The organism is Paenibacillus sp. J2R1T-4 (assembly GCF_059692235.1).
In genome coordinates, this window is the sequence record NZ_JCAUBA010000002.1 from 230,686 (window position 1) to 288,356 (window position 57,671).

The 57,671-nt window shown below is 44.8% G+C and carries 52 protein-coding genes, 1 pseudogene, 1 riboswitch and 1 other annotated feature (2 of these 55 only partly in view); of the genes and pseudogenes, 44 read left to right on the plus strand and 9 right to left on the minus strand.

Annotated features, from left to right (window positions below; all coding sequences use genetic code 11):
* A protein-coding gene (locus AC58QD_RS04655) for a hypothetical protein (RefSeq protein WP_497330521.1) crosses the window boundary here: on the plus strand, nucleotides 1-71 show its final stretch. It extends 370 nt beyond the left edge of the window; only the last 71 of its 441 coding nucleotides appear in the window; the start codon falls outside the window, past its left edge; it ends in the stop codon at nucleotides 69-71.
* A 193-nt stretch (nucleotides 72-264) separates the two neighbouring features.
* On the opposite strand, the gene AC58QD_RS04660 is transcribed toward AC58QD_RS04655, so the two are convergent.
* The 3 genes from AC58QD_RS04660 to AC58QD_RS04670 form a co-directional block, all read right to left on the minus strand.
* Nucleotides 265-717: a putative iron-sulfur cluster-binding metallochaperone gene (locus AC58QD_RS04660; protein ID WP_497330523.1), complete on the minus strand. Its 453-nt coding sequence runs from the start codon at nucleotides 715-717 to the stop codon at nucleotides 265-267.
* Between the two features lie 103 nt (nucleotides 718-820).
* Nucleotides 821-2,023, minus strand: a complete 1,203-nt coding sequence (locus AC58QD_RS04665; protein WP_497330525.1) for an MFS transporter — start codon at nucleotides 2,021-2,023, stop codon at nucleotides 821-823.
* A gap of 24 nt (nucleotides 2,024-2,047) precedes the next feature.
* Nucleotides 2,048-2,629: a TetR/AcrR family transcriptional regulator gene (locus AC58QD_RS04670; RefSeq protein WP_497330527.1), complete on the minus strand. Its 582-nt coding sequence runs from the start codon at nucleotides 2,627-2,629 to the stop codon at nucleotides 2,048-2,050.
* 354 nt (nucleotides 2,630-2,983) lie between these two features.
* Between AC58QD_RS04670 and AC58QD_RS04675 the strand changes: the two genes are divergently transcribed.
* The 14 genes and pseudogenes from AC58QD_RS04675 to greA all read left to right on the plus strand — a co-directional run bounded on the left by AC58QD_RS04675 (nucleotide 2,984) and on the right by greA (nucleotide 17,040).
* Entirely contained in the window at nucleotides 2,984-3,280 is a 297-nt protein-coding gene (locus AC58QD_RS04675) for a hypothetical protein (protein WP_497330529.1), read from the plus strand.
* 78 nt (nucleotides 3,281-3,358) lie between these two features.
* On the plus strand, nucleotides 3,359-4,195 hold the full coding sequence (locus AC58QD_RS04680) for a helix-turn-helix domain-containing protein (protein ID WP_497330531.1): 837 nt from the start codon (nucleotides 3,359-3,361) through the stop codon (nucleotides 4,193-4,195).
* Nucleotides 4,196-4,288: 93 nt separating this feature from the next.
* Nucleotides 4,289-4,864, plus strand: coding sequence for a dihydrofolate reductase family protein (locus AC58QD_RS04685; protein ID WP_497330533.1), 576 nt, complete (start codon nucleotides 4,289-4,291; stop codon nucleotides 4,862-4,864).
* Nucleotides 4,865-5,262: 398 nt separating this feature from the next.
* Nucleotides 5,263-5,432 (plus strand): annotated as a pseudogene (locus AC58QD_RS04690) (DUF255 domain-containing protein); the annotation flags it as partial.
* Between the two features lie 110 nt (nucleotides 5,433-5,542).
* On the plus strand, nucleotides 5,543-7,486 hold the full coding sequence (locus AC58QD_RS04695) for an AAA family ATPase (protein WP_497330535.1): 1,944 nt from the start codon (nucleotides 5,543-5,545) through the stop codon (nucleotides 7,484-7,486).
* Between the two features lie 157 nt (nucleotides 7,487-7,643).
* Complete coding sequence (locus AC58QD_RS04700) at nucleotides 7,644-8,006, plus strand: hypothetical protein (RefSeq protein ID WP_497330537.1); 363 nt, start codon at nucleotides 7,644-7,646, stop codon at nucleotides 8,004-8,006.
* A gap of 211 nt (nucleotides 8,007-8,217) precedes the next feature.
* Nucleotides 8,218-8,466, plus strand: a complete 249-nt coding sequence (locus AC58QD_RS04705; protein WP_497330539.1) for a hypothetical protein — start codon at nucleotides 8,218-8,220, stop codon at nucleotides 8,464-8,466.
* 49 nt (nucleotides 8,467-8,515) lie between these two features.
* Nucleotides 8,516-8,701 (plus strand): YozD family protein, encoded by a 186-nt coding sequence (locus AC58QD_RS04710; protein ID WP_497330541.1) that lies wholly within the window; start codon nucleotides 8,516-8,518, stop codon nucleotides 8,699-8,701.
* A 31-nt stretch (nucleotides 8,702-8,732) separates the two neighbouring features.
* Nucleotides 8,733-10,169, plus strand: coding sequence for a recombinase family protein (locus AC58QD_RS04715; protein ID WP_497330543.1), 1,437 nt, complete (start codon nucleotides 8,733-8,735; stop codon nucleotides 10,167-10,169).
* A gap of 178 nt (nucleotides 10,170-10,347) precedes the next feature.
* Nucleotides 10,348-11,613, plus strand: coding sequence for a DUF6161 domain-containing protein (locus AC58QD_RS04720; RefSeq protein ID WP_497330545.1), 1,266 nt, complete (start codon nucleotides 10,348-10,350; stop codon nucleotides 11,611-11,613).
* 126 nt (nucleotides 11,614-11,739) lie between these two features.
* The gene (locus tag AC58QD_RS04725) at nucleotides 11,740-12,900 is read left to right on the plus strand and encodes a hypothetical protein (RefSeq protein WP_497330547.1); all 1,161 of its coding nucleotides are present in this window, start codon (nucleotides 11,740-11,742) and stop codon (nucleotides 12,898-12,900) included.
* A 121-nt stretch (nucleotides 12,901-13,021) separates the two neighbouring features.
* On the plus strand, nucleotides 13,022-15,106 hold the full coding sequence (locus tag AC58QD_RS04730) for a thioredoxin domain-containing protein (protein WP_497330549.1): 2,085 nt from the start codon (nucleotides 13,022-13,024) through the stop codon (nucleotides 15,104-15,106).
* Nucleotides 15,107-15,262: 156 nt separating this feature from the next.
* Entirely contained in the window at nucleotides 15,263-16,381 is a 1,119-nt protein-coding gene (locus AC58QD_RS04735) for an aminotransferase class V-fold PLP-dependent enzyme (protein WP_497330551.1), read from the plus strand.
* 179 nt (nucleotides 16,382-16,560) lie between these two features.
* Complete coding sequence (gene greA, locus AC58QD_RS04740; protein WP_497330553.1) at nucleotides 16,561-17,040, plus strand: transcription elongation factor GreA; 480 nt, start codon at nucleotides 16,561-16,563, stop codon at nucleotides 17,038-17,040.
* Between the two features lie 58 nt (nucleotides 17,041-17,098).
* On the opposite strand, the gene AC58QD_RS04745 is transcribed toward greA, so the two are convergent.
* The 3 genes from AC58QD_RS04745 to AC58QD_RS04755 all read right to left on the minus strand — a co-directional run bounded on the left by AC58QD_RS04745 (nucleotide 17,099) and on the right by AC58QD_RS04755 (nucleotide 19,896).
* On the minus strand, nucleotides 17,099-19,018 hold the full coding sequence (locus AC58QD_RS04745; RefSeq protein ID WP_497330555.1) for a glycosyl hydrolase family 18 protein: 1,920 nt from the start codon (nucleotides 19,016-19,018) through the stop codon (nucleotides 17,099-17,101).
* A 174-nt stretch (nucleotides 19,019-19,192) separates the two neighbouring features.
* Entirely contained in the window at nucleotides 19,193-19,471 is a 279-nt protein-coding gene (locus tag AC58QD_RS04750) for a DUF2653 family protein (protein ID WP_497330557.1), read from the minus strand.
* The gene (locus tag AC58QD_RS04755; protein WP_497330559.1) at nucleotides 19,468-19,896 is read right to left on the minus strand and encodes a hypothetical protein; all 429 of its coding nucleotides are present in this window, start codon (nucleotides 19,894-19,896) and stop codon (nucleotides 19,468-19,470) included. Before AC58QD_RS04755 ends, AC58QD_RS04750 begins: the two co-directional genes overlap by 4 nt.
* Nucleotides 19,897-20,037: 141 nt before the next feature.
* On the opposite strand from AC58QD_RS04755, the gene AC58QD_RS04760 reads away from it, so the two are divergent.
* The 8 genes from AC58QD_RS04760 (at nucleotide 20,038) to AC58QD_RS04795 (ending at nucleotide 30,099) form a co-directional block, all read left to right on the plus strand.
* The gene (locus tag AC58QD_RS04760) at nucleotides 20,038-20,568 is read left to right on the plus strand and encodes a DUF309 domain-containing protein (RefSeq protein WP_497330561.1); all 531 of its coding nucleotides are present in this window, start codon (nucleotides 20,038-20,040) and stop codon (nucleotides 20,566-20,568) included.
* 4 nt (nucleotides 20,569-20,572) lie between these two features.
* Nucleotides 20,573-21,325, plus strand: a complete 753-nt coding sequence (locus AC58QD_RS04765) for a response regulator transcription factor (protein ID WP_497330563.1) — start codon at nucleotides 20,573-20,575, stop codon at nucleotides 21,323-21,325.
* Nucleotides 21,297-22,784 (plus strand): sensor histidine kinase, encoded by a 1,488-nt coding sequence (locus AC58QD_RS04770; protein ID WP_497330565.1) that lies wholly within the window; start codon nucleotides 21,297-21,299, stop codon nucleotides 22,782-22,784. The genes AC58QD_RS04765 and AC58QD_RS04770 overlap by 29 nt, the downstream gene beginning before the upstream one ends.
* Before the next feature lie 183 nt (nucleotides 22,785-22,967).
* Complete coding sequence (locus tag AC58QD_RS04775; RefSeq protein WP_497330567.1) at nucleotides 22,968-23,594, plus strand: hypothetical protein; 627 nt, start codon at nucleotides 22,968-22,970, stop codon at nucleotides 23,592-23,594.
* Nucleotides 23,595-23,762: 168 nt separating this feature from the next.
* Nucleotides 23,763-25,559 (plus strand): efflux RND transporter periplasmic adaptor subunit, encoded by a 1,797-nt coding sequence (locus AC58QD_RS04780; protein ID WP_497330569.1) that lies wholly within the window; start codon nucleotides 23,763-23,765, stop codon nucleotides 25,557-25,559.
* Between the two features lie 21 nt (nucleotides 25,560-25,580).
* On the plus strand, nucleotides 25,581-26,303 hold the full coding sequence (locus AC58QD_RS04785; RefSeq protein WP_497330571.1) for an ABC transporter ATP-binding protein: 723 nt from the start codon (nucleotides 25,581-25,583) through the stop codon (nucleotides 26,301-26,303).
* Nucleotides 26,300-27,478 (plus strand): ABC transporter permease, encoded by a 1,179-nt coding sequence (locus AC58QD_RS04790; RefSeq protein WP_497330573.1) that lies wholly within the window; start codon nucleotides 26,300-26,302, stop codon nucleotides 27,476-27,478. Before AC58QD_RS04785 ends, AC58QD_RS04790 begins: the two co-directional genes overlap by 4 nt.
* A 38-nt stretch (nucleotides 27,479-27,516) precedes the next feature.
* Entirely contained in the window at nucleotides 27,517-30,099 is a 2,583-nt protein-coding gene (locus AC58QD_RS04795) for a hypothetical protein (RefSeq protein WP_497330575.1), read from the plus strand.
* 64 nt (nucleotides 30,100-30,163) lie between these two features.
* Here the strand turns inward: AC58QD_RS04795 and AC58QD_RS04800 are convergent, their stop codons facing one another.
* Together AC58QD_RS04800 and AC58QD_RS04805 are read right to left on the minus strand one after the other, a co-directional pair.
* Entirely contained in the window at nucleotides 30,164-30,733 is a 570-nt protein-coding gene (locus AC58QD_RS04800) for a beta-class carbonic anhydrase (protein WP_497330577.1), read from the minus strand.
* 16 nt (nucleotides 30,734-30,749) lie between these two features.
* On the minus strand, nucleotides 30,750-31,112 hold the full coding sequence (locus AC58QD_RS04805) for an iron-sulfur cluster biosynthesis family protein (protein WP_497330579.1): 363 nt from the start codon (nucleotides 31,110-31,112) through the stop codon (nucleotides 30,750-30,752).
* 130 nt (nucleotides 31,113-31,242) lie between these two features.
* Here AC58QD_RS04805 and AC58QD_RS04810 point away from each other — a divergent pair, with 130 nt between their 5' ends.
* From AC58QD_RS04810 to AC58QD_RS04875, 14 genes are all read left to right on the plus strand, one after another.
* A complete protein-coding gene (locus AC58QD_RS04810; protein ID WP_497330581.1) occupies nucleotides 31,243-32,760 on the plus strand; it encodes a carboxypeptidase M32 in 1,518 nt (505 codons plus the stop codon).
* A 30-nt stretch (nucleotides 32,761-32,790) separates the two neighbouring features.
* A complete protein-coding gene (locus AC58QD_RS04815) occupies nucleotides 32,791-33,756 on the plus strand; it encodes an aromatic acid exporter family protein (RefSeq protein WP_497330583.1) in 966 nt (321 codons plus the stop codon).
* Nucleotides 33,757-33,828: 72 nt separating this feature from the next.
* Nucleotides 33,829-34,395, plus strand: a complete 567-nt coding sequence (gene cotE / locus AC58QD_RS04820; RefSeq protein WP_497330585.1) for an outer spore coat protein CotE — start codon at nucleotides 33,829-33,831, stop codon at nucleotides 34,393-34,395.
* A 123-nt stretch (nucleotides 34,396-34,518) separates the two neighbouring features.
* Nucleotides 34,519-36,024: a putative amidoligase domain-containing protein gene (locus tag AC58QD_RS04825; RefSeq protein WP_497330587.1), complete on the plus strand. Its 1,506-nt coding sequence runs from the start codon at nucleotides 34,519-34,521 to the stop codon at nucleotides 36,022-36,024.
* Nucleotides 36,021-38,687, plus strand: coding sequence for a DNA mismatch repair protein MutS (gene mutS, locus AC58QD_RS04830; protein WP_497330589.1), 2,667 nt, complete (start codon nucleotides 36,021-36,023; stop codon nucleotides 38,685-38,687). The genes AC58QD_RS04825 and mutS overlap by 4 nt, the downstream gene beginning before the upstream one ends.
* Nucleotides 38,688-38,725: 38 nt before the next feature.
* The gene (locus AC58QD_RS04835) at nucleotides 38,726-40,234 is read left to right on the plus strand and encodes a S41 family peptidase (protein ID WP_497330591.1); all 1,509 of its coding nucleotides are present in this window, start codon (nucleotides 38,726-38,728) and stop codon (nucleotides 40,232-40,234) included.
* Nucleotides 40,234-42,183 carry a DNA mismatch repair endonuclease MutL gene (gene mutL, locus AC58QD_RS04840; protein ID WP_497330593.1) on the plus strand — a complete coding sequence of 650 codons (1,950 nt, stop codon included), beginning with the start codon at nucleotides 40,234-40,236 and terminating at the stop codon, nucleotides 42,181-42,183. The genes AC58QD_RS04835 and mutL overlap by 1 nt, the downstream gene beginning before the upstream one ends.
* Nucleotides 42,183-43,007 carry a class I SAM-dependent methyltransferase gene (locus AC58QD_RS04845; RefSeq protein WP_497330595.1) on the plus strand — a complete coding sequence of 275 codons (825 nt, stop codon included), beginning with the start codon at nucleotides 42,183-42,185 and terminating at the stop codon, nucleotides 43,005-43,007. The genes mutL and AC58QD_RS04845 overlap by 1 nt, the downstream gene beginning before the upstream one ends.
* A complete protein-coding gene (gene miaA / locus AC58QD_RS04850; RefSeq protein WP_497330597.1) occupies nucleotides 43,004-43,984 on the plus strand; it encodes a tRNA (adenosine(37)-N6)-dimethylallyltransferase MiaA in 981 nt (326 codons plus the stop codon). Before AC58QD_RS04845 ends, miaA begins: the two co-directional genes overlap by 4 nt.
* A gap of 56 nt (nucleotides 43,985-44,040) precedes the next feature.
* A complete protein-coding gene (gene hfq, locus AC58QD_RS04855) occupies nucleotides 44,041-44,277 on the plus strand; it encodes an RNA chaperone Hfq (RefSeq protein ID WP_497330599.1) in 237 nt (78 codons plus the stop codon).
* 141 nt (nucleotides 44,278-44,418) lie between these two features.
* A complete protein-coding gene (locus AC58QD_RS04860) occupies nucleotides 44,419-46,914 on the plus strand; it encodes a transglycosylase domain-containing protein (RefSeq protein ID WP_497330601.1) in 2,496 nt (831 codons plus the stop codon).
* Between the two features lie 52 nt (nucleotides 46,915-46,966).
* Nucleotides 46,967-47,704 (plus strand): peptidylprolyl isomerase, encoded by a 738-nt coding sequence (locus AC58QD_RS04865; protein WP_497330603.1) that lies wholly within the window; start codon nucleotides 46,967-46,969, stop codon nucleotides 47,702-47,704.
* A 26-nt stretch (nucleotides 47,705-47,730) separates the two neighbouring features.
* Complete coding sequence (locus AC58QD_RS04870; RefSeq protein WP_497330605.1) at nucleotides 47,731-48,270, plus strand: ribonuclease FAU-1 family protein; 540 nt, start codon at nucleotides 47,731-47,733, stop codon at nucleotides 48,268-48,270.
* Complete coding sequence (locus AC58QD_RS04875; RefSeq protein WP_497330607.1) at nucleotides 48,267-48,938, plus strand: YdcF family protein; 672 nt, start codon at nucleotides 48,267-48,269, stop codon at nucleotides 48,936-48,938. Before AC58QD_RS04870 ends, AC58QD_RS04875 begins: the two co-directional genes overlap by 4 nt.
* Before the next feature lie 2 nt (nucleotides 48,939-48,940).
* Here AC58QD_RS04875 and AC58QD_RS04880 read toward each other — a convergent pair whose 3' ends face one another.
* The gene (locus AC58QD_RS04880; protein WP_497330609.1) at nucleotides 48,941-49,723 is read right to left on the minus strand and encodes a GNAT family N-acetyltransferase; all 783 of its coding nucleotides are present in this window, start codon (nucleotides 49,721-49,723) and stop codon (nucleotides 48,941-48,943) included.
* 213 nt (nucleotides 49,724-49,936) lie between these two features.
* On the opposite strand from AC58QD_RS04880, the gene AC58QD_RS04885 reads away from it, so the two are divergent.
* The 7 genes from AC58QD_RS04885 to AC58QD_RS04915 all read left to right on the plus strand — a co-directional run.
* Entirely contained in the window at nucleotides 49,937-50,902 is a 966-nt protein-coding gene (locus AC58QD_RS04885; RefSeq protein ID WP_497330611.1) for an AAA family ATPase, read from the plus strand.
* A 130-nt stretch (nucleotides 50,903-51,032) separates the two neighbouring features.
* Nucleotides 51,033-51,698, plus strand: coding sequence for an HAD family hydrolase (locus AC58QD_RS04890; protein WP_497330613.1), 666 nt, complete (start codon nucleotides 51,033-51,035; stop codon nucleotides 51,696-51,698).
* A gap of 52 nt (nucleotides 51,699-51,750) precedes the next feature.
* Nucleotides 51,751-52,021 (plus strand) — a binding site (T-box leader).
* Nucleotides 52,022-52,169: 148 nt separating this feature from the next.
* On the plus strand, nucleotides 52,170-53,165 hold the full coding sequence (gene trpS, locus AC58QD_RS04895; protein WP_497330615.1) for a tryptophan--tRNA ligase: 996 nt from the start codon (nucleotides 52,170-52,172) through the stop codon (nucleotides 53,163-53,165).
* 114 nt (nucleotides 53,166-53,279) lie between these two features.
* Entirely contained in the window at nucleotides 53,280-54,098 is an 819-nt protein-coding gene (locus tag AC58QD_RS04900; protein WP_497330617.1) for an SPL family radical SAM protein, read from the plus strand.
* A 90-nt stretch (nucleotides 54,099-54,188) separates the two neighbouring features.
* Nucleotides 54,189-54,276: riboswitch (cyclic di-GMP riboswitch) on the plus strand.
* Nucleotides 54,277-54,372: 96 nt separating this feature from the next.
* Nucleotides 54,373-55,746, plus strand: coding sequence for a diguanylate cyclase domain-containing protein (locus AC58QD_RS04905; RefSeq protein ID WP_497330619.1), 1,374 nt, complete (start codon nucleotides 54,373-54,375; stop codon nucleotides 55,744-55,746).
* Between the two features lie 151 nt (nucleotides 55,747-55,897).
* Entirely contained in the window at nucleotides 55,898-57,220 is a 1,323-nt protein-coding gene (gene hflX / locus AC58QD_RS04910; RefSeq protein ID WP_497330621.1) for a GTPase HflX, read from the plus strand.
* Nucleotides 57,221-57,222: 2 nt separating this feature from the next.
* Nucleotides 57,223-57,671, plus strand: partial view of a methionine gamma-lyase family protein gene (locus AC58QD_RS04915; protein WP_497330623.1) — the 5' portion only. 802 nt of this gene lie beyond the right edge of the window; only the first 449 of its 1,251 coding nucleotides appear in the window; it begins with the start codon at nucleotides 57,223-57,225; the stop codon falls past the right edge of the window.

Sequence of the window (57,671 nt, forward strand, 5' to 3'; positions counted from 1 at the left end):
AGGAAGGGGATCTGATTCTAATCGAGGGTAGCCTGGAATGGGAACCGAATGAGGAAGAATCATCGGAGTAATTCATTATTAAAACTGAAAAATCCTGTATCCATCGAATCCCCCTTTCGGTTGTTGGAACAAAATTAATCAGGCATAACTACTAGTCAGTCAAATTCCTGTACTTGTTTATAAAAAGCCGCTTAATTGTGGCTTTTTATATTTTTACGAGAGGCTCTTTTCGTAAGAATTGTTGCTAATTGAGAAGACAAGAGATTAACTCTTGTCGAGACTCCGAATGAATGTAGTGACATTGCCCAAACAACAGGTTCCTTGTGGGTTATTAACCTCACACCCACAACGATTAGCTTGAACTTGTTCTCTTATATGGTCAATTGGATGTTGATTCTCCTGAACAGCTTGTATTAAGCGTTCTCTTGTCCATCCAAAGCAGTAGCAAACAGGTCCATCCAACGCACCGTCTTTTTGGAACACCGAGACTTTAAGCATATCTTTGCCAAATGTCTGCACACCGCTAAAATATACAACCTCGCATGACGAATTCGTGCAAAAAGCGTAAGTCAAGTCAGGCTGAATGGTTTCTAACGCTGTTGGTTGAAGTAATGCCTTGAGCGTAATCAATTGAATACTTTTGCACTTTTGATGACAAACAGGGCATTGAGTAGGTGTTGTTGGCTTTTCGGTGGATGTTTGACAACAGCTATCCATTTATTATCACTCCTTATGCAGTTTTGAATGTGCGAACAGGTGTAAAATTGGCTTTCTTACACGCATCCAACACCATTTTGTACCGCTGCGCGTGTTCTTCTTATTATTTTGCCAAGCTGCTAGCTGATTGTTTTTCTTTCCACATCATCGTAATGACAAGACCCATAAACATAATGACAGCGGCAAAGAGATACGGATAGTTGATGTTTACATCAAATAGTATACCGCCTAACGCGGGCCCGACGATATTGCCCAAGCTTGTATATGTTGAGTTCATTCCAGCGATAAATCCTTGTTCTTTTTCGGCCGTTTTTGATAAATAGGTCGTTAATGCTGGTCGCAGCAAGTCAAATGCGAGAAAGATGAAGCAAGTTACTAGTAAAATGGCTAAATAGCTGGAGATCATGGTGGATACTACCGCAAAAAATACGCCAGCAATTAAGCATATCTGGATGAGTTTCTTTTCACCAAGTGTATCTACCATTTTACCAAACATAAACACCTGAACTACAACCCCGAAGATTGCGCTTATTGTAATAATGGTTGCAATATCTTTTGGAGTGAAACCAAATTTATGATCTGAAAACAGACTAAATACTGTTTCATATGCTGATAAACCAAAGGCCAGCACAAACACAATAATAAAGGCAATAATGTATTGTGGATGAAGCGATCGTTTAAGATCAGTTACAAAGCTGGTACCTTTTTTGAGCTGAGTGATTTCCAAAAGCTCCTGTTTGGTTAGTGGCTCTTTTAAAATAAATAGGGATGAAATACATGTTATTAATGCGAAGCCAGCAGCAAAGTAGAATGGGGCACGCACACCCAGCTCAGCAATAAAACCTCCGATACCTGGGCCAATAATAAAACCGATACTAATAGCAGCAGAAATATAACCCATGGCTTTGGGCCTTTCCTCTACTGAGGTAATATCTGCAACAAAAGCAGTTACGCCTGGCATAATAAAAGCACCACTAATGCCACCTAGAATTCTAGATAAATAAAGAACGGATACGTGTGTGCCTAATCCAAAGATCACCTCTGATATACTGAAGAGGAATAAGCCGATTACGATCATTTTCTTTCTGCCAAAAGTGTCAATCCATCGTCCTGCAAGGGGAGACATGAGTAATTGTGCAAATGCAAAGGCCGCCATGAGATAACCCATCGTTTGGCCTGATAGATGCATAATATTCATAAAGGATGGCATAACAGGGACGATAAGTCCGACTCCTAGAAAAACAATGAATATATTACTTAGTAGAATGAGTAAGACTGTTTTTTGTTCTTTCAATAGTTTCTTCATGATGCAATACCTCTCTATATAAAATCATAGCTGTGAAATACCTCTCCAAAAAACAGTCCATGAGGCATTTAATTTATCATTTAAACGTTTTTCATTATTCCCATATGCAAGCTCTAACATGATTGAATCAACTACACCTAAGAAGGCAAGAGTAGGGATGAAGGCTTCATCTTCCATGATGGCTTTGGCATCGATCCAATCTTGAAATTTGCTTTCTATTACAGTTTGAATCTTTATTTCCGTATCGATTACTTCCTCATTAATCGCTGTTGCCAGATGGAGCGGTGGAAAAAAAGACATGCGCAGCCAAAATTTTAACTGCTCGCTCTGTTGAAACAAATCAATGACCAATTGCAGATATCCAAATAAATCCGCTTTGGGATTTTGGGTATCCACTTTACTCAAATATTTTAGCTTCGATGAGATTTCTGCCTCTTTGGCATCTTGTAAAACTTGTAGAAATAGATCATCTTTCCCTTTGAAATGAGCATAGAGAGACTGTTTTTTCATACCTACATTGTCGGCAATTTGAGAAAGAGATGCTCCCTCATACCCATGAATTGTGAAAAATTTTAAAGCGATGTCTTTAATTTCTTTACTTTTCAATAAAATCACCCCTATATTAACGAACGTTCGTCAGTTATTTTATCAAATTTAATTTTTTTATGCAATGTAAATTGCTTTCAGTGAGCAAGCTGCTCGCAACAATTTGGACTATCTGTAATGGGAAGTTAAGTAGCAGAATAAAAACCTAATTATCAAGCGCTAATGTTTATATAAGCCAGAAAACAAAAGCCGCTTCCATACAATCCACCCGAATTACTCGATCAGGATGTTCATTGTATGGAAGCGGCGTGTTCTTCACGACCTTTAAGTTGTTATGGTCAGATATATGGGAAGGCGGTTTTAGCTACCCATTAACCATTATAGAGCAACGTTCAGCTGCGGCAATTATCCGTTGTGCTGACTCATCGGATTGGACTCGCGATCGTAGTGCTTGGTTCTGTGCAATATTCCGTATTATATATGTTATTAATTCTGCTTCCTAATATTGTTATCGATCGGTTTGAGTTGACTCCGAGTCAGACCGGTTTAATGTTTCTTCCAATATCGATGTGCATTGTTATCGGAAGCTTGATCGGCGGACGTGTTCAAGAGCATATTGAAACGAAAAGGCTTCTTCTGGTAATGGGAATACTTCATATGCTGACCGTGTTTTTGATTGCAATTGCCGGGGCGATGTCGAAGTCCGACTGAATGGTCGGGCTTTTTGCGCTTTACTGATCGCCAAAGGGAACTTTAACATTGCTACTAATTCTTGTAAAATAAAGAATTATGACAACAATTAACTTTACCGTTATGCCGCCTCCCCACGCTTTAAGCCAGGATATCGAATGCCTGCGAATCGCGACACACACAGGAAATCAGCCACTCGAGGTTAAGGTGTGTCCGAGCGGTTACCCGGGCATCGTGTTTCAGCTTGCTGCTGATGGAACTGCCGCGATTGAAAGTATTGCAATCCGTTCTGCACAAACATCAAATATTCCTATTTTGTTTCTTCATGGACAAGGGTCTGAACCAAGCATCATGCGCTTTAGAGGCACACCATATACTACGATTCAGGTGGTATTTAAGCCCCACGCTCTGTATAGCGTGTTTGGTTGGGACGCGTCTGTTCTTAACCAAGGCCTAATGGTTTCTGATCAATTTGGCGCGGTGGAGCTGGAGCAACAACTCCTGTCTGTGAACTCGATTGAGGAATGGGTTTCTTTGATCAATTACTTCGTAATGGAGAAAATGAAACAGACAAATAAGCGGGACGAGCTCATTGAGTTGACGCTGGATTATATTCGTGATCATATCGCGAGTATCTCAGTGAAGGAGCTGTTAGCTGTTGTTCATCTTTCTGAGCGGCAATTCCAGAAGCGCTTCGCCCGTGTCGTTGGTATGCCGACAAACTTATTCATAAGGGTAAGACGCGTAAATGAAGCATTACGGATGATGCACTCAGGGCAGTACGAAAAATTGTCCGATGTCGCCTATGCGCTGAACTATTACGATCAGTCTCATTTTATACGCGATATGAAGTTGTTCTCTTGGGTAAGCCCGAAACATATAGCAATGAAGGTCAGTGAATTTCATAGTGACCTGGCCGGGTCTTCATATTTGTAGAAAAGGACGGTTTCGTCCAATTTTATGTCAACCATTTCGGGTAAGATCAGGTTATTCCACTAGGAAATAACACTTACCAAGGAGTGATTTGGCATGAGCAAAATTAAAATGTTGAACCGGATATCGATTGATGGTTACTTTGCTAGCCCGAATGAAGCAAATTTTGGTATGGATTGGTTTATCCATGACTCGGAGGTTGACAAGGCAGCGCATGTGATCGGCGGCAAAATGCACACGCTTATCCTGGGAGGCACGACTTATCGAGGTTTTGAACGTTACTGGGTGCCCATTCTGAATAATCCCAATGCGCCCAAGGAGATGAAGGCTATAGCGGAAGAGTTAACCGATATGACCAAGGTCGTGTTCTCAAGGAAATTGTATGCATCAGATTGGAGCAATACCATAATTTATAATGATAATTTGATAGAAGTCGTTCAACAATTAAAACAAGACAGCAGTTGTGATATTCTTCTGCTTGGTAGTGGCTCCATCGTACAGCAGCTTGCTGGAAAAGGTTTAATTGATGAGTATATCTTCATTGTCACTCCCGTTGTAGCAGGCGAAGGCAAGCCTTTATTTAAGGATGTCAAGCAGTTTGAGCTTACTCTGGTAGAGGCCATAACGTTCGACTCCGGAAACGTCGTGCTTCATTACGAGCTTACGAAGTAGGAATGTTTCGCGCCTTACCAACACAATTCCGTTCACTAGCATATTAATTTGGTATTTGGGTAGTGAAACAAACCAATGCGAGGGAGCGCATGGCTTGCCAAATCTAACCCACACTGAGTGCAACCCGGTAAGCATAACAGGTCAGGAATGGCGATTTGCCATTCCTGACCTTTTGGCATTTCCAAGGTTTAAGAAGTAAGCTTTTCCTTTGTGATCTAAAGACCCAGCTGCAAAGATTGATACAGCAGAAAATCCATTCATCAAGGCGTAAAGGAAGTCGACGATCTAAGGACGAACAATTTCTCAGGATTTCTACATGGGTTTTTGATTTTATTGAAGGGAATGCTAAGCTCAATTTATCGGCAAAAATATCCGAAAAAACAAGGAGGTGATGCCCCATGACAACGAACAATAAACCCAATAGATTAGCCAAGGAAAAGTCACCTTACTTGTTACAACATGCTTATAACCCAGTAGAATGGTTTCCTTGGTCAGAAAAAAAGCTTTTAACAAAGCTAAGCAGGAAAACAAACCTATCTTCTTATCTATCGGTTATAGCACTTGCCATTGATGGCATGTAATACTGGAATACTTTCACCAATATGAAGAAAATGGTATAATTATGGTGGAAAATGTCGGTTTCACTAAAACAATGTAATTAGTGGCGGGGGTATGGGTGTGAAGCTAAAAAAAGTGGTGATTAATAAGTATAAAAGCTTTTTACATGAACAAGAGGTTGATATTGACGAGGCAATTACCAGAGTTGTAGGTAAGAATGAATCAGGAAAGACATCACTTTTAGAGGCTCTTGCAAAATTTAATTATTTTGAAAATGTACCATCATTCAAGTTCGATGATTCATTTGATTTTCCAAAGAATGAATGGAAAATTTATCAAAAAAATGGATTGGAGGATATTGAGGTTGTAAAGTGTACATTTCAACTAGATGATGCAATATTAAAGGAAATAGAATCTGATATTGGTAAAGATGTTTTTACAAGTAAAGAATTTTCTTATAGTGTTAGATATAAAGGTACTAACAATTTTTATGGAGTACTTACAAATGAAAAAAAATACATAGCTTATTTACTAGGTAAATTCGAATTGGAAGAAGAAACTGTTACTTCATTAACAAAAGCCACAACAGTTAAGCAACTAATAGAACTTTGCAATAACATTGAAGGAACCGCTGAAATATTGGAACATTTACAACTGAAAATAGTGAGATTTGCTTTTGATTGGGATAATTTACTCAGTGGTTATGTTGCATTTAAATATCTAAAAAAACGAATGCCAAAATTCTGGTATTTTGATGAGTATTTTACCATACCTTCTCGTATCAGTATTAATAAAATGAAGAATGAAATCATAGATTCAGAATTTTCTCTTGAAGAGTTAAACACAGCTAAAGCACTTTTCGAATTAGCCAATATTAATCTAGAAGAGTTAAGTGATGCTGACAGTTTCGAATCTTTTATTTCTGAATTAGAAGCAACGTCAAATGCAATTACTGATGAGTTTCTAGAATATTGGACAACAAATAGTAACCTTGAAATTAAGTTTGAGATTGAACAATTAATTGAAAAGAATTCTAACAATAATACAATTATAAGAGAAGACAAACTTTTAAACATACGAATTCGGAATACAAAACACAGAGTATCTTTACCATTGAAAAATAGAAGTAAGGGTTTCATTTGGTTCTTTTCGTTTCTTGTTTGGTTCAGCAAAATCCAAAATAAGGGGTCTAATCAATATATTCTCTTACTAGATGAGCCAGGACTAAATCTTCATGCTTCAGCACAAAGAGACTTACTTAGGTTCATAGAAGAAAAGCTTGCTTCTGAATATCAAGTAATTTACACGACACATTCTCCGTTTATGATTGATTCAAGTAAGTTACATCAAGTTAGAACAGTTTTTGATTCAATGGATCCGAAAAAGGGAAGTTATATCTCAGATGCAATTGAGGAAAAGGACTCTGATACATTATTCCCACTGCAAGCAGCATTAGGTTATGATATTGCACAAAATTTATATGTTTCTAAAAACAATTTATTGGTTGAAGGGCCTGCAGACTTATTGTATTTTACAGTTATGACAGGGGTCCTTGAATCTGTTGGCCGAACGGGATTGAAGAATGATATAACTATTGTACCGGTTGGAGGTTTGGATAAAGTAGCTACATTTATATCTCTACTAAGGGGTAGTAAATTAAATGTCGTTTGCTTATTAGATACTTTCACCGACCAAAAAGGAAAGCAGAAGGTAGAAAGCTTGATCATGCATCAAATAATCAAAGAAAAAAATATAAGATTCTTCGATGAATTTTCCACTATACAAGGCAACTACTCTGATGTTGAGGATTTATTTGAAAAGGAAGAATACATTAATTGGTTTAACCTTGCTTTTACTGAGTATGAGGATTTACAACTTGTTCAGTTGGATTCTAAAATAAATCAGATTATTCCTCAGGTCAACAAAGCTATTGGTAAATCAAGATACAATCATTATCGTCCAGCTTATAAACTCACGCAGATGGGTTTAAGCGCAACAGATTTTTCTCCTGCTACATTAGATAGATTTGAGAATATGTTTAAAGAAGTAAATAAACTATTTTAACAAACTGAAACTTCTAGACGAAAAAATAAATTCATCGTCTAGTTTTATGCTTTTAAATATCAGAAAATTCTGACATTTTCCATTTACAGTTCATAGCATATTAGATTAATATTCATGTGTGGCTATTAAAAAGGGAAAATAACGGAGGTTTTTTAAAATGACTAAAAACACAAAAACCAATACTCAAACTTTGGAAGTTACGGAACCGAATGCAGCAGCAGTTACCGCTGTCACTAGGGAAAAGGTCGAAGAACAGACAAAAGTGGAAAAAGCAAATAAGCGCAAGAATGGTAAACAAGTTGATTGGTACGTTAAAGGTGAACTTAAACAAGCGTTTCCTTCCATTAAAGCGGCCGCTACCTTCTTTAAAGAAACGATGGAATTGAAGACGAAGCCTTTCACGCCCATCATGAAGTCGATTCGAGAGGACAAGGATTGGAATGATAATTCATTCAAATTTGCTGAGGTTAAAGAAACGTCTTCAACCGAGGAAAAAGTTGAGGAGAAACAAGGTGCTTAATTGTGTTTCAAGAAGGCTCGCTGATGCGGGTCTTATTTTTTTGTCTTTCTTCGGAATCTGGTTTACGTTTTGAAACGAACTATGTATAACCTAGGTGTAAGTTGACAACTGAATATCGAAAGTGATCGAGTCCGCGGCGAAGCTATGCCCATCGAGGTCTTGCGGACGGTCAGCGCTAATCAAAAAAACCAAAATTTGGAGGATGAAGAAGATGGCAAATGTAAAAGCGAATGAGCAAGTTGAACAATTATTTTTGTTCGATGATCAAGAAGTTAATCCCGAAACTTTGGTGGGTGAAGATGATGATTTATTTATGGAAGTTTGTGATTTGTTATCATCTGCCAACAATATGAAAACATTGAGAAAAATATTAAGCCAGATTATTAATACAAAGGCTAAAGAATGCAATGTGGAATATTCTTCAAAAGATGAGTCAACCAAACTAATAATTCTTATTTAGATTTCGAACAGGCAACGAAAATCAAAACTAAAACGGAGCGTGGATGAAAATGAATGAAAACCAACAGGAAGATGTTATTCGAACTAAGGACATTGAAGATTACTTTTTTACAAAACTTGTGGCTGCTGGATTGGTCCCTGATAGTAGCGATCTGGAAGTGATTTCCACCATTATTTTTGACTACTTTATTTATCTTGGTCTTATTGATGAGGAAGTGGAGGTAGTACTTACGTAAATCAAGGGATGAAACAGACGGTAAAGAGGATGTGCTTGCTGAGCATGAATCTTTACTTTTGGAATATGCAAAAAAGAATAATCTGAAATATAGGATATACAAGGAAATTGGAAGTTCTGAATACATAGATGCTCGACCAGAGATGATTCGATTATTAAAGGATGTTGAGCTTGATTTATACGATGCAGTACTTGTTGTTGACATTGATCAACTAGGTCGTGGAGATGATGAAGAAAGAGGTCGTATAAAGAGGGTTTTTCGTGAGTCCAATACAATGGTATTAACTCCAACGGGTAGGGTTTATGACTTTAATAATGATGATCAAGCGATAGTTACTGACATTGAGTTGGTCTTTGCTAACTATGAATATCGGATGATCAAGAAGAGGTCGATCCGAGGAAAGAAACAAGGATCTAAGGCGGGGAAATGGACAAACGGTACACCACCATTCCCATATTTCTATAACCGACTAACAAGAGAGCTTGATGTTGACCATGACAAAGAGAAAGTGTATCGGCTGATGATTAAATTGTTCTTAGACGACTTAAAACCATCTCATGAAATAGCCTGGGAACTAAACCGATTAGGTTTCAAGACGAACCGAGATGCTATGTGGAGTGAAAATGCTGTCTATCGTATCATTACAAGCGAAGTTCATTTAGGCAAGGTGGTTTTCGGCAAAACCTCGGGAAGCGGTCATAAGAACAAACGGAAATCTAAAGGTGTAACAGTCAAAGATAAAAATGATTGGATTGTTGCAGAAGGCTCGCACCGCCAATTAAAGACTGAGGAAGAACACCAACGAATTTTAGCATTGTTGGACATGCGGAGATTGAAGCCTATTGGAACACGTCAAAACATACAGGTTTTATCCAAACTCATATACTGCGGTAAGTGTAAAAAATGCATGTCCTTCATTGATAAACGAAACGGTAGAATTTACGTTAAACCCTGTTCAAAGGCGGATCACTTAGGACACCGTTGTAAGAATAGCGGAATGGATATTCAAATTTTATATGCTCAATTATTCTATGACCTTGAAGCTTATGAACAGCAGTTATTCTCAAATAACAGTGCAGATGATTCTAAGGATAGTTCAATTCTTCAAATGGCCCTTTCTAATAAACAGGCAGAATTGGCTAAAATTGAAGGTGGTATTGATCGTATTAAAGACTTATACATTGATGGGGACATTGATAAAACGGAAATGAAACAAAGAACTGATAAACTCGAAAAGGAAATTCAGGCCCGTAAAGAAGAAATCAGAAACCTCGAAAATTCGCTTGGGGTGATGGAAACGGATCGGACAGATAATGACCGTATAGTAGCAATCAAAAGGTTTAAGGAAGCTTGGAATGTGGAGGGTATTGATAAGGATGAGTTGAACAAATTAGCTAAAATGATTATAGATCGGATTGAAGTAATTCGTGATGGTGGTAACATTCAATTAAACATTCAGTTTCTTTAAAATAAGTGGTGGATCACTATATCCAGTATATTCTAATATAGAGTCAAATCCGAAAGCATCGGTCTAAACAGTCTTCGTGCGAAAGAATCGCCGGAGGCTGTTTTGTTGTTTGGTAATTTTTTAATTGTGTGGCAGGGATTTCCTGGTTGGCCGTCGAAAATTGTGAAAGCATGTCGGAATGGAATTACCAATACATTTTTCTGAGGTGAGTTATCTGGAAACAACTATTCAAATAGCTGAAGGTTTAGAGAATGCTTTTCAAGGGAGGAATATTAAGATTACTCTTCCAGATACAGGTAAAGAAATAGCTTTTAAAAAGCTTACTGATTTTATTGAATTTATTCAGAAAGAAGTTGAATTTTGGAGTGCGTTAGGTCAAAATCACGAAATATATAGAAACTATCATCAAATTAATAACTATTTGAACGAAGCACTAAACTATCAATTGAATAACGGGCCTCACGCCATTAATCTACTTACAAATGCCTTAAACATATTTCAACCAAATCAATGGCCTAACCTTCTTTCAATACTTCCTGAGTCAAAAAAAATAATAAACTTGAACAAGACTAATAGTCAATTTGCTCAAGCCTGGTTAGACAATCTTAGACACAAACAATTGATAGGGTATACAACTGATTATTTATCCGGAGTTGTAGATGTAGTAATTACGAAAAATGGTAAAGAAATATTGAAAAAGTCAACTGAAAGTGAAAGAGAAGCACTCTCTGAGATACGAGATTATTATATAGAAGATAGAAAAATACTAAAGGAAGAATATGAATATTCGAAGCATACGATTACTCAAAATTATGAAAAACTTCAAGAGGATATACAAATTTGGCGAGATAAGTTGGATGAATGGGAAGGTCAAACCGAAAGTAATGTAATGGAGTTTTTAAATAAAAGTGAAGCGGAATTTGAAAGGATTAAAGAGTTATATACTGAACAAATGATTTTAAAAGGGCCAGCCTTGCATTGGGAAGAAATAAAAAAAAGCTACAAAATTCAAGGAATAATTTGGGCATCAATAACAGCTTTATTTGTAATTGGTTTCATTATTTTTCTCACGATTTTACTTTATGAAGTTCCATCTTGGGTGGTGAATGCTGACGACAAAAATTCACTATTGAAGAATATAAAAGGAACAGTGCTATTCGCATTAATAATATCTACTATTGCTTACATCATCAGGATATTAGTTAAAATGACTCTAAGCTCATTCCATTTATCTATGGATGCAAAAGAACGGAAGCAATTAACGAACGTTTATTTATCATTACGAAATGAAAAAGCAATGGAAGATAGTGACAGGGGAATTGTATTACAGGCACTATTTAGTAGAGCAGATACTGGGTTATTAAAGGGTGACTCCGCTCCCACGATGCCAGACCCAATGACACTAATAAATTCAGCAAGTGGAAAGTCAGCAGGTATTAAGTAGTTATTACTTTGAATAACCTTTTTTCTACCCCATTAAATGCTCGGGTAAAAGAGAAAACAAACCCATTACACATACTGTGTTTAGCTAACGATTGGTTACTTACACTTACATGTCATTGGAGGTAATATGAAGATTAATGAAAGAGTTAAAAAAAGTAATCCTACACTATGGGAAAACTTCGAAAAGTGTACATCAGAATTTTCAGAAGTAGATGAAGAAGAAGATAGATATAAAGAATTATATTCAAGTAAAGTTAAAGCACTAGATGTAGAATACACAGAACCCTATATGATTTTTTTGGTGTTTGCTCAGCTGAAAAGTTTTACGTACCAATATCAACCAATGGAAAAGGTCTTATATGTAATACCTTTTATATACAAGGGACATTATTGTATCTTTTCAATGGAAAAGTTCGGGCTGAAATTTGCAATATCTACGAAAAACAAGGAGATAATACAACAGTTATTCAATAGGATAAATACTGCAATAAAAATAGCGAATAGATTACTGAGCCCTATAATTGAGGAAACCATTAACAAAGGAGATTTTACTCTAGAAAATAAGTCTGTTGTTCTAAGGAGACGGTATTTATATTTTCGCAACAATGTACAAAAGTGTTTGGAATTTGAGCATGAAAAGCCAGAACATGAGATCTCTGCATTAGTAGCTTTAATGAATAGTCAAACGGAAAAAGAATGGGAGGCTTTATTCAACATACAAGCGATGTTGGATTCCTATTTTAGTTTTCAGGAGCATATTCTTATTTTGTTATTACCATTTAGTCAATTTAATAAAGATGAGGATAACATAACTAAACTCATTGGAAGCGATTGGACTACAAAATTTAATCGAATATTTAAACCACAACAAAATTCAAATATAATGAAGTACTATGAAAATTTAAGGAAAATAAAGGAACTGCGTAATAAATATACCCATGGAGGATTTGAGAAAAAGAACGGTTCGTTATTTGTTCACGTACAGACTATTGGAGCTATCCCGGTAGAATTACCTCAAAGAGAACGTAATGAAAGTACATATTCAATGATACCCATTTACGATATTAATTTTACAGAAGTATGCAAAGTGTTCGATGAGTTTGATTTGTATTTAAATACTTCTGAATGGTCTAGGGCGAACCAAATTCTTGAAGCGGGTATAGATATTAGATATGATATGGAATTCATTGAACAATTAAATATCGCAACTCAATCTGATGAAAGTTTACATAGTTTTTTGGAAATGGAATCGGAAATGTATGCTCGTTATGCGAACATGGATTGGTAATACATAGAGATGCCTAACCCAAGGCATCTCTTTTTCCTATTATGTGTTTTTATCGTCCTCTGGGATATGCTAAACTTGAATCAACAACAAAAGAATCCAAATAAAAAGAAGGTGATGCCCCATGACAACGAACAATAAACCCAATAGACTAGCCAAGGAAAAGTCACCTTACTTGTTACAACATGCTTATAACCCAGTAGAATGGTTTCCTTGGTCAGAAAAAGCTTTTAACAAAGCTAAGCAGGAAAACAAGCCCATCTTCTTATCTATCGGTTATAGCACCTGCCATTGGTGTCACGTAATGGAACACGAATCATTCGAAGACGAGGAAGTAGCCGAGCTGCTTAATCGAGATTACATATCGATCAAGGTCGACCGCGAGGAACGGCCGGATGTGGACCACTTGTATATGCAAGTGTGTCAAGCGATGACCGGGCAGGGCGGGTGGCCGCTGACAGTTATTATGACGCCGGAGAAGAAGCCTTTCTTCGCTGGCACATATTTTCCGAAAAACCGCAAGCATGGTCGCTATGGGATGATGGACATCCTGCCGCAGATTGCCTCCAAATGGACAGAGGACAAGGGAAAGATCGAACAGATCGGCGAAGAGATGGCGGAGGAGACACGCAAGCGGATGGAGTCGAACATCCACGGGGATGCCACTGATGCGTTGTTGCATAATGCTTATGAACACTATGCCCAAACGTTCGATGAGACGTACGGCGGCTTTGGCGGTGCTCCGAAATTCCCTACTGCACATAACTTGTCGTTATTGCTCCGTTACTATAAGAAGACGGGCAATGAGACTGCGCTAGCGATGGTGGAGAAATCTCTGGATGCGATGTATCGAGGCGGTATGTATGATCATATTGGCTTCGGCTTCGCCCGATATTCTACCGATGAGCGATGGCTTGTCCCGCATTTCGAGAAGATGTTATACGACAATGCGCTTCTCACAATCGCTTACGCCGAGGCATACCAAGTTACTGGCAATGAGAAGTATGCGGATGTGATGCACCAGATTCTGACGTACATTCAGCGTGATATGACAGATCCAGAAGGCGGATTCTATTCTGCTGAGGATGCGGATTCCGAAGGCCATGAAGGAAAGTTCTATGTCTGGGATGAGAAGGAAGTGCTTGAGATCCTTGGTGAAGAGGATGGAGAATGGTTCTGCGACCTATATGATATTACTTCCCAAGGCAATTTCGAAGGCCGCAACATTCCGAATCTAATCGAGATGACTCCGGATCGCTTCGCCCGATTGAAGGGACTAAGCGAAGAGCTGCTTGTATCGAAACTGGAGGCTTGCAGACAAGCTTTGTTCGCTTATCGGGAACAGCGAATTCACCCGTACAAGGATGACAAGATTTTGACTTCTTGGAATGGTCTGATGATTGCCGCCTTCGCAAAGGCAGCGAAGGTGTCAGGGAGCAAAGAATATGTGGAGACAGCCCGCAAAGCGGTTACCTTTATTCTTGATAAGCTCCGCCGTCCTGAGGATGGACGCTTATTGGCACGATATCGGGATGGTGAGGCAGCCTATCTCGGTTACGTCGATGATTATGCTTTTCTCGTCTGGGGACTAATTGAGCTCTATGAAGTCACCTTCGACCCGGTACTTCTGGTTACAGCCAAGGAGCTTACGAATGACATGCTGAAGCTGTTCTGGGATGAGGAGAAGGGCGGATTGTTCTTCTACGGTTCAGACGGGGAGCAATTGCTGACTCGGATGAAAGAGATCTATGATGGAGCTCAGCCATCCGGGAACTCCATTGCTGCACTTAATCTACAGCGCCTAGCGAGATATACATATGATGCTAATCTGGCTCAGAAGGTCGAAGAGCAGCTACGTGCTTTCGCTGGATCCGTCACACGTTACCCTTCCGGTCACGCTATGTTCTTATCCGCAGTGGATTTCGCAACTGGAGCACCTGTGGAGATTGTCATTGCGGATGCAAAGGGTTCAGATAACAGTAATAGTAAAGCAATGCTAGAGCTTGTTCACAAGCGCTACTTGCCGAATGCCGTTATTATTCACGTTCCTGACGGACCAGATGGGGACGCGGTCAGAAAGCTTATCCCGATGGTACAGGACAAGCTGTCACTGGGTGGTCGTGCAACTGCTTACGTTTGTGAGAATTATGCCTGTCAAGCTCCCGTAGCTGATTTGGATGAGCTTGAAGAGCTTTTAGCGAGTGTGTAGAGAGAATCACCAGAATCAACAACGCAGAAACAAGGATTATTCTTCAATAGGTGATGATGTGACCAATTGAAAGATAGTCCTTTTTTGCCTGCTATGCAATAATTAGAAGTGTATATTTCTTGATTTGAAGCATCTCATTTAAGGGGGCCAACACCAGTGAATAGCTTTTATGATAGGTTAGGTGTCAAAACGGTCATTAACGCAGCAGACTCTTACACGATGATAGGAGGCTCCATCATGCCTCAAGAGGTCACTCAAGCGATGCTTGAAGCAAGCCGCCATTTCGTTTCCCTGGAAGAGCTTCATCTGGCTGTAGGCTCCAGAATTGCAGCACTGACTCGCAACGAGGCGGCGGTCGTAACAAGTGGAGCGGCTGCCGGATTAGCCGTGTCCGTAGCGGCGTGTATGACATTAAACGAACCATCTCGCGCAATTGACTTACCTCGAACGGAAGGACTGAAAAGGGAAGTGTTGATCTTTGGCAACCAGCGCAACGGCTTCCTGAAGGCAGTCGATCTGACTGGGGCGCAAATCATAGAATGGAATGAACAAGGGCCGGATGCTGCCCAGAAATTAGAAGAAGCGATACATGAACAGACAGCTTGTGTATTGTACTTTGACACTTCCAACTATACGATAAAGGATCTCTCCCTTGAACAAATCATTCAGATCTGCAAAGCTCAAGGAGTACCCATTATTGTGGATGCAGCCGCGCAATTGCCTCCAGTTGAGAATTTGTGGAGGTATACGGAGATGGGTGCCGAAATGGTTATTTTCTCCGGTGGCAAAACCTTACGCGGACCGCAAAGCTCAGGTTTTATTGTGGGGAAGCAGTCCTACATTGAGGCTTGCAGACTATTCGTCGGAGCCAGAGAATCAATAGGACGACCGATGAAGGTAGGAAAAGAGGAGCTGGCTGGATTACTTGCTGCCGTTGAACGTTACATAGGATTGGATCATGCTCTTGCCAAGGAAGCTCATGAGAGGTTAGCGCAGATCATATGTGATCATTTAGCCGACGCTGGTATTCCAGCTGCATTAACTTATCCTGGTCCGACTGGACAAGACTATTCGCTTGTAAAGGTCGATTGCAGCGGGTTGAGCCTTCGCTCAGATGAGATTGCTGAGAAGCTGCTGACTGAATCGCCAAGTATACTAATTGCTTCACCGCCAGGTCCTAATTCATTCATCATTAATCCATTACATATTCAAGAACAGGAAGCGGTTATCATTGTCGATCGATTAAAAACAATCATGCTTCAAAACGGAACATAGTCTGGCGTCTACCGTATCGGATTATCTTGCAGGCCACTAAAGAGCGCCTTGTGAGATAGTCCTTTTTTCTATGTTTGACTTCTTTTTTAATAAATTTTTCGCATGTTTACTGGATATAGTGTAGAATTGTACAGTGAATGTTAGAAGACCAACTATATGAACGATTAGGAGCTGTATGCATGACTAAGGACGAGATCATTATGACCCGTGAGGGCTTGGATAAGATAGTGGATGAATTAGAGGATCTTAAGACAGTCAAGCGTAAAGAGTTAGCCGCGCGTATCAAGCTTGCGATCAGTTACGGCGACCTTAAGGAGAATAGTGAGTATCATTCTGCTAAGAACGATCAGTCCTTCATGGAAACTAGAATCCTTACCTTGCAGAATATGATCAAACGAGCACGTGTGGTGGACGCAGATAGTTTGGATAGCTCAACTGTTAATGTTGGTTCCATTGTTATTCTGAATGACATTGAATTCGAAGAGAAGCTGGAGTATAAAATCGTCGGTCCGGCAGAAGCAGATGTAGCGGATAATAAGATCTCCTATGAGAGCCCGCTCGGAAACGCCCTGATGGGTCAAAAAGTAGGCAGCGTTATCACGGTACCGGCACCTGCAGGATTAATCAAATACGAGCTGCTTGAGATCAAAATCGGGTAGAGTAGCGTACAGAAAAAGGTTAGAAGCTGTCAGCTTCTAACCTTTTTCCTTGTGTGCGTTACTTATTTTGTAGCATCATATTCCATAGCTCCAAGCTCTCGTACCCCAACCTCCAAGCGGCAACGCCTGCAAGATCGTATTTCTTCGCGATATTAAGACGAGCTTTAACCGTGTCTTCACTTTCTAACCACAACACATATTGAAATCCATCTTCGTAATAGTCGATTCGGTATTGTTTGAACTGCTCATCCCAAGTAGAGGTAGCTTTTTTGCTAGCTATCAGGCCTGGGATATCCTTCATGAAGAGCGCACGGTTGCTGACCATAGCTCCATTCCCGTCAATCTTCCACTCCCGCACATAATAAGGAATACCAAGGATTAGCTTCTCACGAGGAATCCCATAGCTAAGGAATTCTTTGACGCCTTCTTCTGCCCACTGCAAGCCAGATACGGATCCTGCGGTTGGACTACCCGAGTAATGCTGATCGTAAGCCATCGTAATGACATAGTCGACAAGGCCGGCAAGCTTCTCATGATCGAAGGCAGATAGGTGATTCCATTTGATGCTTCCGCGAGGGAGGTCAATGGACAAGATCAATCCATTGCTGTGAGTTGCTTGAGAAAGCCGACTAATAAATGCAGTATAGGCAGCGCGGTCTTTCCCAGCCAAGTTCTCGAAATCCACATTAATGCCTTGCACACCTAACTGAAGACATCTGGCTATAAGCTTATTGATGAAATTTTGTTGGGCGGCAACATTTCCAAGAAAATTGGATGTGAGCGTGGAGTCGAATTGATTGGCCACCAATGGATGGACGGCATGACCGCGGCTTTTGAGCCAAGCCACGCTTTCGGCATTGGAAGTATCTTTCAAGTTCCCCTCGGCATCAGCGAGCTGAAACCAAGTAGGGGAGTCTACATCGAGACCAACTGTATTCTGTACCTGTTTCTTAATGGTATCAAAGGCCGAGGAGCCGTTCCAGCCCCAATACTGCAGCTTCTTGAAGTTGTTCCAGACCGTAGTGCCGTCGTACATCCGGACGGATGCGTTCGAATAATGAGTGGCATAGTAGAGCGCATGAGATAATTGCGTATGATCACTTACGAATGAATCCTTTTGATATACACGGTAGAAAGGGAAGTTATTCCATATTTCTTTTCCGTTCTGTTTGATGCGGATATTCGTATACCATTGGGCAAAATAAATCGCATCATCCATATTAGTGAATTCCGTAACGTAATTCTGATCCTGGTACACTTTGTACGAGCTGTAATTCGTGTAAACCACTTTCTTGTTGTCGATCCGCTCCACACGCGAGTTGGACCAATAAAAAGCTTGGATAATGGCATCTTCTAAGTAAGCAAATGTCCAGGATGGTTCAGTATAAGTACCTTGATATAACCTGTACTGCGCCTTTCCAGCTCTGCGTTGTTCTTTGTCTGCAGCAGGGATGTTATCCCAGACCCAGCGGTTAGTCGTCAAATCGATAACGTGAGTGTGCGTGTACCATCTCGACGCGTTAATAGCCTCTTGCAAAGTACTGAATTCCCAAGTGTCCAATGTGATCTCATCCTGCATGAGACGATATTTCGGGTAGTTGTTCCAGACCCAGCCGGTTCCTTGAAGGTCTCTGACGCTGGCATGATCCAACTTCTTGGCCTGGTTAATCGCTTCATTCAGAGTGAAGAAATTCCAATAAGGGGAAGTTTGATCGTATTGATAGACCCGATAGCGTGGAAAGTTGCTCCAGACCCACTGTCGAGTGCCTATTTCCTCAACATAACTATTGTGGAACCAGGATGCATACTGGGTCGCTTGCTGCAAACTAGCAAATTCCGTTAGTGCAACATCGTTCTGATAGACTCTATATTTAGTCGTCAAATCAGCCGCGTGTCCAGTACCAGGTGCGAACAGGGAAAGCAGTACTAATAGCCCAAGCGTTGCGGCAAGGGTTGCAGACAATATACTCTTCTTCATTGATCACTCCTCTTTCTTCTAGTTAGTCTCTTAGATTATAACGTATGAATGCTAGAATAGTTGCGTGGATATTTGTTACATATCGGAGAAAAAACTTGTGGCAGCATTAAAAAACCTCCCGGATTCAAATAATCCGAGAGGTCTTGTCCTAAATTTGACTATGATGCGTATGGATTAAGCTGTAATGTCAGCGTACATCTCATCTTCGATATCCAGTTGAATCTGGCTGCGAAATACGCGTTGATTGTATTGTTTCAGCACATATCGCTCGATCGCTTCCAACATATTGGCTTCGATCAGAATTTGACTTCGGCCTTCAGCTTGAACTTCTGCTGAGTATCCCAATTCTTCATCCCACATGAGTTCCACATGGACTTGGTTAGGGGATATTTGCTTGCGTTCCGAAATGTGCAAGCAGATTGCATTCACAATCTCCTGCTCTGTTAGTCTCATTCCTGGAACCTCTTCTTCTGTGCTTGGTTACGATCACGGAAGTACACATATATTTTGCGGATTACTACGAACAAGACGACGATGGCGAGCACGTTGACAAGCATTCCGAGTATATCACCCATGAAGCCTAAGCCTCCGAACATTCCGCCGAACAGCATTCCTGCTAATCCACCGATCATTAAGCCTTTCATTAATCCGCCACCGCTGAAAAATCCACGATTTGCTGTTGTAGCTGCCCCTGGTGTTGTTGTTGACTTCGCCGGATCAGTCTTTGTTACTCCACTGTCCTTAGACGGAGAAGTAGGTGAATAGGATTTGCTAGGGGCTTTGTAAGAACTGCCTCTTTTTGCTGCATCCGCATAGTTGGCTGAACTGAAGGAGACAACCACCAGACAAGCCATCAGAATCAGCATCATTCTTTTCATGTTTCTTTACCCTCCTGTGATAAATACATAGTTTTGTACCTATATGGTTCTACGAATATATTGAGCCAAGGTTTCATATTTTATAACATGGATTGTGATATAATAGAAAAATATTTTTGAATAGTCGTAAGAGGTGCTGTTGTGAACAATTATCCGCAAGCGTATATACAATATTTGGTTCATTTTCATGGGGATCGGGATTGGTTCGAATGTCATGAAATCCTTGAGGAATACTGGAAGTCGAATCCCGACGATACTAGAAATCGCACGTGGGTTGGATTGATCCAGATTGCGGTTGGTCTATACCATGAGCGCAGAGGAAACAAGATTGGCGCAGTCAAGATGTTGAACAGCGCCGTGCAGAATCTGCAAGCTGATGTCTTGTTGAGCTTAGGCCTGGATGCTGAGCTTACTTTGATGCGTGTACAGGAGCGTGCTGATCTAGTTCAACTAGCAGAGAATCCAGTATCTTTTCAGGATATTAATCTGCCTATTACAGATAAGCTGTTGCTGGATCGATGCCTGGAGCTGTGTAACGAGCTCGGCCTGACATGGGAAGCGACAAGCATGCTGGAGGATCGGATGCTTATTCATAAACATACCCTTCGGGATCGGTCCGAGGTCATTGCTGCCAGACAGGAGCAAGCTAGACTAAGACGAAAGGGGAGCTAAAGTCTTGACGGTTAAATCAACCGCTACTCAAATTGTTGTTGTAGATGATGAGCCCCATATTACGGAGGTGATTCGGCTCTACCTCGAGCACGCGAATTACGAGGCCGTGATTCTGCATAGCTGTGAGGATGCCCTCAATTATATGAAGCAACAGAATAACCATGATCTCGTTCTTCTTGATGTGATGCTTCCAGACGGATCTGGCTTCGAGCTGTGTAACCAGATCCGATCGTTGGAGGGGGCAGCAGGACTTGTACCGATCATATTCCTTACGGCAAAAGGCGAACCAATGGATAAGCTGAGAGCGTTCAATATGGGCGTGGACGATTATATTGTGAAGCCATTCGATCCAAACGAGCTTATTGCTCGTATCAAAGCGGTGCTTCGCAGGAGTAACGGCGCCGCCATGAAGACGAGTGACGAAGTACGCGAGCCGCAGCCGCAGAAACAAAAGGGACTTGAAATAGGTACCCTTTCCATTGATCTGCAGCGCTATAAAGTATCGGTTGACGGTCAGAGGATCGACTTGACTCCCAAGGAGATTGAGCTGCTTCATTTTCTCGCGACCAACCCTAATCGTGTCTATACTCGTGAAGATTTGTTAATGCATGTATGGAAATTTGATTTCAATGGCGGTACTCGTACGGTCGATGCTCATGTCAAAAATTTACGCAAGAAGTTAGGCATACATAGTGAATGGAGCATCGAGACGTTATGGGGGATCGGCTATGCGTTTGAGATTAAACCTGATGTTTAAACGTCTTGGTCGGAGTTTGTATCTTAAACTATTTTTGTCGTTTTTGGCAACATGTGTATTGTTCTTTGCGGCATTGGCCTTGTTCTGGAACTTTTATTTTTCCGATTTATTTTATAAAGAGAAGAAAGAGCTTCTGCTCGAAAGAGCTGGAGAGGTAGACAAGCTGCTCACTCCTGTTCAAGAAGGAGTTATGTCCGTTCGAGAAATGCGTCTCGGGCTAAGGATTCTGGGCAGAAGCTTCAATGGTCAAGTGTGGATCGTGGATCAAAAAGGAGTTATCCTCTATAGCTCCTTGGAGCGTGAGGGGACGCTGATTCCCAAAACGATGGACTCCATGTTTCTGGATGCCCTTCGCAGCAAATCGGGCTATTCTACAACCGTTCTTGCTCAAGGAGATCTGCAAACTGCCAAACATGTACTGACGTATTATTCCTCCATCACTTATAACAATAAACCGGCTGTTCTCTTCCTGCATACTCCTGCCGAGGACATCAGCGAAGCAGTTCAAGCGGTAAGGTGGAATATCATTGTGCCGTTAATGTTCTCCTTGCTTGCTGTTGGTATTATTCTTTTCTCCATATCCCGCCGTCTCGCAGGGCCGCTGCAGCAAATGAATTCAAGCGCACTAGCCATGGCCGATGGAGATTTCAGCAGACGGGTGCCTATCATATCCAATGATGAGATCGGTCAATTGGCCAGCAGTTTCAATTTCATGGTGGATCAGTTGGAACAGTGGGAGGATTCCCGCAAAGATTTTCTGGCCAATGTGTCTCATGAGCTTCGATCGCCGCTAACTACACTACGAGGCTTCATAGTAGCTATGAATGACGGGGTTATTCCGGAAGAGAAACATCCCCACTATTTAAAAATATGCGATTATGAAGTCCAACGACTTCAACGATTGGTTAGTGATTTGCTTGATCTTGCCCGCATTCAGAACGGAACGGATGTCTTCGATCCGGTGCGTCTAGATGTGACACATAAGACCGGCGAAGTACTGGATTGGCTGCTCCCATCCTTTCAAAGCAAGCAATTGCAAGTTCATATTCACTTTCCTCATCCGGATAACCCGCCGATCTATTGTATGCTGGATCCGGATCGTTTCGCTCAGATCATTCAGAACCTGCTCTATAACGCAATTCAGTTCACACCGAATCATGGGACTATTGAAGTAAAGCTGGAAGCTGAAGATGAGTTTTGTTGCTTGATCATCAAGGATAATGGAATCGGAATGACGGAAGACGAGATGCAGCGCATCTGGGATCGCTTCTTCAAAGCCGATCGCTCCAGGGGGGAGCGTACGACAGGAACAGGTCTTGGTCTGACTATCGTGAAACATTTGGTGATCGGTATGAAAGGACAGATTGATGTATCGAGCCGTGTAGGTGAAGGGACAGAATTTCATCTGAAGTTTCCTATCCTTATAGAAGAACCCATAATGGAGAAACAAACTAGCTGATACTAGCTGCTGAATAAGCGCTGGTATCAGTTTTTTTATGTTTCACACTTAATTTACAAATCGCACACTCTTCTATCAAGTTTATGGCCTATTCTGGTTCCGTAGGCTGATAGAAGACAGGAATTGCATGATGAAAGGAAAGGCCAATCGACGAATGGACGGGATGATTGGGGGAGAGGTTCGGTGAGGAGAAGAACACTCTTATTATTAAGCAGTGCGGTTTGGTTCTGTTTGCTAACAGGATGTGCAAGCGGCGGGATGTCTTTTGCCCAAGGGCACGAAAAGGATAATGTCAGCCAGATTGTAAAAGAGCAGGATGCTGCACACGAGAATACCGATGAATTCCTCCAGAGTCAACCAGAGAGACAGTTGTTTATCGTTTTCTTTGCTCTTTTACAGATGGACAAGAGACCGGATCTCGTCATTAAGGACAATCAGGCTGAAACGTTATTGCCAGTAGTGAAAGAGGCGATGTCATCAGGTGAATTGTCTCAAGCCATGCGAAAAGTTCTTGAAAGTACGTTGAATGTTGAGCAACAAATTTTCTTTGAAGAGATCCAGACTCAGATGAGGAATAGGGCATTGAACCGCAAGCCCGGACCGCCCCCTGGTTCAACCATGACGGAAGAGGATCGGAAAGTCCTGATGGAGGATCTTAAGCAGCGGAGACTTACCGAATCCCATTCAGATGATCCGAAGGATTCTAGCTTCGATCCTACCCCTCCACCTGAACTTCCAATGGATAAGAATGTGGAACAGCAGCTTGTTGAATTGTTGGAGAGCAAGAAATGGAATGCGCTTACGAAGTAAATTGCTTCACAAATTTAAGCTTAGGCTTCGCAAATTTAAGCTTATGCTTACGATGTTAATTTTCTTCGAAAATTTAAGCTTATGCTTACGATGTAAATTTTCTTCGAAAATTATTAGATTATGCTTACGAAGTAAATTTGCTTCGCAAATTTTTAAGGAGGTCATAACATGCGTTGGTTGCGCAAAAAATCAGTTATTTGGAGTTTCGTAGTCATAGCAGTATGTGGAGGGACGACTTATTATTACATGCAGCAAGGCGGAAAGAGCAGTGCTGAAGAAGCGACCGAAGTGGTCGTCGAAGCGAAGAAATCCGATATCCGTTTCTCGGTATCCGGCACCTCCCAACTAGAAGCCAAAGATTCGCAAATTATTACATCTCCTGCAGATGGAACCATTAAGACCATGAATCTGACACGGAACCAGGAAGTGAAGGCAGGAGACCTCTTGTTCGAGGTAAGCAGTCCTACGCTTGAGAATAATCTTCAAAAGGCGCAAGCGACATATGCCTCCTTGCAAAAAGATTTAGTGGATATCAACACACAAGTGGCGGCATTAACAACTCTAGCTCCAATAAATGGGAAGTTTACCTTGGCTGATAAATTAGATGTTGGATCAACGGTAACAAAAAATTCTTTGATCGGGACGATCTCGGATAACTCCACATTGCTAGTAAGCATCCCATTTTCATTAGAAGATGCAGTGCAATTCAAGCCAGGAATGGATGTTGATCTTGCGATCGATGGATTCATGCTGTCCAAATCCGGTCAAATCATATCAATCGGAAAAGATCCTCGTGGTGACGGCAAGGGTGGCAAAATGATTGATATAGAGATCTCCATCACGAACGATGCAACAATGGAAGCGGGATTGAAGACCAAAGCGAGCGTTATACTAAATGGTCGGGAGGTCATTTCCAAAGAATCCGGTACATTACGATATAGCAAAATCGTATCGATTCAAGCCAATGTTCCTGGAACGATCAACACTTTAAATTATAAGACGGGAGCCTATTTGTACGCAGGGGACATTATTTCCAAAATTACGAATGAAACATTAAAGGATGATATCACTAATAAACAGTCCGCCATTGATTTGCAAAAAATTACATTGGATGACTTTGCGGAAAAAGTGAAAGCACTGAAGGTTACTGCTCCATTCACAGGTGCATTCTCAACGGATTTCGTTAACAAAAGAGTCAATATTCTTACAACCTATACACCTGGTGCAAAGATTCAAGCCAATGTTCAACTTGGAGCTGTAGCCAGCTTGAATACGATGCAGCTGCCGATTCAAGTGGATGAGCTAGATCTGCCCAATATAAGAGCAGGGATGAAAGCAGAGATAAAAGCGGACTCCATCCAAAACCGAATCTTCGAAGGGGAAGTAAGTCAAGTTTCTACTGTGGGAACAACAACAAACGGGGTAACGTTCTATGATGTCGTACTAACGGTGAAGAATGCCAGCCTGTTGAAATATGGAATGACAGCTACGGCTGAAATCTTGATTCAGGATAAGAAAGGGATTATAACACTTCCTAATGAAGCTTTACAGCAAGCGCAAGGCAGACGTTTCGTTACATTAAAGAAGGCGGATGGAAGCATAGAGGAACGGCATGAGATCAAGATCGGTATTCGTAGCAAGACAGAAGTAGAGATAACCGAAGGTCTCAAGGAAGGTGATAAGGTCGTCATTCCTCTGCCTAAAAAGGCAGCGAATATGAGTCAAGCTGATATCGATGCACTGAGACAGCAGTTCCAGCAAGGAGGGGCAAATGGCGCCGTACCAGGCGGAATCAGTCCGGAGCAGATGGAACAGCTTCAGCAGCTTCGCCAACAATTCGGCAATGGCGGTGGAGGCGGAGGCAATGCAGGAGGCAATGCAGGTCGAAATGCAGGCGGTGGAGGCAATGCAGGCGGTGGCGCGAACGCAGGCGGAGGCAATGCAGGTGGAGCAGCGAACCGGTAATGGCGGGAAGGAGGGGCAGCTATGGATATGATACACATTCACAACATTACTAAAGTTTACCGTCGCGGTGATCAGGAGCTGCATGTGCTCAGAGAACTATCTTTGTCTGTGCAGAAAGGCGATTTTGTTGCCATTATTGGACCGAGCGGATCAGGCAAATCGACATTGATGAATATGATCGGGCTTTTGGATGCCCCTACCTCGGGCACCTACTCCTTGGACGGTGTAGCAACCGAGAAAATGTCTGATAATCAGCTTGCGCAGCTTAGAAATCAGAAGATCGGCTTCATCTTCCAACAATTCAATCTGCTGCCAAGGTTAAATGCAATTGAGAACGTAGAGCTTCCCATGATCTATGCGGGTGTGACTAAGAAAGAACGGCGAGAAAGAGCGCATAAGATGCTTGAGATGCTCGGTATGGCTGAGCGAGGACATCATAAGCCTAGCGAGCTGTCCGGTGGACAACAGCAGCGCGTGGCTATAGCGAGGGCGTTAGCCATATCGCCCTCGCTAATTCTGGCCGATGAACCAACGGGTGCTTTGGACTCCAAGACGGGTGAAGAAGTGCTCGAGCTGGTGATGAAGCTGAATGAAGAAGGAAATACGATCGTTCTTATTACGCATGACCCGCATATAGCCAGTTACGCCAAACGTGTAGTGGCACTCCGTGATGGAATGATCGTCAGCGATCACAGGAATAACACGTTCACTGTTAAGACTTTGCAGGAGGCGATGCATTCATGAGGCTGGGAGAACTAATTGCAATGGCAATGCGGACGGTATTAGCTAACCCGCTTCGCACCATTCTTACGATGCTCGGAGTCATAATCGGTGTAGCTTCGGTAGTTACCTTGGTTGCGATCGGAAGAGGGACGTCCGCAGAGATTGAAAAGCAATACGAGAATCTGGGTACGAATATGCTTGTCGTGAATGTGATGGGTAACGGTCGAGCTACACAGTTGGATTACAATGAATTGATGAAGTTCGAAGGATTCCCCGAATTCGAGACCATTGCTCCCACGATTACAAAAGCAGGATCGAATGTGAAATACGACCGTACCCAAGAGAAGTATACCGTTATTGGTACGAACGATCGATTCCCGGCAATCAATAAAGCCCAAGTGGACCTAGGCAGATTCGTCTCGGAAGCGGATCTGGATTTGAGGGCGAACGTGGCTGTACTGGGGAGTGAAGTGTCGAAGAAATTTTTCGGATACTTAAGTCCAATAGGGGAGCAAATCAATATTGACGGTGTAGTGTTCACAATTGTAGGACGTATGAAGGAAAAAGGACAGAACATTAACGGCAATTCGATTGACAGCATGATTATGGTTCCGCTCGAAAGCGCGAGAAGGCAATTCAAATTGGGGAATATCCGGACCACCTATATTGAAGCGCCGACCAAAGAGGACATCTATAAAGCGCAAGATACAATGAAGCAATACTTAACCTACAAATTCAAAAGCGATACCGGGTTTCAGCTGGTGAACCAGGACGAGCTCTTGAATGCGAAGACAGCGACCACCAATACACTCACGAAGCAGCTAGTCAGTGTAGCCTGTATATCCCTGCTCGTGGGAGGCATTGGGATTATGAACATCATGCTCGTGACTGTCAGTGAGAGAACGAGAGAGATCGGGATTCGCAAATCCATCGGGGCAAAGAGACGAAACATATTATTCCAGTTTCTAGTGGAAGCTGCTGTCATCAGCGGCATGGGAGGATTGTTCGGATTACTGCTCGGGATCGGATTGTCGATTGCTTGGCCTGCCTTCAATCCGGACCAGCCTACTCAGATTTCTGCCGATATTAGTATCTACGCATTCCTTTTCTCAGCACTTGTGGGTATTATATTCGGACTTTATCCTGCCAACAAAGCGTCCAAGCTCCGTCCGATTGATGCATTAAGATTCGATTAATTAGTTAATTACATTAAGTAATTTGTGGAGGTAGGAACATGTATAAACTCAAGCGCCATGGCCATCGCAGCTATTCTTACTTGCTCCTTTTTATTCTTTTTAGTCTGGTGATAGCTCCCTTATGGTCCACTCCAGCTCAAGCAGGTAAAGAAGGGGTGTATCTCAGTAATAATGTATATTTTACGCTAAGTGATGTACTATTGTCGTCCGGATCGGATTCTCAGAACTTAAGATTCGCTCTGAATCTCGTCAATGACAGCGATAATGCTGTAGATTACAATGCTTTTGGTGCCAGAGTAACCGATTCATCCGGGAGCAGCTACTCCGTTCAATTAAGCGAAAAAACTTCAGCACGAGTACAGCCGCATAAGGCGCAAGCATTCAAGTATTCCAGTGCGATCACATCGGGACTGAACGTTAGCGACTTACGAGTGGTTCTGTTCGCTTGGGATTCAAGTGAGGCCGATTACATGCGTGACTTGGGATCCTTGTCTGTGGGGGAGGCAGCATCTGACCAGACGACGAGCAAACAGTCCTTGATCTTGAATATTGGTGAAGTGGATGCCACTTTGCCAGTCGATGCAGTAGTGTCAATTGAACCTGTCTCTAGCACGAAGGTTGTCAAGGATGGCGTCTGGACGATGTATGTGAACCTGCGTATAGAGAATTTGGGATCATCCGGGTTCAAGCTTCCTGCAGGAATTACATTTCAATTGGTCGATGCCAGAGGGCTTTCCTTCACGGCAACGGCTGCAGCAGGCAATGACATTTTACTGCCTAAGCAAGCTAGTAAGCTGACTCTGCAAGCCAATGTCGGAGGATCATTTACAGACGATCAGTTCTCTGTTCAATTCTTGAGTAAGACCCAGACTGCGACGACGCTGCTCGGCTCGCTTGCCATTCTGAATTCGGACTCGTTCCAAGTCGGACAAGTGCATGATTTGCCATCACTTTATCCAAATGGCGTAACCATCTCCCTTGATCACGCAAGCTTCAAATCTCTTGCCGATGGGGTCACGGTAGATGCCACAGTAGATTTAATCAATAACGGGAAGTCCATCATTACGTTACCTGCGATATCGGCTGCCTATCAGGGGAATACAAGCGGTCTATCCGTAGCCTCTTCTGAGGCCGTATCCCAATCGTACTTATCGCCTAAGGAATCGATCACACAAACATTCCGGGCCACGTTGCCAATCGGTGCGGATATGAAAGACACAAGTCTCATCCTGTTCGAGAAGAAGAGCGGAACTCCGGCTGTCTTGCTGCCTATAATAAGCTTCAGTATGGCAGGATCAGACCCTTCAGGTTCCGGGGTTATAACTCCAACCAATGGAACAACGGTGAACACATCTGCAGGCGCCCTAGCCATTGAATGGAAGCAAACCCAACGGCTAACGTTGGAGAGTGATGATGTATTGTTAAGTGAGTTTACAGTTCGAAATGTTACAGGCAGTATCGTTACGTTACCACCTTTATATGGTGGGTTCTCTATCGGGGACTTCGAAGTCACGGGCAAGGCGGTCCGACTGCAGTCTTCTGCATATATTAACCCTAACGATACGACCACTGTTTATTTATACAGTAAAATTCCTTATACACTCGATGCCTCCAAAGGAACCATATTTATTGGGGAAGGGACGACGCAAAGCTCCGGCGGCGGCGGTTCGGGAGCAGCCTCAGGAGCGGGAACTAATGCAAATGCTCCAGCAACGGTTACTCCTACACAAGAATGGTTGAGAGCTTCTTTCACCATTCAAGATGATGGGATTGCGACCATAGGTAAGGCTTCTGAATGGACAATCTCCGATCAAGGACGCGGTTCCGTTGCGTCGGTGATCGACTCGCAAGTGTTCACAATCGCAAGCACCAACCAGAAGATGCTGGCGGTTCGTCTGATCCAGACTGGTAAAGAGAAACGCATTGGTAATATCGTACCTTATTCCGGTTATTTCGTCGGCCCAGACGGGTCGATCTGGAATGCAAAGGTGACGGAGGAGTCTGGACGCTTCTGTAACGGCTGTGTGGCTTTGACCACACTATGGGTGCCTTTGCCAGAGGTTGTATCTTCTTCCTTAACCGAGTACGATCTGGTGTTCGGTCAGAAGCTCGACGAGACTGCACTTACCAGTGTGCATCGTTTCAGTATGACCAATCTGGGATCGCAGCTCCCGATCCCAGTCGCCAAAGCTGTAACGGCGAGCGATACAGTACTTGTAACCAGCATCTCGAATGCGGCTAATAATCTCGGAACATTCGATTTATACCCTTACAGCGTAACGTTCAATAATTTCTCTGCTTATCGGTTAATAAGTTCTTCGAACCGATATGAAGTGAACTTCACATTTTCCAGTGGAAAACTATATCCCGTAGCAGGGGGGAATAAGAATCGTTCTCTTGTAATCGAAATCAGAGATTCCAACGATGTTCTAATGAAGTCCTGGGAGTATCCGCTTGAGGGCGCAGGTGCTTTGGCGAATGGAGCAATCAAACTGACGGCAGATGTTGCGAATAGTCCGGATATTACCCCAACGTACGCCCCGCGTGCCTATGTATATGAGAAATTTGAGGGCGGACTTCGTTTGCTCGGCTCCAATACAGTGGATACTCCTCAGCAATAACGTTACAGCTTATACAAAAGAACCTGGCGCACTTCAGCCAGGTTCTTTTCATATCTATATAGCTCTATTTCAAATAATAATAACCATCAACAAGTAAATCCAATTTACCGGTATCAGGATCAATCAACATTCCGTGTACAGGGATATGCTTCGGAAGCAAGGGGTGATTGCGAATAATTTCTACACTGTTCTCTACGCTTTGCTTAACATCGTCGAAGCCGGTCAGCCAGCGGGATAAGTTGATACCAGAATGCTTGAGGGTCGAAATGATATCTTCTCCTATCCCTTGGTTCCGTGCTTTATCAATAATTTTTTCTGAATCAAGACCTGTCATCCCGCACTCATAATGTCCGACAACTAGCACTTCATCCGCATTCAGCTCATAAATTGCAACAATGATGCTCCGCATAATATTACCGAAAGGCTGGGTTACAATCGCACCTGCGTTCTTGATCAGCTTGACGTCTCCATTGTGGATGTTCATCGCCTTGGGAAGCAGTTCAACCAATCGGGTATCCATACAGGTCAGAATAACCATTTTTTTATCGGGGAAGCGTGTCGTTCTGAATACTTCATACTCCTTGTTATCCACGAAATTCTGATTATATTCCATGATCTCTTTAACGTTTCTCATACACATTTCCTCCCGTTTATTGGCTTACTTGCTGTCCAACGTGTCGCTTATCGATTAAACGCATCCCATTATTATAAATTTGTTGCCTACTCTTGAGTGTGAAGGCTCTCCTCGAGGAATTATAATCTATGGTCATCTCATTTTCTTCGAAAAAGACAGCCTGTCGGGTCTCATATAATACCGATATAGGCGAGGCTTCTGTCTCAGAATCATTCGATTCTGGGCGTTCCACAATCCATAATTGCGGAACCCCGCTCACCGCACAGCCGCAACCTTCAGAGTCATAGACCAGCTTGATTCGATAAGGGGCAGCAGATGCCTCCGTACCGAGAGCGGCATGAATTTGTGTAACGGCTTCAGATGTAAAAGTAATGTGCATCTTCACTGATTCCTCCTTGGATTCCGTATAACAAATTATTTTACCATAAAAATAGCATAAAGTTGATTCTTATGACCAGAAAAAGTAAGATCAATGGTAAGCAGATTCAATTTGATTGGAGGGACTGAACTTGGGACAATCGTTTGAAGACACGTTGACACAATTCCGCGCTCATGTGAAGAAGATGAATAGCTACGGTGAAGCACTCAATGTGATGTATTGGGATTTGCGGACCGGTGCTCCGCGTAAAGGGATGGAAGCTAGATCAGAGGTCATTGGAGAGCTCTCCGCAGATCTGTTCAAGATGTCCGTATCGGATCAGATGGGCGGTTATTTGGATGTGCTGTTGGAGCCTAACACATTCGAACAATTGGATGCGATTAATCGTAAGATCGTAACGGAATGCAAGAAGGAATATGACCGGAGCAAACAGATCCCCCCAGAGAAATACCAAGCATACGTGGTGCTCACCTCGCAAGCCGAATCCATCTGGGAAGAGGTGAAGCCAAAATCTGATTTTGCAACCTTCAGTCCATACTTAGAAAAAATTGTAGCCATTAACCGAGAGTTTATTGATTTATGGGGGTATACTGGTCACCCATACAATACATTGCTCGATATGTACGAACCCGGTATGACGGTGGATAAACTGGATCAGTTGTTCGGCGAGCTTAGAACCAAGCTGGTACCGCTCGTGTCGGCGATCCAACAATCACCCAACAAGCCGCATCGCTCGTTCTTACAGCAACAATTCAGTATCCAGCTGCAAAAGGAATTCAGTCTATTCACATTGAAGCAGATGGGGTATGACTTTGAGGCGGGTCGACTTGACGAGAGCGCCCATCCGTTCGCCACGGGGCTGAATCCGGGGGATGTCCGGATTACGACGCGGTACTTGCAGAATGATGTTACAAGTGCATTATTCGGTACGATTCATGAAGGTGGTCACGCTCTGTATGAGCAGAATATATCTCCAGATCTGATCGGCACCCCGCTATGTACCGGTACATCGATGGGCATTCACGAATCCCAATCGAGATTCTGGGAGAACATGATCGGCCGCAGTCTTCCATTCTGGAAACAATATTATCCGAAGCTTCAAGAGTACTATCCTGAGCATTTCAGTAAGGTGCCGGTTGAGCTATTTTATCGGGGAATAAATGATGTGAAGCCTTCCTTAATTCGGATCGAAGCAGATGAGTTAACATATAATCTACATATTATGATTCGATATGAGCTGGAGAAAGAGCTGTTCAGCGGTACGATCCAAGTTCACGAATTGCCTGCCGCATGGAATGCCAAATACAAACAATATTTGGGAATCGAGCCGACCAATGATGGAGAAGGTGTCCTGCAGGATGTGCATTGGTCAGGCGGAGCATTCGGATACTTCCCTTCCTATGCCTTGGGCAATATGTATGCGGCACAGATGCGTCACACCCTGCTTGAGCAAATGCCGGATTTCGAACAGAAGATTGAGCGCGGAGACTTGCTTCCGATTAAGGATTGGCTGACAGAGCGTGTGTATAAACATGGAAAGCTGCTTACTCCTACAGAGATCATTGTTCAGGTTACGGGTGAAGAGTTGAATCCAACTTACCTGATTCAATATTTCGAAGGCAAGTACAAGGATATTTATAAGCTGTAACCGCATTACGGTTATGAAAGAGGCGTTACAATGGGCATTCGAGTGATCAAGACAGCCGTAGCAGTCGTTACGGCTGTTTATTTAGCCATGCTGATGTCCTTGCAATTCCCGATGTCAGCAGGTCTATTGGCCATCCTGGGTGTAGAGTCCACGATCCGCAAGGGTGTTGTTGCATCGCTTGAACGATTCGGTGCATCTATATTGGGACTCGTGTTAGCCGCTGTAATGATGAAGCTGTTCGGGTTTCATTATTGGGTAATCGCAATCTATATTCTACTGATTATCCCCGTATTGAACCGCGCCAAATTACATAATGGGTTGGCAACTTGTTCTGTAACGGTCTTCCATGTATTCTCGCTTGGCTATACGAATATGGATGTATTAATTAACGAGCTGCTTCTGTTGATTATAGGACTTGGCACAGCGACAATCATAAATGCGGTCTATATGCCGAATGCGGAACGTTCGCTGCGGCAGAAAAGAACGGCCACCGATTCTCTATTCTCCATCATATTTAGTAAGATCGCTATGCATCTGAAAGATCATGGTTATATATGGGACGGCAGCGAGCTGCTAGAAGCTAGAGCGGTTATTGATGAGGGAGTTGAGCTCGCTAGAAGAGCACAGGAGAATCGCCTGCTTGTTCATGAGGACTTATACTGGACCGCTTATTTTCAAATGCGGGAGCAGCAGCTGGATATTATGGAGCAGATGCTGGGAATGGTGGCGCAAGTATATGAGACACTGCCTACAGGAAAAATAACGGCAGAGCTGTTTGAAGTGTTGAGCGGGGACGTAATGGGAGAATCGTATAAAGGAAATGCTGAGAAGCTGCTGCTTAAGCTGGAGCTCAAGTACAAGAGCATGCCGCTGCCTGTTACCAGGTCGGAGTTTGAAGTGCGGTCTGCCTTATTTCAATTATGCCAATTGCTCCATCAATACTTGAATATAGCGAAGAAAGAAAAGAAACATCGTGGATTTGCCTCAAGTCTTTGAAAAAATGTTGTCACTCTAGACGAATGTCCTGCATACACTTTATTGAATGATTGTATGGAGGAGGTTTAGAGGATGTCGACTACAAGTACAAATACGCGTTGTAGGGAAATTCGCGTTAAAGCGGTTTGCGGTAAAGGTCGTAAGTTTTCGCAGGTCACTCATACGATAACACCGCCACATACACCTACTAGTATTCTTGGCGCTTGGGTGATCAACCATGAATACGAAGCGGTGAAGTCTAGTGACGGCGTCGAGGTAGTGGGTACTTACGATATTAACATCTGGTATTCTTACGACAAAAACAGAAAGACAGACGTTGCCAAGGAAACCATTTCGTTTGTTGAAGCAGTCCCGCTCTCGTATCTGGATTCCAAGCATAGGGCTTCTACGGTAGAGGTATCTGCGGTCGCAACGCAGGATCCTAACTGTGTAGAAGCCAATGTGTCTTCGAGCGGCGGAGGCGTTGTAATTCGCGTAGAGCGCGAATTCAAGGTCGAGATGGTAGCAGAAACAACGGTGTGTGTTGTTGTTTGTGAGAACGGCTGCGATGATTTCTCGGAGAAATCGACTGATTTCAGCGGTGACGATGGCGATTTCGAAGATCTCGATCCTGATCTGTTAGATGATGAACTTGATTAAGGTTTAGTTCATTATATGACGGATTTATGGTTTCGGCAGGGGGCGATAGCCCTCTTTTTTGTTTCGAAATAGGCGTTTGCTGCGGGTGCACGAGCCTGTTTTTTGGGAAAGGAGCGGATAGTGGTGCATACATATTTGTTGTATTCAGAGGAGTCGAAGCCGTATAAGCTGCTTAAACGATTAAACATCCCTCACGGACTTACAATTCCTGGCGGACATACAGACAAAAGCGGTGCGTTAATCATGTGGGGAAGTGATTGTTCAACGATACTCGGCCAGGCCGAGTTTGTCCTCAATCGCCAGTCAATGGCGAGAGGCTGCACGAACAGGGACAAAATGGCAGAGCAGCTGAATATGCATGGGATGACTACGGCATACACTCCTTTCGCGGCAGCCAAGGATAAAGGGTATTCCTTCCATTACAGGGTACCCGTGTTTCATTTGGAGGCGCTGACCCTATTCAGCGGAAAGTCCAATGCTGTTATCCAGTCCCCTAATCGCAAGCTTAAATTAGCAAGAGTCATACCCGTTTATGAGGAAAAAGGACTGGAATCACTTACTAAACGGGAGGCAGCCGCTGTTCTTCAAGCAGTGAAGACGGTATATGCATTAGGGTTGGATTTCGGCGTGGTGGACCTTGCATATTCTGCAGCGGGCGAAGCAGATGTTGTGGCAGTGAACCCCTGTCCGGAGCTCGATGAACGATTAGCTGACTTGTTCGCTCAAGCGATTGAGCGATTCGATCAAGGATGGCGACAGGAGAAGGTACGGAAGGTCCCTGCTGTGCTTGGTGCGGATCCTGAGTTTCTGTTGGCCGATGAACAAGGTCGCATCGTGCATGCCTCCCGATATTTGCCCAAGTACGGAACGGCAGGCAGCGATGTGCTTACGATCCGCGGAGTGCAGAGATTTCCTCTGGCTGAGCTCCGACCTGAGCCTGCTTCGGAGCCTCGGCAATTGATTCGGAATATTCGCAGAGCCATGCTCTACGCAGCTGATCGAATCAAAGACCATCGACTAATCTGGGTTGCCGGAGCAATGCCGGCGAACGGCTTTGCGTTAGGCGGTCACTTACATATGAGCCGAATCTGGCTGAACAGTCAGCTGCTGCGTGCGCTGGACAATTATGTCGCGCTCCCGCTTGTGTTAGCGGAAGAGGCGAGATCGACACGTCGTCGACCTCGTTATGGATTCCTTGGTGATTTTCGCCGTCAGAAGCATGGAGGATTCGAATACAGAACATTGCCAAGCTGGTTAGTATCCCCGAAGATAACGAAGGGGGTAGTTGCATTAACTGCCTTAATCGCAGCGAACTATAGTCAGCTGATTCAGAGACCCTTGGCCCGGTTAGAAGTGCAGAGAATGTATTATGAGGGACGCAAGGAAGAGCTCCTACCTGTTGCACAATCGTTGTGGGTGGAGCTGGAACGATTACCCGATTATGCCTCACTTGCCAATTATCTGGATCCCTTTAAACAGACGATTCTAACCATGCAGTGTTGGGATGAACGAAAAGATTTCCGTCCGGCATGGAAAATACCACCCTTCCTCGAGCAAGTCCATAACCCTGCAATTCATGCTATAATAGGAACCGAAGAAACGAACCTTGCGGGTGGAGGAGAACGATGACGAAGTATACGCCGATGATGGAACAATATTTGTCTGTAAAGGCGCAAGCGAAGGACGCATTCTTGTTCTTTCGGCTAGGAGACTTTTACGAGTTGTTTTTTGAGGATGCCATTAAGGCGGCTCAGGAGCTGGAGATCACATTAACCGGCCGTGGGGGCGGACAGGAAGAGCGCATTCCGATGTGCGGAGTCCCCTATCACGCTGCCGAGAATTACATAGCGAGATTGGTTGAAAAAGGGTATAAGGTTGCGATTTGTGAGCAGGTGGAGGACCCGGCGACCGCCAAGGGGGTTGTCCGTAGAGAAATCGTTAAGATAGTAACACCCGGAACGGTAATGGACGGCAAAGCATTAGGGGAATCCAGGAACAATTTCATTGTCAGCGTATCGGAAGCCGATCAGACCTTCGGTCTGGTTGCCTGCGACTTGACGACTGGCGAATTGTTCGTAACTTCTGTCGAAGATTCGATGGAGGGCTTGATTGATGAATTAAATGTATACTCCCCGTCTGAGCTTATCGGCAGAAGTGATGTGCTCGCGCGAATGAAGGAACATGCAATGGCACAAATGGCACAGCCTTCTGCCAAGCTTCTGACTGTATGGGAGAGCGGTAATGATGAGTTGATACAGGAGCACTTTCCGAGTGAGCAATTGAGTGCGCTGAATGCTGCTTCACTGGACGCGATTAAGCTTCTGATGGGGTACTTAAGTGAGACACAGAAACGTGCTTTATCTCATATCACGGCTATACAGGCTTATGAACATCGCCAATATATGACTTTGGACCCGTTCAGCCGCCGGAATCTGGAGCTGGTCGAGACCGTCCGGGAGCGGACTAAGAAAGGCTCTTTATTGTGGCTGTTGGACCGCACAGTCACGTCCATGGGCGGTCGACTGCTTCGACGTTGGGTGGACAAGCCATTGATGAACAGAGTGAAGATTGAAGAGCGCCTGGAAGCCGTCGATTGCCTCTACAATCAATTGATCGTTCGGGAAGAATTGAGACAGCAATTGAAGGACGTATATGATCTACAGAGGCTTGTTGGCCGAATTGCGTACGGGAATGCTAACGCTCGTGATATGCTGGCCTTGCGCTTGTCCTTAGAGCAGGTGCCGTTCATTAAGTTGAGCTGCGTGAATTCAGGTTCCACCACCTTGCGCAGCCTGGGGGAAGCTTTGGATGAATGTGCTGATATCCGAGATCGGATTACTCAAGCTATTGTCGAAGAACCGCCGGTTTCTACACGCGAAGGCGGCCTTATTCGTGAAGGGTATCACAGTTATCTCGATCAGTTGAAGGAAGCAAGCTCGAATGGGAAGCAATGGTTGGCAGAGCTGGAGAAGCGCGAGCGTGAGCTGACAGGTGTGAAGTCGCTCAAGATCGGCTTCAATAAAGTGTTCGGTTATTACATAGAGGTGTCTCGCAGCAATATTAACCATTTGCCGGAGAACCGATATGAACGCAAGCAGACGCTTGCCAATGCTGAACGCTATGTTACTCCGGAGCTTAAGGAGAAGGAAACGCTTATTCTGGAAGCCGAAGAGAAGATGATCGGACTCGAAGCGGAGCTGTTCCTGGAGCTGCGTCTGGAGGTGGCGACGCAATTGAAGCGCCTGCAGGCGCTCGCTGAGGCGATTGCCACGGTAGACGCCCTGCAGTCGATGGCGGCTGTGAGCGCGGCCTACCGATATACGAGACCGGAGTTGGTCGATCACGGGGCATTGGTGGTTGAGGATGGCCGACATCCAGTCGTGGAAGCGATATTGAAGAACAGCCAATTCATGGCGAACGATACGCGGATGTCGGAACAGGACGGGCATGTGCTGCTCATCACCGGTCCTAATATGGCCGGAAAGAGCACTTACATGCGCCAAGTGGCGACGATCTGCATCATGGCGCAGATCGGCTGTTTCGTGCCTGCCGCTTCGGCGCGCATCCCGCTTACGGACCGCATCTTCACACGCATCGGCGCAGCGGATGATCTGGTCGGCGGTCAGAGCACGTTCATGGTGGAGATGATGGACATTCAGTCGATGACGGCTAAGGCCACATCGCGCAGTCTGGTCATCATCGATGAGCTCGGGCGAGGCACGTCGACCGGAGAAGGGATGGCGATCGCACAGGCCGTCATCGAGTACTTGCATGATCGAGTCGGCTGCCGGACGCTTGTCTCGACGCATTTCCACGAGCTCGCGCATCTGGAAGACACCCTCGCGAGCTTGCGCAATTATTGCATGGCCGTGAAGGAGAGCGGCCAGCAGGTGACGTTCCTGCGCAAGCTGATCCGCGGAGCGGCCAGCACGAGCTACGGCATATACTGCGCCCGCATTGCCGGGCTGCCAGACCCGATCATCGAGCGGGCTTACAGCCTGCTCGGCGATTTTGAAGCGCGGGCCGCTCTGCGGCTGGCCCGCGACGAAGCTGCCGCCGCAGAGGCCCCTCCCGTGGAGGGAGGAGCCTCTGCGGTGCAGCAGCTCAGCTTGTTCGGCGGTGAAACACCGCCGGACAAGCTTGCGCCTGCGGCGGCGGCCGCCAAGGCGAAGCCGCCGCGAGCGGACGCGGCCGCTGAGAAGCTGCTGGAGCAGCTGCGGGCGGCCGACCTGATCAACATGACGCCTATGCAGGCGATGAATTTTCTATTCGACTTGAAGCGTCAAGTCTAGTTTAATTTTATCTTATGCAGTATAAGGAGAGTGCAAACATGCTTAAAGGGCCAAGCAAATCGGCTCGTATCGGGATATATGCAGCTTTGCTCGGGGTGCTGATAAGCGGTATTACCGCTTCCGTTAGCGCTCCAATTACTGCGTATGCTGCGGAAGCGGAGAGTAGGCAGGATGCGCTTAACCGGCTCGGCGAAGTATATGGTGCCCTGCAAAATCACCATGTGAGCGCAGTAACGGATGAGCAGCTGACAGATGCGGCCATTCAAGGCATGATTGCTTCGCTTAACGATCCTTATACGGTTTATTTTACGAAGGCACAATGGGAGCAATATCAGAATGAGCTTGGGATGCGATATGTCGGTATTGGCACCCGACTCTCACAAGATGCCAAAGGCACCCTGATCGTTGAGGTGTTCCAAGGGAGTCCCGCCTTTGAAGCAGGTCTTTTAGCGGGTGATTACATAGTAGAAGTTAACGGCGAGAGCACGGAGACCAAGCTGCTTGACCAGGTTGCAGATGCAGTCAGGGGACTTGAGAACACAGAGGTAAGCTTAACCGTAAAGCGCATCGATAACAGCCTGCTGACCATAAAAGTGAATCGTAGAGCAGTAACGGTCCCTTCGGTTATTAGCCGGGTGCTGAGTGATCGGACCGGATATATTCAAGTGACAGGGTTCACAGACTTGACCGACGAAGATTTCGCAGCCCAGCTCCAACAATTGAAGAAGCAGGATATCGCTCGCCTACTCGTGGACTTACGCAATAATCCAGGCGGCGTACTGGAATCTGCACAGCATATGGCGGAGCAATTCATCCCCCAAGGGACATTGATCCATACTAAGGATCGGAATGGCAAAGATAATCCTGTACTTTTGACGAATGGCCAGTCTGTTAACGTCCCGGTAGTTGTACTCGTGAATGAAGGCAGCGCTAGTGCTTCAGAGGTATTTGCGGGTGCCGTACAGGATTACGGAAAAGCGGCAATCGTCGGTTCTCTGACTTATGGGAAGGGAAGCGTGCAAAGTATATTCAGGCTTTCCTCCGGTGCTGCTGTGAAAGTAACCATCGAACAATATTTCACTCCGCTAGGTAAACCAGTCAACAAAGTAGGAATTACCCCGGATGTATCAGTCGAGGGAAATATCCCGCAATTCATTAGCGCGCTTAGAGCTGCAGGAAGTCCGACGATTAATGTCACCTTGGATAAGAACAGTACTTTGATTAATGGGTTGTCTCTTGCAGAAAAAGGTTCTTTTTTCACGGAATCGGGTGTTCATTATGCGCCTGCCAGACTTCTTGCTTCCCTTGTTGGCGGACAAGTAACTTGGAATGAGCAAGCACAGGCAGTTGTGATTAGCTCCTCAAGCTCTGCGGGTGCAGCCTCCAAGCAGGAAGTTGCTTACAAGGCTAACAATGGATTTGTGAATCGGGATGGTGTGGGATACCTGGACGTAGATTTATTCCGCAAACAATTTCCCGAGCTTCATTACGAAATAGTCGACACTCAAGTTGTTCTAAAGGTGGAGACCGGAAAGGAGAATCGCTGATGGGAATAATACATGTGCTTGATGATCATGTTGCTAATCAGATTGCAGCGGGTGAAGTCATAGAGCGTCCAGCATCGGTCGTCAAAGAATTGGTCGAGAATGCTATAGATGCAGGAAGCAGCCGGATTGATGTGACGATCGAAGAGGGCGGATTGAATCTGATTCAGGTTCTGGATAACGGGTCCGGGATGGAGCCTGTTGATTGCGAGCTGGCCTTCAGTCGGCATGCAACGAGCAAGATTGCTGGCGGAAAGGACTTGTTCCAGATTCGAACCTTAGGGTTCCGTGGAGAAGCCCTTCCGAGTATCGCGGCTGTTGCTAAGGTGTCTTGCACTACTTCAAGCGATACTACCGGCCTTGGACGCAAGCTCACCATCGAAGGTGGAGCTGTTAAAGCTTTTGAAGAGACGGCATCGGCAAAAGGTACTTTGTTCTCTGTTAAAGAGCTGTTCTATAACACACCAGCTCGGTTGAAATATATGAAAACCATTCAAACCGAGCTTGGTCATATTTCTGACTACATGTATCGGCTTGCTATGGCGCATCCTAACATCGCTTTCAGCTTGCGCCATAATGGGAATGAGCTGCTTCGCACGTTGGGGAATGGCGATCGTCTTCAGGTTATTGCCGCCGTTTACGGCACCTCTACTGCAAAAGTCATGCTTCCTGTATCGGGCGACCATCCAGACTATGGCTTACAAGGCTTCGTGTCTAAGCCCGAGCTCACGCGCGCTAACCGCCAAGCGATCAGCTTGTTCCTGAATGGACGGTTTATTCGCAATTATGCGCTCTCGCATGCGATTATGAACGCTTACCACACATTTCTGCCTATTAATCGTTACCCGATAGCAGTGCTCAGCATCAGCATGGATCCTGCGTTAGTGGATGTGAACGTTCACCCATCCAAGCTGGAGGTTCGCTTCAGTAAGGAAGGGGAGCTGATGCAATTCGTTGAAGCTTGTGTGCGGGAGACGTTAGAGCGCCAAGTATTAATCCCTCAAGGTGGAAAGCCTAATTCAGGCATCCACAGTCCGATCAAGGAGCAAGTAGTTCAAGAGACGTTGGAGCTTTATCGCGCGACAGCAGCAGCAGCTCCAGATACGGAATCTAGTGAGCAGCATGTGTCTCCAAGCGCTTACGTCAACAATTCTAGACCTGTCTCAACTGGGCCAAGTCCAGAACTGAGAGCTTATCAAGCTCCGTCACCATCAGGTTCAACTTATGCGACCCCGTCTCGTACAGCTCCACCCTCAACTTCGCAGAATGAATGGTCGTCCAAGCCTAGAACACAGAGCGCACTCACTAGTGAGCAGCTGGCTAGCTTGATGCCTGAGCCTGCAAGTGATAGCATTCCAGCGCTGCCTGCGTTTCCGAAGCTTGAACCGATTGGGCAAATGCACGGAACTTACATTGTAGCTCAGAACGAGCGGGGATTGTTTCTTGTAGACCAGCATGCTGCGCATGAACGTATTCATTATGAGTATTACTATGAGAAATTCGGACAACCTGCTAAGGCAAGCCAAGAGCTGCTGCTTCCCATCACGCTCGAATATACATCCGCTGAAGCAGAAGTAATTACATCCAAACTTCCTTTATTCGAGCAAGTAGGTGTTTACTTGGAGCCTTTTGGGGGTAATTCCTTCTTAGTTCGCTCCCTACCGCATTGGTTTCCAGAGGGTGAAGAGAAGTCGCTGATTGATGAGATGGCGGAGTGGGTGCTGGCGGATAAGAAATCGGTAAATTTGTCCAAACTAAGAGAGAAGGCAGCCATTCTATGTTCCTGCAAAGCGTCGATTAAGGCGAATCAAAACTTGTCGATTCTGGAAATAGAAGCCTTGCTTGATCGGCTCTCGGGTTGCCGCAATCCATATACATGCCCTCATGGACGTCCGATTGTGGTTAGCTTTTCTACATATGAGCTAGAAAAAATGTTTAAGCGGGTGATGTAGTGGTCGTAACCACCTCCCATACTCCTTCTTCAGAATCGATTGCTGCATCGAAGCGAATTGCCGCCGAGATGGGCTGTCGCTGGGTACCTAGAGGAGGCAAATCGATCCGTAAGCTGGCGCAAGCTTATGGATCTTCTCACATTATGCTGCAAGCCGATGATCAGCTAAAGCTGTATATGGACGTCAAGACCGACAAAGATTCCAGCCTAACTCTTTCTGACACCGACAATACGGAACCATCACCGATGTTCTTTCACCCGAGCTTATCCTTCGTTCGGGTAAAGCGGCTGTTGAGAGGCGAGGGAGATGCATTAATAGAATGTTCAGGTGTAGAGCCAGGCGATTCCGTACTGGACTGTACGGCTGGACTTGCTTCCGATTCTATAGTATTCTCTTATGCAGTTGGACCAACCGGACATGTGACTGCGATTGAGAGTGAACCTGCGCTGCATATGTTAATCCGGGAAGGTCTTGCGCGCTATGAAACACATCTTGCTCCCTTCAACGAGGCCATGCGCCGAATTCAAGTCGTGCTTGGCTCACACGTACATCTATTGGAGCAAATGCCGGACCGCAGCGTTGATATCGTCTACTTCGATCCAATGTTCCGCAGTCCGATAGATGATTCAAGCGCCATTCAGCCGCTTCGCCGGTTAGCCAATCACAGTCCGTTGTCCAAAGCTGTAATTGAACAGGCTGCGCGCGTTGCACGCAAACGGGTCGTCCTGAAGGAGCATCGTGACGACGGTGAATTCGAACGTCTCGGATTTGAACGAATGATTAGATCAGGAACCAAAATCGCATATGGAGTGATACAACTTTGATTGACCATGTAACAGTTGCAGGTAAGCCTAAGCTGCTAGTCCTGATTGGCCCAACTGCAGTAGGCAAGACACGTCTTAGCCTGGAGATCGCTCAGAGATTCAATTGCGAGATCATTTCCGGAGACTCCATGCAGGTGTATCGAAGAATGGATATTGGAACGGCAAAAGCTTCCTTGGCCGAGAGACAGATCGTGCCGCACCACATGATTGATATCCATGAGCCGCAATATCCTTTCTCCGTAGCAGAGTTTCAGGAGAGGGCCCGATCCTTGATAAAGGACATCCATGAACGCGGGAGACTCCCTTTTATAGTCGGCGGGACAGGTTTGTATGTTGAATCGGTGTGCAATGATTTCCAGTTCAGTGAATCCGGATCTGACGATGCCTACCGGGAACGGCTGCGCTTGTTTGCTGCCGAGCATGGGGATGCTGCTCTTCATGACCAGTTGATGGAAGTAGACCCGCAATCCGCAGAACGAATACATCCCAACGATCAGCGTAGAATTATCCGTGCGTTGGAGGTTGTTCATCTTACTGGTATAACGGTATCCGAGCAGCTGGCTGCCCAGTCCGGACAGTCCCCCTATGACGTATGTATGATTGGGTTAACCATGGATCGCTCCAAGCTGTACAAAAGGATTGAGCTTCGTATTGATGAGATGGTAGAAGCTGGGTTGTTGGAAGAGGTCCGGCAATTACTTCTCGAAGGCTGCGAACGAAGCCAAGTATCGATGCACGGATTGGGGTACAGGGAGCTGATAAGCTACTTGGATGGGGAATATTCTCTTGATGAAGCTATCCACCTGTTAAAGCGCAATACTCGAAGATTTGCTAAGAGACAGCTGTCCTGGTTCCGCAGAATGAAAGGCATTCACTGGATAGATGTTACAGAGCAATCAAATTTCTCCGAGCATTTGCAAAAAATTAGTGATATAATAACAGGAAAGTTTAATCCACGTAGAGAATATAATTCGTAAGCGGCGCTAACCTTGCGGGAGCGATCTAATATTCAGACCAATTAGGGGGATCCATTATGAACAAGTCGATTAACATTCAGGACACATTCTTGAATCAACTGCGCAAAGAAAGCATCGCTGTAACCGTCTATTTGACCAATGGGTTCCAAATTCGCGGATATATCAAGGCATTCGATAATTTCACGATTATTATTGATAGCGAAGGCCGGCAACAGATGGTATATAAGCATGCGATCTCCACATTCACTCCTCAGCGTCCCGTTTCACTAATGCAGCAAGAAGCTGCTGAATAGTGGGACTTGCCTTTCGCTGACCCGGACGTTATGAAACTTTTCGAATGTATGATACGTTAATAACGTAGTGTGGAAAGCAACCCGATCTTATGGGTTGTTTTTTACTTCTATGGATTTAAGCGAGAAAGGAAGTCGATCAGGATGACAGAAAAGAAAAATTCCAATCGATCAGCTAGCAAAACAAGCAAGAAGAAAAGGAAGAGCTACAAGAAACCCATTCTGATTTGGGTGTTGGTTATTACTGTACTTGGCATTGTCTGTGCACTAGTAAGTTATATGATTATTTTGCTAAGCGGGGAAAAGCATTATCAGATGAATAAAGACAAGATGGAGATGGCGGAAGCAGCGGTCTTCTATGATGTGAATCAGAAGGAAGTAACGACAATGGCTCGCGAGAATCGGGAGCTGGTTACTTTGGCCGAGATGCCGGATAAGCTGCCAAAAGCTTTCGTTGCGACCGAGGATAAACGTTTCTCTGAACATTCGGGGATCGATTTCTTCTCTATTGGACGCGCGATTGTGAAGGACGTGATCCATCGAAGCGCCGTTGAAGGCGGGAGTACGATTACGCAGCAGCTTGCCAAGAACATGTTCTTGAACGCAGACAAGACGATTTTCCGTAAAGCAACCGAAGCCTCCATTGCAATCGCCTTGGAGAATCATAAGACAAAAGACGAAATTCTCGAGATGTATCTGAATCGAATTTACTTCGGCAAATCCGCTTGGGGCGTGAAAGCCGCGGCTAAGAAATATTTCGGGAAGTCCGATTTGAAGCAGCTCGCATTATGGGAAATGGCAACCTTAGCAGCCATACCAAAGGCGCCTAGTAATTACAACCCGCTCGATAATCCTGAGAAATCCAAGGAGCGCCGGGCAGTCGTGCTAATGCTAATGCAAGAGCAAGGATATATTACCGAGCAAGAGAAGGCAGAGGCTGCCGCAAAGGATTATGTAGCTCCTCCGGTAGCTGACAAGATGGACTATGTTACGTACCTCGATTACGCTGTCAGTGAAGCAGTATCGAAGTCAGGATTGACAGAGGATGAGCTGCTTCGCGGCGGTTATCGAATCTACACTACGCTGGAGCCCACTGCTCAGAAGGCCGCTGAGACAGCTTTCAGCAATCCTGATTTCTTCCAAAAGGATGGACCTGAGCAGATCATGCAGGCCGGCATGACGATATTGAATAACAAAGACGGCGGCGTTGTGGCCATGGTTGGCGGTCGCGACTACAAAACGAAGACATGGAACAGAGCGGTTAAGCCCCGCCAGCCTGGCTCCTCCTTCAAGCCTATTATCGAGTACGCGCCAGCACTGGAGTTGAAAGGCTATAATCCCTACACCATGCTTAAGGACGAGAAGGTATCGTACGGGAGTTACAGTCCTAACAACTATGATAATATTTACCTTGGCAACATTAGTATGATGAAAGCAATCGAGAAATCCGCTAATGCGCCGGCTGTCGCGCTTTTGAACGAAATCGGTGTGAGAAAAGCGATGACATTTGCCGAGAAATTCGGGATCACCTTCGATAAAAAAGACGAGAATCTGGCTATCGCCTTAGGTGGTATGACAGTGGGGACATCTCCGTTGCAATTGGCTTCCGCCTATACGACTTTTGCCAACAACGGACAGTTGAATCCGACCTATTCGATTGTCAAAATACTGGATAAAGACGGCAAAGAAAAGTATAAGTACAAGCCGGATAAACCTAAGCAGGTCATGAGCGCGAAGAATGCTTATTACATGACATTGATGCTGAAGAATGCTGTTGATGTTGGTACGGGTACCAATGCCAGGATGAATCGTCCTGTCGCAGGCAAGACTGGTTCGACACAGCTCGATCTCGAGGGTCTGAAGCAGTATTATCGTGATGTATGGTTCGCCGGCTACACGCCCGAGTGGACTGCAGCTATATGGATGGGGTTCGATACAACGGATTCCAAGCATTTCGTTAATGGAGGCAGCGGTCGACCTGCTGCTCTGTTCAAGGAAATCATGACCAAGGCTTTGGCTGGCAAGCCAGTAGGACAGTTCCAGAAGCCAAGCGGTGTGCCAGATCTGAATGAAGCGCCTCCTGGAGTAACCGATCTGACAGCAAGCTACGACCCGAATAAGAAATCCGTAAAGCTGAATTGGACAGCGCCTAAAGGCGAGAAGCTCACGTATAGTGTCTTCCGCAAAGCCGCCAAGGATACAGAGTATGGAGAAGCTTTCCCATCGGCAACGACAGAGTTTAATGATATGACAGTTAAACAAGGGGAGACTTATCAGTATTACGTTGTAGCGGTTAGCTCAGAGAATAATCAGGAGAGTTCTAACTCTAACGTAGTTACCGTGTTGACAGAAGGGGCTACAGCTAGCCCGAGTCCTAGCGCAACGCCTAGTCCGAGTCCTGGAGGCTCCGGCTCACCAGGTCCCTCGACAAGCCCTAAGCCGACGACAAGCCCAAGCGGTAGTCCGGGGTCCAGTCCGACTCCAACACCAAGTAAAACGCCTGGTGCAAGCCCTAGTCCGAGTCCAACCTCAAGCCCGAGTCCGAATCCGAATTCGAATCCGACTGCGAGCCCAAGCCCTAGTCCGAGCGCATCACCTCAGACAGGGAGTTTACCAAACAATAATGCGCCAAGATCCTAAATTCAGGGTCCGGTTACGAACAATATCCAATAAGAAAGTTTAGGTGACAGGAATGAACAGAAAGGTTAAGAAATTAAGCTCAGTATTGGCGATCACAGCGTTATGCGCAGTCATAGCGGCATGCGGTAACAAGCCGGATAAAGATGCAACATCGGGAGGAGGGACGCCTACGGCGTCTCCTTCTGCCACAACATCAGTGAAACCGTCAACAACCCCTTCAGCATCTCCTGGAGCAAATGCCGGAACATCTAATAAGAAGTCTTGGACTTCTGCTCCGGCCATGACAATCGATGCGAAGAAAACATACGAGGCGACCTTCGATACGAATAAAGGGTCGTTCAAAGTAGCGCTATTCGCGGATTCCGCTCCTAAGACGGTTAATAATTTCGTGTTCTTAGCCAAGGAAAGCTATTATAACAATGTTGTGTTTCATCGGATCATGAAAACCTTCATGATTCAAACAGGCGATCCAACCGGAACAGGCGGCGGTGGACCCGGATACACCATTCCGGACGAGCTGAAGAGCCCTCATAAATACGAATTGGGCACTGTGGCTATGGCCAAAACGACCCAACCGAATTCTGGAGGCAGTCAATTCTTTATTTGTGTAACCAATGAATGCGGTGGTTTAAATTCATCTCCTAATTACACTATTTTCGGTAAAGTGTCGGAGGGATTGGAGAATGTGCAGAAGATCGCCTCAACACCTGTAAAAGCAAGTGCAACTGGAGAAGCAAGTGTTCCGACTGAGGAAGTGAAGATCAAGAGTATTACGATAAGCGAAAAATAAAATGTTGCTATAGAGGAGGCTTGTTCGTGATTCGTAAATATGCGGACCGCGCCAATTGGGGAAGAATATTGGAGAGACAATTCAATGTATTTTCCAAGAATTCTATCGCTTTCAGCGGGCATATGACGCTATTCGAGATGATAAGGGTGAGAGAGCCATTAATCGTGAACTACCCTTCGGGTCCATTATGTATAGTGAATAATGGGTACAAGTGGATTCAGCATTTTCCGGATCATGCAGGATACATTCTGACTTCTGTGTATGATTCCGAGGACCGGATTGTCCAGTGGTACATCGACATATGTAAAGCTCATGGAGTAACAGAAGCCGGAGTGCCCTGGTACGATGACCTTTATCTGGATATCGTCAAGCTGCCGACAGGAGATTTATTCTTGCTAGACCAAGAAGAACTGGAAGAGGCGTTGCAGCAAGGGATCGTGAGGAAGGAAGATTACGATTTTGCATGGACAACGGCGCGATTGGTCATGGATGAGTGCAAAAGCGGCTCGTTCGATCTGACTCTGATCGCTGAGAAACATCTGAATGAATGGCTGGAAGTATTATGAGTAAGTCTTCTATGTATCGGGGGACAGTGTCCAGTTCTCGAAGAAACAGAGGTAGAGGACGGGGGAGATCGTCTCTGCTCCTGAGACTTTTGTTAGTCTTCCTTCTGCTTGGAATGGGATGGGTAGCGATCATTCAGTACAAGATACACAATGCTCCTCAGTCAGGGAATTCAACCCATGCAGATGTCGGTATTGTGCTTGGCGCTTCACTTTGGAACAACGAACCCAGTCCTGCGCTTCGTGAGAGGCTGCAGCGAGCACTGACTCTTTACGAGAGTGGACAAGTAGACCGGTTGATTGTAAGCGGGGGGCTGGATTATAACGGCTCTACCCTATCGGAAGCGGAAGGAATGCGTAATTATCTCGTACAAGAAGGCGTACCGGAGCAAGCCGTTGTTATGGAACCGCTCGCTCGCAGTACTTACGAGAACGTTCTATTTTCTAAGCGAATCATGGATACGAATAATTGGAAGACTTCTATATTAATAACCCATGATTATCATGCAGCCAGATCCTACAACATTGCACGTTTTCTCAAGATGCAAGCTCCTACAGTATCGTCTATGAATTCGCAGGTGATGTGGATGCCTTGGCATAAAGCGAGAGAAACACTAGCTTTCACCAAGTGGGAGCTGGATAAGCTTCGGCTGAGATTAGGCGGTTCATAAGCTTATGATGGCTGATGCGGAGCCGAGCGGTAGTGGTATCCGTAAGCTTTTTCGAAGCCTAGTTTGCTATAAAGTCTCTGTGCGGTATCGTTACTGGCTAACACCTGCAAATATAAGTGCTTGGCTCCTTGATCAAGGCTCCAACATGCAAGTTTGTGTATTAACTGAAGGCCTAATCCTCGTCTACGGAACAAAGTGTCCGTTGCGATGTTGATCAAGCCCGCCCAATCTGATTCTTGAACAGCAGTTCCAATGGCGGCAATTTGCTTGGTTACGGGATGTTTGGCGGAAGCGAATATTGTGTTGCCTTCAATCCGATGCATCATCTGTTGATAGGCCGTAGAACTATTTAGATCAAATTGTTCAATCTGCATGAATGCCGATGTCCATGGGGGATCTGCTTTATTCTGCAGCGATAGCTCAAAGTCAAAAGCATCATCAAGGTTGACGCGAGATACGACCTTTTCACAATCGGCTACCATCAGAATTGTCTCAGACTCTGTTGTGAATCCGAGCTGCTCCAAATGATCATCTAATCCCTGCGGGCTGGAGATGCTAATATGGAATCGCGGAGGAAGGTTGTGTGAACGGTAGAACTGCTCTACTGTTGTTAACCAATCAGACTCACTAGGATAATCACCTACGGCTAGAACACTGTTTGCTCTTCTGGAGCTTAACGAAGGATTAGCCCTGAGCAGCCAATGATCGAGCGGTTGTGTATATTGCGGAGGCCATGTTCTAGCTGCTTGCCGATCGAGCATTTGATACGTTTGCAAAGAAAACATTTCTAGTATACTCCCTCCTTTCAGGAAATCCATATTTTTCTATTACGAATTATAATACATAAACATGAATAAATATACAATAAAAAATTTTTGTTTGTTGTTTATTTATTAACAAGTCTGGGACAACCCAGGCTTGTTTTTTTTGGTAAAAACAATCATAGGACAAGGAAGGAGCTGGTAAAGTAATAGTCAGAGGGATGTGAGGTGATTCCATTGAGCAGTCGTGTTGTGGCCCCTGAGTCCAAATCAGGCATGAAGTCTTCCAGGCAGATTAATGTCGTGCTGCGCAGTCCTAGTCCAACGATGCCTATTGATCCGGAGATTCCTACTCCCAATCGAACCTTCACCGGGACCGGTCCTTTTGCAGATGTTATTAAAGATTTGGACCGTATGGTTGGGCTGGAGCATGTCAAAGAATTGATTTATGAAATTTATGCGCTGCTGCAGATCGGGCAATATCGTACAGAGGCCGGTCTGTTGTCGAATCCGCAAGCTTATCATATGATCTTCAAAGGAAATCCTGGGACGGGGAAAACGACGGTTGCGCGCATTGTAGCCAAATTGTTCCAGTCGATGGGCCTGCTTCAGAAGGGTCATTTAATCGAAGTCGAGCGAGCTGATCTGGTAGGAGAATATATCGGTCATACAGCACTTAAGACACGTGAGCTAGTCAAAAAAGCAATGGGAGGCGTCCTGTTTATCGATGAGGCATACAGCCTGGCGCGTGGCGGTGAGAAAGATTTTGGCAAAGAAGCCATTGATTGCTTGGTTAAAGCAATGGAAGACCATCGGGATCAATTCATCCTGATTCTAGCGGGCTACCCTGAAGAGATGGATCAGTTTATGGCTACTAATCCAGGCCTGCCCTCAAGATTTCCAATCCAGCTTGATTTTGAAGACTATAGTGTTGATCAATTGCTGCAGATCTCGGATCAAATGACCAAGGAGAAGGAATATGTGCTGCTCCCGCAGACGGCCGCCAAGCTTAAGCAGCATTTGACGGAAGAGAAGAGCGCTTTCTGGCGTTCATTCAGCAATGCAAGATATGTGCGCAACTTACTAGAGAAATCGATTCGTCATCAAGCTGTACGATTAATAAATACTTATACAACAACCGCTCCATCCAAGCAGGAGTTGATGTCTATTCGTCCTGAGGATCTGAGGTGGTCTAAAACTTAGTTAAGTTATTGGTTGATGAAACCTTGTCTGTTGGGCAAGGTTTTTTCTGCGTAGTTAGACAAGGGAATTTGCTGTACAATGGGTGTATTCAACTCAAATATAAAGTAGATAGAATGGGGAGAGCGGAACGATGCTGCGTGCGGTTGTTTTTGATTTTGACGGATTGATTCTGGATACGGAATCGAATGAATTGAAAGCTTTTCAAATGGTGTTCGAAGAGCATGGTCATGTACTAACGCTGGAAAGCTGGTCTGGGTGTGTAGGCACGGATCTTTCTATCTATAACCCTTACGATCACCTGAATCAATTAGTGGGATATGAGTTGGAGCGTGATGCGGTTCGTGCCAAGCATAAATCGAACTTTGCGAAGCTGATGGAGAAGGAACTCATCCGCCCCGGTGTAGAAGCTTATTTGAAGGAAGCTCAAGCTCTAGGTCTTCGGATTGCGCTTGCCTCCAGCTCATCTCGCCAATGGGTGACTGGATATTTAGCTCAGCACGGATTGTTGGATTATTTTGAGACTATTCATACGAAGGATGATGTCGAGAAAGTTAAGCCTGATCCGGAGCTTTACCGGCGTGCTGTGGAGTCATTAGGAGTACTTCCGTCCGAGGCGCTTGCTTTTGAAGATTCTCCGAACGGTTCACTTGCTGCTCATCGGGCAGGTCTCCATTGTGTTATCGTTCCTAACTGGGTTACGGAGACGCTGCCGTTCGGCCAACATAATCTTCGTCTTCTTTCGATGGAGGAACGTTCTCTTGCCGAAATAATTGAAATCATAAATCATGCTTGCTAACAGCCTTGAAATGGTATAAGATGTAAAACAAAATGAAGCATTATTTCTATATATAATTGCAATGAGGAAGAAGAGTAAGCAGAATATACACTCCAGAGAGCTGATGGTTGGTGCGAATCAGCGTGTTAAGTTCTGACGAATGGGCTTCTGAGCATCTGAACCGAAAGTGTCCTCTTTGAAGGCTCACAGTAGGCTTCAGCGAACGTCTCATCGTTACAGGAGACACGTATTCGGTCTGGATGGATTAAGGGACCCGATACGGTAAAGCGAGTCCGACTTTGCGGACTAATGAAGGTGGTACCACGGGGTTTCCCGTCCTTGAACTTAAGGACAGGGCCCCTTTTTTGTATTCAAATATTGCTTTTACATTAATTCTGAAGGAGTGTGGTTGCATCATGAAGGATGGTTGGCGATGGCTACCGTGTACGCAATTTGAAGTTATCAAACAAATCTATTTATGGAGGGATTTCGATGGCTAGTCCAACACTTGTATCCGGAATTCGGTCAACAGGAGAACTGCATCTTGGCAATTATTACGGGGCATTAAAGGGGCTTCTAGACGCCCAAGAACAGTATAAGGCGTATTATTTTATTGCTGATTTACATGCGCTGACCACGCATCCTAAATCGGAAGACAGGACCAAGAATGTAATTGAAATTGCTAAGGATTATATCGCAGCAGGTCTTGATCCGCAGAAATGTGTGTTCTACGCACAGTCGACGCTTGCACCTGAACTTGCCGAGCTGCAGCTATATTTAAGCATGATTATGCCTCTTGGTGAGCTGCTTCGCTGCCCAACCTTTAAGGAAAAGGCCAAGAAACACCCCGATAATGTTAACTATGGTTTAGTCGGCTACCCTGTGTTAATGACTGCCGATATTTTGATCCATAAGGGGAGCTTGGTCCAGGTGGGGGAAGATCAGCTCGCTCATCTGGAGATGGCGAGAACGATGAAGCGACGTTTCAATCAATTGTACGGTCCAATATTTCCTGAGCCACAGCCCATGCTTGAGCATGCAGTGCGAATTCCATCCCTGTCTGGTCAGGGGAAAATGAGTAAGTCAGATACACCATCGACATATATCAGTATGAAGGATGAGAAGGAAGTAGTTGATGGGAAGATCAAGAAGGCTTATTCAGATCCGACCAGGGCATATCTTCATCAGCCAGGCACACCGACTTTGGACGGCTGCAATGTGTACCATCTTCATACTTTTTTCAGTACGGAAGAGACAACAAAGACAATTGCATTGCAATGCCGAAGCGCAGAAATCGGTTGTGTTCAGTGTAAAGCAGGGCTAGCGGAGTCCATTAATACTCTTGTGCAGCCTTTTCGAGCCAGGAGAGCTCAATTATCGGAATCTTACATTCACGATGTATTACTTGAAGGGCATCAACTAGCGAAACAGTCTGCGCAAGAAGTGATCTCTGAGGTTCGTGAAGCGATGAATCTTAGAATGCTGTAAGCTTACGATTGGATATTTTACTAGAAAAAGCAGAACACTTGTGCGCATTGGATAAAAAGGATACAATGAGGTTTGATGTACAATTGCTATATCTTGTCGGAGGAGTGAAAGAAAATGCCCGTTCAAATTCGTTCGGTTGTCCCCAAGCAACTATTAACTCCTACCGGCGGTTACTTAACTGGATATAGTCACACCTTGAATCCTTATTCCGGCTGTGCCTTTGCATGCTCATACTGCTATGTTCGCCGTATGCCTGTAGCCTTGTTCCGTGCTGAGGAGTGGGGAACATGGGTTGATGTGAAGGAGCAAGGTTCTGAGCAATTGCTTCGCGATCTTCGGAAGGCCAAGAAGAAAGGGCCTGTTACCATATTCATGTCAAGCGCAACAGATCCTTATCAGCCTGTAGAAGCGAATGCCAAGGTGACCCGATCTTTTCTTGAAGTAATGGCAGAAGAGCCGCCGGATTTCTTGCTTGTACAGACAAGAAGTCCTCTTGTAACCCGGGATATTGATTTGTTGATTCGGTTAGACAGGCGAGTACGTGTGAGTATGACGGTTGAAACCGATCTTGAGGATGTCCGTAAAGTATTTAGTCCGGCGGCTCCTCCGCTTGCAGGAAGATTGAGAGCACTGCGTGAATTGCGTGAAGCGGGTATTCCTACCCAAGCTGCAATATCGCCAGTCTTACCAAGCTCGCAAGCATTCGCAGAAAGGCTTGCAGCTGTTACCGACCGGGTGTGCGTGGATGATTTCTTCATGGGCGACGGCAGCGGCGGCAAACGTACCAAGTCACTTCAAATCCATGAGCTTTTCGAGCGGATAGGGATGGAGGATTGGTATGACAAGGCAGCTTATATCGGGGTTTGGACTCAGATGCGAGAACGATTCGGAGAACACAATGTATATCTTAGCCGGGAAGGATTTCTGCCCTGATCATTTGGTGAAACAATATTTCATGACAATCACTGGAAATAGTTATCTTACTATGATATAGTGAAAAAGAACTATATCATTAGTTCGGTTGACCTATATTGGCAAACTTGCTGAAAGGCAAGGACGCAAAGCCTCAGATCTAAGGTTCCTTCGGAACTATGATAGCTGGGTTGCCGGAAACAATGATTTGTTTTCAATGCAAACCCAGCTATTCCATCCAATGGAATAGCTTTTTTGTCTAATTCTTAGATCTCCGTCGGAAGGAGCATGATTGATGGTCAAAGCGAAGTTCGGTTCCATCTGGAAAAGGTTTTTCCCTCATGACGGTTTGGAGGTGTTGGCGGGACCCCTTGTAGTCTTCGCCGCTAGCTGTGCCTTTGCCTCTGTTTATCAGTCTTGGTTCGGGCTTAGTATAGCCATCCTTTTCTCCTTACTATTGATTCTGCTATTCCGGACCCGAACCTCCATCGTTATGTTGTATTCGTTAGCAAGTACTGTGTTATTGCTCTTACTGGTCGTGTTTCCAATCATTCAATTGTATTGCTTCCTTCTTGTCTTATACCCCATTTTGCTTTGTTTTGCATTGCTTGTGCCTGATCCCAGATTTACTTTCGCTGCAGGGTTATTGTCGGCGATCTCGCTAATACGCTATCAAGGTCAAGTGGATAACACTGAACTTTGGGCTAATGTTATTGCTGTCCTGCTTAATGCTCTGGTGTACTCCTTATTAACCCGAATGATGCGGAAGTTATTGAAGGAGCGCAATGAATACCGACAATTGTCTATGATTGATTCATTAACAGGTTTGTCATCCCTCCAACAGACATTGATCTTTGGTCAACATCTTATTGTTAAGGGACATAGAGTCAGGGTCATTCTTATAGATCTGGATCATTTTAAGCAAATTAATGATACTTATGGCCATATGATCGGGAATAAAGTAATTGTCTACTTTGCCTCGCAGCTCAATAAGATGATGGAAGGGATTAACGGAATCGTCGGTCGCTTAGGCGGAGATGAATTTGTGATCGTGTTGGAGGACACTGAGGACAACTCAGATGTTCTGGCAAGAATCGAGGCCCAATTGAATCATAGCCAATATGTTTCCAGCAGCGAACAATATCCAATCAAGTTGTCATTCTCTATTGGTGATACTGTATCAGATCCAAACACAATAACAAATATCGAACAATTGATGCATCATGCCGATTTGAATATGTATGAGTATAAACGCAGGAAGCGTATAGCCAGCAAGCAAGGTAAGTCCGATCAATTATTCGATCATAATCCAGATCCTATCGCAATTTTTGATAGTGAGGGTATTATGTTGGAGCTAAATCCTGCCGCACAAAAGTTAATTGGTTATACGAACGAGGAGTTCAAAGGGCTTCCTTACTTCAAACTGATTGTCGAAGAAGATCAGAAGGCTGTGATTGAAGGATTCAACTCAACAATCACCAGCGGCAGTCCCAGCCATTTTGAGATGAAGATCATCTCCAGGAATGGAGCTCTGATTCCCCTCCGTGTTGTCGTCATACCGATCACAGTTGGGTACAAGATTGCAGGTTATTACGCCTTAGGGCAATACATATTAGAAAGCAAGAAAGTGGAGAATGAGCATCCCCATGTCTTGACGTTCAGCATATAATAACTTTTAATGGCCGTCACTTTGACGGTTTTTTGTTCTGGAATGAAAGTTTTCAAGGCATTGTGGTACAATATAACAAGTTTGATGCAGAACAGTTACGAGTATATGGTGTGGCTTTGGGTCTGAATCTGTTCTATCGGAGGTAGTGAATATGAAACCAACCTCGCATGAAATTAGCGGCGATCAATTGGATAAAGCGGTATTAGTAAGCTTAGTGATTAAGAGCAATCGGTTGTCTGAAGAAATGATTCAATACTCCTTACAGGAGCTTGCAAGTCTGGCTGAGACAGCGGGTGTGCAAGTACTTGACTCCCTGATTCAAGCTAAGGATTCTGTTGATTCGAAATGGTTTATTGGCAAAGGGAAAGTCGAGGAGGTAAGAGTTCTTCTAGAAACACATGGCGCCAACACGGTCATCTTTGATCAAGAGCTATCTGGAGCCCAGGTACGTAATCTAGAACAATCGTTGGATGTCAAGATCATCGATCGAACTCAGCTTATTCTGGATATATTCGCACAGCGTTCCAAGACGAGAGAAGGGATTCTTCAAGTAGAGCTGGCACAGTTAAGTTATTTACTGCCAAGGCTATCCGGACAAGGAAAGAATTTGTCCCGTCTTGGAGGCGGGGTAGGTACGAGAGGTCCAGGGGAGACGAAGTTGGAAACCGATCGCCGGCATATTCGTGACCGAATTACGGAGCTCAAGACCGCACTTCAGGAAGTAGTTAGACATCGTACATTACATCGTGATCGACGCAAGAAATCGGGTGTGTTCCAAGTAGCTCTGGCTGGGTATACGAATGCAGGGAAATCCACGCTGCTGAACCGTTTAACGGAATCCGATGTTTTTGCAGAGAATCAGCTGTTCGCTACACTAGATCCTACTTCGAGGAATTTGCGTTTGCCAAACGGCCAAGAAATCGTTCTGACGGATACGGTAGGGTTTATTCAAAATCTTCCGCATGATCTTATCGCCGCATTTCGTGCGACTCTGGAGGAAGTGTGTGAGGCTGATCTGATCTTGCATGTTGTAGATAGCTCAAGTGAGATGCGTGAGCAACAAATTCGCGTTGTCGAAGATGTCTTGCAAGAGCTTGGGGCGCATGGAAAAGACAAGTTAACCGTATTTAATAAGATTGATTTGCTCCAGCCTGGAGAGATAGATTGGCTCACAACGGCAGGGGATACCTTGCGAGTAAGCGCGATGGCGGACGAAGATCTGGAAAAGCTGAAGCTGGCGATTGAGGAAAAGCTGATGGGTGATACCAGAACGTTCCTTATTCCGGCAGATCGCGGCGAGATGATTGCTTTGTTGTACCGCGTCGGGGATGTGACTGAGCAATCCGTGGGAGAAGATGATTACCTTCAGTTCAAGGTAAGGCTTAAGAATAACGAATTTGAGAAGAACGGATATAAGCTGACCCCCTATATGCAGGAGTCAGGAATGGAGTCGATTCAGGGAGAGGCGGAGTAAGGATGAATATGCCGGAGACGCTGATTAGGCTAATGGAGCAAGCAGAAGAGACAGCAGAGCCTAAGATGAAGCAAATCGACCGGACGGTTGACCGTATTCAATGGAAAGTGATATCGGCTTTTCAGAAGTATAAAGTAAGCGATTATCACTTTTCAGGGTCAACAGGTTATGGGTATAACGATAGAGGTCGTGAAATATTAGATCTTGTGTATGCAGAAGTGTTCGGTGCGGAGGCAGCGCTTGTCCGGCCGCACTTCGTATCTGGAACACACACGATCGGAACGGCTCTGTTCGGAGTGCTCCGTCCAGGCGATCATATGCTCTACATTACGGGGAGACCCTACGATACGTTACATAAAGTAATTGGTAAGCCAAATGACGGAACAGGATCTTTGCAGGATTGGGGAATTGTATACGAAGAAGTTGCTCTCGCAGGCGGAGGTTCGCCGGA

Bases quoted from the DNA above. Each gene is read 5' to 3' on its own strand.
- AC58QD_RS04665 (WP_497330525.1), bottom strand. From the start codon at position 2,023: ATGAAGAAACTATTGAAAGAACAAAAAACAGTCTTACTCATTCTACTA.
- AC58QD_RS04815 (WP_497330583.1), top strand. From the start codon at position 32,791: ATGGGCATTCGAGTGATCAAGACAGCCGTAGCAGTCGTTACGGCTGTT.
- cotE (WP_497330585.1), top strand. From the start codon at position 33,829: ATGTCGACTACAAGTACAAATACGCGTTGTAGGGAAATTCGCGTTAAA.
- AC58QD_RS04660 (WP_497330523.1), bottom strand. From the start codon at position 717: ATGGATAGCTGTTGTCAAACATCCACCGAAAAGCCAACAACACCTACT.
- AC58QD_RS04700 (WP_497330537.1), top strand. From the start codon at position 7,644: ATGACTAAAAACACAAAAACCAATACTCAAACTTTGGAAGTTACGGAA.
- AC58QD_RS04745 (WP_497330555.1), bottom strand. From the start codon at position 19,018: ATGAAGAAGAGTATATTGTCTGCAACCCTTGCCGCAACGCTTGGGCTA.
- mutL (WP_497330593.1), top strand. From the start codon at position 40,234: ATGGGAATAATACATGTGCTTGATGATCATGTTGCTAATCAGATTGCA.
- AC58QD_RS04860 (WP_497330601.1), top strand. From the start codon at position 44,419: ATGACAGAAAAGAAAAATTCCAATCGATCAGCTAGCAAAACAAGCAAG.
- AC58QD_RS04710 (WP_497330541.1), top strand. From the start codon at position 8,516: ATGAATGAAAACCAACAGGAAGATGTTATTCGAACTAAGGACATTGAA.
- AC58QD_RS04720 (WP_497330545.1), top strand. From the start codon at position 10,348: ATGGAATTACCAATACATTTTTCTGAGGTGAGTTATCTGGAAACAACT.
- trpS (WP_497330615.1), top strand. From the start codon at position 52,170: ATGGCTAGTCCAACACTTGTATCCGGAATTCGGTCAACAGGAGAACTG.
- hfq (WP_497330599.1), top strand. From the start codon at position 44,041: ATGAACAAGTCGATTAACATTCAGGACACATTCTTGAATCAACTGCGC.
- mutS (WP_497330589.1), top strand. From the start codon at position 36,021: ATGACGAAGTATACGCCGATGATGGAACAATATTTGTCTGTAAAGGCG.
- AC58QD_RS04780 (WP_497330569.1), top strand. From the start codon at position 23,763: ATGCGTTGGTTGCGCAAAAAATCAGTTATTTGGAGTTTCGTAGTCATA.
- AC58QD_RS04835 (WP_497330591.1), top strand. From the start codon at position 38,726: ATGCTTAAAGGGCCAAGCAAATCGGCTCGTATCGGGATATATGCAGCT.
- AC58QD_RS04750 (WP_497330557.1), bottom strand. From the start codon at position 19,471: ATGAGACTAACAGAGCAGGAGATTGTGAATGCAATCTGCTTGCACATT.
- AC58QD_RS04800 (WP_497330577.1), bottom strand. From the start codon at position 30,733: ATGAGAAACGTTAAAGAGATCATGGAATATAATCAGAATTTCGTGGAT.
- hflX (WP_497330621.1), top strand. From the start codon at position 55,898: ATGAAACCAACCTCGCATGAAATTAGCGGCGATCAATTGGATAAAGCG.
- AC58QD_RS04685 (WP_497330533.1), top strand. From the start codon at position 4,289: ATGAGCAAAATTAAAATGTTGAACCGGATATCGATTGATGGTTACTTT.
- AC58QD_RS04680 (WP_497330531.1), top strand. From the start codon at position 3,359: ATGACAACAATTAACTTTACCGTTATGCCGCCTCCCCACGCTTTAAGC.
- AC58QD_RS04905 (WP_497330619.1), top strand. From the start codon at position 54,373: ATGGTCAAAGCGAAGTTCGGTTCCATCTGGAAAAGGTTTTTCCCTCAT.
- AC58QD_RS04725 (WP_497330547.1), top strand. From the start codon at position 11,740: ATGAAGATTAATGAAAGAGTTAAAAAAAGTAATCCTACACTATGGGAA.
- AC58QD_RS04730 (WP_497330549.1), top strand. From the start codon at position 13,022: ATGACAACGAACAATAAACCCAATAGACTAGCCAAGGAAAAGTCACCT.
- AC58QD_RS04795 (WP_497330575.1), top strand. From the start codon at position 27,517: ATGTATAAACTCAAGCGCCATGGCCATCGCAGCTATTCTTACTTGCTC.
- AC58QD_RS04790 (WP_497330573.1), top strand. From the start codon at position 26,300: ATGAGGCTGGGAGAACTAATTGCAATGGCAATGCGGACGGTATTAGCT.
- AC58QD_RS04705 (WP_497330539.1), top strand. From the start codon at position 8,218: ATGGCAAATGTAAAAGCGAATGAGCAAGTTGAACAATTATTTTTGTTC.
- AC58QD_RS04865 (WP_497330603.1), top strand. From the start codon at position 46,967: ATGAACAGAAAGGTTAAGAAATTAAGCTCAGTATTGGCGATCACAGCG.
- AC58QD_RS04875 (WP_497330607.1), top strand. From the start codon at position 48,267: ATGAGTAAGTCTTCTATGTATCGGGGGACAGTGTCCAGTTCTCGAAGA.
- AC58QD_RS04785 (WP_497330571.1), top strand. From the start codon at position 25,581: ATGGATATGATACACATTCACAACATTACTAAAGTTTACCGTCGCGGT.
- AC58QD_RS04880 (WP_497330609.1), bottom strand. From the start codon at position 49,723: ATGTTTTCTTTGCAAACGTATCAAATGCTCGATCGGCAAGCAGCTAGA.
- greA (WP_497330553.1), top strand. From the start codon at position 16,561: ATGACTAAGGACGAGATCATTATGACCCGTGAGGGCTTGGATAAGATA.
- AC58QD_RS04770 (WP_497330565.1), top strand. From the start codon at position 21,297: ATGCGTTTGAGATTAAACCTGATGTTTAAACGTCTTGGTCGGAGTTTG.
- AC58QD_RS04890 (WP_497330613.1), top strand. From the start codon at position 51,033: ATGCTGCGTGCGGTTGTTTTTGATTTTGACGGATTGATTCTGGATACG.
- AC58QD_RS04805 (WP_497330579.1), bottom strand. From the start codon at position 31,112: ATGCACATTACTTTTACATCTGAAGCCGTTACACAAATTCATGCCGCT.
- AC58QD_RS04755 (WP_497330559.1), bottom strand. From the start codon at position 19,896: ATGAAAAGAATGATGCTGATTCTGATGGCTTGTCTGGTGGTTGTCTCC.
- AC58QD_RS04900 (WP_497330617.1), top strand. From the start codon at position 53,280: ATGCCCGTTCAAATTCGTTCGGTTGTCCCCAAGCAACTATTAACTCCT.